Below are 57671 nucleotides of genomic sequence, written 5' to 3' on the forward strand. Positions count from 1 at the left end.
GACCGTCGTAGTCCTTTCATGCATGACGGTTCGCTCGCCACGCTCGAAGCCGTCATCGATCATTATGATCATGGCGGCGTAGACCGTCCGAGCCGATCCGATCTCATGCGTCCGCTCGAGCTGACGGCGCAGGATAAGGCCGACCTCGTCGCATTCCTCAAGACGCTGACCAGCAATCTAGAACCCACGGCCGTGCCGGTCCTCCCACGCTGAACTCGAAGGATACTTCCATGCGCACAATCGCTTTGTTTACTTGCGTGATCGCCGCCGGCTTCTCGGTCGGCGCCTATGCCGCCACCGAGGTGATCCACCAGCAGGGGCGGGTTTTCTCCACCGAGAGCATCTCGGTCAAGAAAGGTGACGCCGTCACCTTCCTCAACGACGACACCGTTCCGCACAACATCATGTCCGCCACCAAGGGCAACGAGTTCAATCTGGGATCGCAGGCGCCCGGCACCTCGACGGATGTCACCTTCAAGGAGGCGGGCGATGTGCAGGTGATCTGCGCCATTCACCCGCGCATGAAGATGATGGTCAAGGTGACCGACTAGAATTTTTGTTTGACGCGTTTTCTTCACGCGAACCGGTACCCACCTCGCTCGAAAACGCTCTAACCGAAGTGCCGGAGATTGACGATGTCGATACGCTACAAGATTTTCGGTGCCTTCAGTGTCGTGCTTCTCCTGGCCTGCGGCATCGCCTTCTATGGTATTCGCGCCATCGGCAATTCCGGCGACATGGTGGTCCGTCTCTATGACGGCCCATTGATGGGGATCAACCACGCGCGTTCCGCTCACGCGGCGTTGCACGAGGCGCGCCTGATGCTTCAGCGCGGCTTGGTTGCGGGCAGCTCCCGCGAAACAGTCGCAAAGTTCGAGTCGCTGATCCGTGAGAGTGCCGAGGACTTGAACGTCGTGCGTGAACGCGCCGCGACGCCCAACGTTTCTGCTGCCCGCGAAAAGACCGAAAGCCAGCTCAAGGATTGGTCGACCGCCGCGCTCAAAATCCTGAAGCCGTCGCCCGGCGGCGCGACGGAGATCCCGACCAGCTTCCTGCTGGCGGAGCAAGGCGATCGGCTGATGGCCTCGATCGACGACCTGGTCGAGCTGGTGGCAGCGTACGGCTATGAATATCGGATGGCGGCGGAGAAAGACGTGGAGGCGGCTCGTACGACGATGCTGTCGGTCGCCGTCGGAACCGTCGCGATCGGGCTGATGATCGCGCTCGCATTCTCGTACTCGATGAGCCGGCCGATCTCCGCGGCAGTGCGGGTCGCCGAACGCGTCGCCGCCGGTAATTTCACCGATGATATCGCGGTACGTCGCCGCGATGAGCTCGGCCGCCTGCTGAAGTCGCTCGCTGTCATGCAGGCGAGCCTGAAGACCCGTGCCGATGATGATCTGGCATTGATCGCTGCCAAGGACCAGAGCAGTGCGGAGCAGTCCGGTCATCGGCAGCGTCTGGAGGCCGAGATCGATGCCTTCCGTTCCGCTTTCAGCGAGGTCATGAGCAACACCGCTCGCATGACCGGCGAGTTGACCGACACCGCACAGGGGCTCGCCTCCGCCGCAAGGAATGCGGGCACGCAGTCGAACGAGGCGGCTTCGACGGCGAAGGAGACCTCCGCGAACGTCCAGACGGTGGCGTCAGCTGCAAGTCAGCTCGGCCAATCCGTCCAGGCCATCACGTCCCAACTGGCGGATGCGACCACCATCGTGCAGCGTGCATCCGGCATGGCGGAAGCCGCCAACCAGACCATCGGCAGGCTCGCCAGTGCCGCCCAGCAGATCGACGAGGTGGTCGGCTTCATCAGGACCATCGCAGGGCAAACCAATCTGCTCGCGCTCAACGCCACGATCGAAGCGGCACGGGCCGGCGAAGCGGGCAGGGGCTTTGCGGTCGTCGCGTCGGAAGTGAAGGCGCTGGCGACGCAGACGGCAAAGGCGACGGAGGAGATTTCGAGCCAGATCACCGAGGTGCAGTCGGCGACGCGAGAGGCCGTCGACAATGTCGGCGCCATCGCGTTGATCATCGGCGATATCGACGGCTTCACCGGCAGGATCGCGGCTGCGGTCAGCCAGCAAAATGCGGCGGCCGGCGAGATCTCCAGGAATATCGGGCAGGCGGCGTCAGGCACCGCCCTGGTCGCGCGCAGCATCGCCGGAACGGCCGAAGCGACCGACAACGCCAATCGCACCGCCGACGTCGTTCTTGCCACGGCTCACGACCTGTCCAGCCAGGCCACGCAGTTACGTTCGTCGGTGGATCGCTTCCTGTCGAACGTTGCGGCGTAGGCGCGACGGAGTCGGGTTCGATCGGCGTCCACCGTCACCTCTCCCCGACGGGGAGAGGTCGGATTGGGCCCGGCGATGCGAAGCATCGTCCAGCGCAATCCGGGTGAGGGGCCGCGGCACCCAGTGAAACCAGAACGCCTCACCCGGATCGCATCTTCGATGCGCTCCGACCTCTCCCTGCGGGAGAGGTGATCTGAGCTCTCGGTGCGCACCGATTCAACCAAATGCGTTCCGCTTCAAGCGAACAGGGTTAGTTTAACTGAAGACGGCGCACCGTCCGAAGACGACGCGCCGCCCGTTGCTTCATGCCGCCTTCGCCTCGACGCTGCCGAGCCAGTTGCGGGCGAGCGTCACGTCGGCTTGCGACAATTGATGACCGGCCGGCAAGACCTTGTGGTCGACACGCGCGCCCGCTTCCGACAACAGCGCCGCAAGCTTGGCCGAGTTACTCGCCGGCACGATCGGGTCGGCTTGCCCGGACAGCAACAGAACGGGCTTGCCGCCAAGCTCAGCCTTGGGCGGATCCGACAGCGGCACCATCGCGCGCAGCAGGATCGCGCCTACCAGCACTTCCGGCTTCAGCAGCAACAGCGCGGCCGCGATGTTGGCGCCATTGGAGAAGCCGACCGCGACAGGTGCGGCGATGCCGTATTGCTTCCGTGCGTCGGCGACGAACTCGCCGAGCTCGAGCGCACGGCGGCGCACGTCGGCCTCGTCGAAAACACCTTCGGCGAGGCGGCGGAAGAAACGCGGCATGCCGTGCTCGAGCACGCGGCCGCGCGGCGAGAGCAGGGCGGAGCCGGGCGAGATCATCTTGCCGAGGCCGAGCAGATCGTTCTCGTCGCCGCCGGTGCCGTGCAGCAGCAACAGGGGTGGGGAGCCCGCGCTGGTCGCGGGCTCGAAGCGATGGATGAAGTCGGTCATGACGCGGTCTCTTCCAAATTCGGCAGCACGCCCTCGATCTGCTTGCGATGCTGTTCGAGGAAGCTCGGCAGCTTCAGGTCGCGTCCGAGCGTCGCGACGGGTTCGTCCACGGCGAAGCCGGGGATATCGGTCGCGATCTCGAACAGCACGCCGCCGGGCTCGCGGAAGTAGATCGAGCGGAAGTAGTTGCGGTCCCTCTGCTCGGTCGGGTGCAGGCCGTGATTGCTGACGAGCTTTTGCGCCATCTTGCCCTGCTCGGCATCATCGGCCGCGCGGAACGCGATGTGGTGCACCGAACCTCCGCCCTGGTGGCCGCGCAAAAAGCCCTTGGCCTCGTAGATGTCGACAACGCTCCCCTCGGCATCACCCGGCGCCTTGAAGCGGATCACCGAGCCTTCGCGCCCGGTCTCCTTGAAGCCGAACACGTCGGTGAGGACGGCGGCCGTCTTCGCCGCGCTATCGAGCAGCAAGGTCACGCCGTGGAAGCCGCGGATCGCGTGCTCGGCCGGCACGTCGCCATTGCTCCAGCCGGGCTCGTTCTCGGCGCCGGGGACGCCGACGAGCGCGAGCGCCATGCCGTCAGGATCGGTGAACGGCAGCACGGATTCGCCAAAGCGCTTTTCGAGCGCCTCGTAAGCGATGCCCTTCTCGATGAAGCGCTGCGTCCAGTAGCCGAGCGAGCGCTGCGGCACGCGGAAGGCGGTCTGATGGGTCTCGCCGACGCCGCGGCGGCCCGGTGACACGCCGGCCCACGGGAAGAAGGTCAGGATGGTGCCGGGGCGGCCGGTCTCGTCGCCGTAATAGAAGTGATAGGTGCCGGGATCGTCGAAATTGACCGTCTTCTTGACGAAGCGCAGGCCGAGATCCCGGGTGTAAAAGCCGAAATTGCGGATGGGGTCGCCGGCAATCGCGGTGACATGGTGCAGTCCAGACATGGTCGTCCTCCTGAAAATCGGGGAGCGGGTCTTGCTCTGGGAGGAAATATCGTTCCGCTTTGGATTGGAGACAATCCATGCAAATATGACGTGTATGTCTACGATTTGGAAACAATCCACCGGGCGGGCCCATGGATAAGGTTGCCAGCCTCCGGGCCTTCGTGAAGGTGGTCGAAAGCGGCAGCTTTGCCGAGGCCGGCCGGCAGCTGCGGCTGTCGCGCTCGGCGATCAGCAAGTACATCGCCGACCTTGAGGAGAGCCTCGGCGTCCAGCTCTTGAACCGGACCACCCGCCACGCCAGCCCGACCGAGAACGGCCAGCGCTATTTCGAGCGGGCTGTCGTCATCCTCTCGGAGATCGAGGCCGCCGACCAGGCGGTGTCGCAAGCGCAGTCGGCGCCGCGGGGACTGTTGCGCGTCAATGCGCCGATGTCGTTCGGCACGATGCGGCTGGGGCCCGTTCTCGCTGAGTTCATGGAAGCCTACCCCGAGCTTCAGCTCCAGATCGTGCTCAGCGACGACCTGCTCGATCCCGTCCAGGACGGCTTTGACGTGACGCTGCGCATCGCGGAATTGGAATCGTCGAGTTTGATCGCGCGAAAAATCATGCCGGTGGCGCGCATGATCTGCGCTTCGCCGGATTATCTCGCGCGCCACGGCACGCCAAAGCATCCGCAGGATCTGCGCGAGCACGCTTCGCTCACCTACGGCTTCCTGCTGACCGGCAATCAATGGAAGCTCACCGGCAAAGATGGCGATCACTGGATCCAGCCGGCCTGGTCGCTCTGCGTCAACAACGCCGAGGTGCTGCGCGACGCCGCGATCAAGGGCAGGGGGCTTGCACTGCTGCCCGAGTTCATCGCCGCGGATGCGTTGAAGAAGGGCGAGCTGCGAACGGTGCTGGACGATTATTCCGCGCCGCCGCTCGCGCTTTATGCGGTCTATCCGCCGACGCGGCATTTGTCGGTGAAGGTGCGGCTGTTCATCGATTTTCTGGTGGAGCGGTTTGGACGGGAGGAGGAGACGCGCGTCGGGGCGCGTTGAGGCTCGGGGAGACCTCCATGAAACGGCCAACCGGCCGATGTTTGCTTGGCCCCGAACCGTGGCGGAGAGGTGAGGTCGTCGGTGATTGCGCCTTTTGGGGCCAGAAGCGGAAGTCTGCTATTCGATCACTTCATCGGCGCGAGCCAGGAGCCCTGCGGATATATTTGTGCCGAGAGCCCTTGCCGTTTTGAGGTTGACTGCCAACCATAAATTGCTTGGAAATTCGATGGGGAGATCGCCTGGTCGGACACCCCTGAGGATTTTGTCAACGAAATAGGCGGAGCGACGATAGCACCAGCGCAAATCAACTCCGTAGCTCACAAGGCCGTTGTGAACAACGTGCTCGCGATACCCGAAGACCGTCGGCAACCGCTTTTCAAGAGCAGTGGCTGCGATCTGCTCACATCGATTGAGGAGCAGATTGGTCTGAAGGATGACGACGACGTCGACCTTTTCGTTTGCCAGCGCGACGAGCGCGCCGGAAACGTCGTCTACTGTGCTGGCGTCAGCCTCGATGACATTGAGGCTCAAAGCCTCGCAAGCCGCTTTCAGGTCCCCAACCTGAGGCGGCCCCTTAGGGTCGTTCATATTGGTCAGCAATCCAACACGTCGAGCTGTCGGCACGATTTCTCGCGCGAGTTCGATTTGCTTGGTCGGTAGTCCGGGTATGTACGGCTCTATGCCCGTCACATTCCCACTGGGGTGAGCCTCGCTGGCGATCAAGCCGAGACGAACTGCATTGGCGAGCGCGGCACAGACGATTGGTATTGAAGTTGTGGCCTTGCGCCGCTCCGTGCAAGGACCACGCCTGTAGGCGAGAAGCTAGCATCATTCTGGAACCGCCGCATCAGGTCAAACGGGGAAGAAGCTCTTGGCGAGCAAACGAAAGGGCAAGCAGTCCGCCGGTCTGGACGATCGTCAACCCTCGCAGCTCTTCACGCTAACGCCCGGCTCAGGGACAAGCCGAACTCAAGTCCGTCAGCCTGCCTCTCGTCTCACTTCTTCCCGCCGACAAATTCGCGCACCGCCTTGATGGTCGCCGCCGGATCTTCCTCCATCAGCCAGTGGCCGGCGCCGGGAATGACAACCTCGGTGACATCAGTTGCTGCGTTGCGCATCATGACCGCTTCCATCTTGCCGAATGACTTCTCGCCGCCGACGGCGAGCACCGGGATGGTCAGCTTGGTTGCGATCGCCTTCTTGTTGTCCTCGGCGTCGGTGCGGATCGCGCGGAACTGGGCAAAGGCAGAATGCATCGCGCCCGGCCGTGCATAGAGCTCCGCGTAGTGGCGGCGCGTCGCCTCGTCGACCTTGGAGGGCGTGCCCGCAAACTCATTCCAGAAGCGGTCGAGGTAGATGCGTTCGCGGCCCTTGACCAGCCGCTCCATGTCGGGGCCGCCGAAATCGAAGTGCCAGAGCTGCGGGCTGCGGACGACCTCATCCCACGGCGGCACGCCCGGCACGGGGGCATCCATCACGACCAGCTTTTCGGTGAGGTCGCGATAGCGCGCCGCATAGGCATAGGCCACCATGGTGCCGATGTCGTGTCCGACGACGACAGCCTTGTCGATGTTGAGCGCCTGCAGGACGGCGCGCATGTCTGCGGCCTGGCTCCATTTGTCGTAGCCATTCTCGGGCTTGCTCGACAGGCCCATGCCGCGCAGATCCGGCACGACCACGGTGTGATCGCGCGCGAGGTCTGCGGCGAGCCTGGCCCACATGTCGCCGGTATCGCCAAAACCGTGGATCAGGATCACCGCGGGTCCCTTGCCGCCGACGCGCACATGGATCTGCGTGCCGTTGGCCGGGATGGTTTTGGTCTGGAAGCTGGACGGGAACTGTGCCTCGGCGCGGGCCGCGGGCGCGAGCAGCATGAGGAGAATGGCGAGATATCTTGCGCGCACGGGCGACCCCTATGATCCTGGATTTCAGGACGTAACCGTACGTTCCTGGGCTGGTGCGAGCATATTGTCCAGCGCGCTGATCGACGCTTCGCGAAGCGCGGCCAGCTCGCGCGCCGCATCCCGGCATTCGTCGGGCGACATCGTCGGCGCCGTCAGCTCGATGTCACGGCAGCGCTCGAACAGGCGGACGAGGCCCAGAGCGCTGGCCGCGCTGCCGAGCTGGTGCGCCGATCGTGCGAGCTGATTGTGGTCGCCGGATGCGGCCGCCGCTGTGATATCGGCGATCAGTTTTTCGCTGGTCTCCTGCAGCAGATGATGGAGCTTCGCGATCTGCGTCGGTCCGAGCAGCTCCTTCTGGTCGTCGAGAAAATTCCGGTCGATCAAGGCGCCGGCCGCAAGCGGTGCGTCGGTCGCGCCATCCCCGGACTCATCCTCGATCGCCTCGCGAAGCGCGTTGATCAGGATCGGCTTGCTGACGACCCTGGCGATCCCGGCGGCTGCCAGCCGCTCGCGGGTGCTGCGCGAGACGTCGGCGGTCACGACGATGATCCGCGGCATCGGCTGCAGCGAAAGCTGTCGAATGCGTGCGGCCGCTTCCACGCCATCCATGTCGGGCATGTGCAGATCCATCAGGATGACGTCGAATGCCTGGTCGCGCGCGAGCGCTACCGCTTCTGCGCCGTTCCTGGCGATCGCGCAGAGGTGGCCGAGCCGGTTCAAAATGGCTTCGCCGACCTCGCAATTGACGGGGTCGTCGTCGACCAGCAGCACGCGGCGCTGCCGCGATGGCGGCGCGATCGCGCCTTGCGCGATGCCGCTGGCGGCGTCACGAAGCGGAACGAGCAGCGTGAACACGCTGCCCTGGCCGGGCGAGCTCTCCACCGTCAGCTCGCCGCGCATCAGCCGGGTGAGGCGGCGCGCGATCGCAAGTCCGAGGCCGGTGCCGCCGAACCGCCGCGCGATGCTGTCGTCGGCCTGCACGAAGTCCTCGAAAATCCGCTCGTGCATGTCGGGCGCGATGCCGATGCCGGTGTCGCGAACGACGACGCGGAGCAGCGTATCGTCGCTCCGCCGTTCGGCTGTCGCGCTCAGGGAGATGCCGCCGCTCGGGGTGAACTTGATGGCGTTGCCGATCAAGTTGAGCAGGATGCGATTGAGCCTGACGGGATCGCCGTGCACGGAGGTGCCGATCGTAGCATCGCAGTCGAGGTCGAAGCTCAATCCCTTGCCGAAGGCTTGCGGCCGCATCAGATCGGCGGCGGTCTCGATCAGCTGGTCGAGGCGGAAGTCGCGCGTCTCCAGCGTTTCGGCGCTGGCTTCGAGCCGGGCATATTCGAGAATGGCATCGACCAGCGCGATCAGCGTTTCGCCCGAGGCGGCGGCGGTTGCGAGGTGGCGGCGCTGGACCTCGCTGAGCCTGCCGTCGTCGAGCAGCTGCAGCACGCCCATGACGCCGTTGAGCGGCGTGCGCAGCTCGTGGCTGACCACGGCGAGGAAGCGCGATTTGGTTTCGTTGGCCGCCACCGCGACGCTGCGCGCGCGCTCGGCCGCATCGTGCTCGGCCAGCGCCTGATCGCGCGCCTTCTCGAGCTCTGAGGTCCGCTCGATGACCTTCCGCTCCAGCGTCGCGTAGGATTCGCGCAAATGCGCGGCCATCCGGTTGAACTGGTCGCCGAGCGCCTCGAGCTCGTCACCCGTCCTGATCGCAAGCCGCAGTTTGAGATCGCCGCTCTCGATCCGCCGCGCGCCCTGTGTCAGCAGCTGGATCGGCACGGTCATGCGCCGGCTGAGCCAGAGCGACACCAGGGTGGCGATGACCAGCAGCGCGACCAGCAGGAACGTCGACCGTCCGATCGAGGCGTAGATCGGCGCGTAGGCTTCGCTGAGCGGAAGCTCGACGAACACCAGCCAGCCGAGCGAGGGGACCGTGGCATAGGTCGACAGCACGCGTTGTCCGGAAAAATCCTCCTTGACCAGGCCGCCGGTCGGCGGCCCGACGCCGTCGAGCGCGGCGCGCACATCCGGATGCCGTGAGAGATCGCTGCGGCGGAGCGCCGGCCACAGATCGGGATGCGCGATCAGCACGCCCAGCCGATCGACCACATAGGCCTTGCCGGTGTTGCCCACCCTGATCCCGGCGACGAGGTCCCAGATGAAGCGCAGATTGACCTCGGCGACGACCACGTTGGGTGTGCTGCCGACGCCGCGGGTGGCGATCGTCATGTAGGGCTCGGTATCGCCGAAGAAATAGACCGGCCCGTAATAGGCCCGGCTTTCATTGGCGCCGCGGAACGACGCAAAGGAAGAATGGTCGGCGTTGCTGCCGATCCTGTCCGCGACACGGCGCGACACCCGCACCTGCTCGCGGCCTTGCGCATCGAGCTCGGTCAATTCGGCGATCGCGGGCGAGAGGCGCATCAGGCGGATGGCGTTGAGGCGCACGTCCTCGTTGGTCGAGAGTTCTGCGGGCAGGCGGGCGAGCCATCTGATCTGGTTTTCGATCTGGCCGACGAACTGGCCGATCTGGATGGCCGCGCTTGCGGCCTGCTCGCGCTGGGTCGCGGCGAGAAGCTGCTTCTGCTCGCGATAGGAGAACCAGACGTCGAAGCCGGTGTTGATGGCGAGCACGGCAAAGGCGAGGGCGACGATCGAGTAGAGATATTTGCGGAAAAGCCGGCCCGGAGGCGTTCGCAGATGTCCCTGGTCGACCGCCTCGTTCACTCGCGAATCTCGTCGGCGCGCACCAGCAGCGTGAACGGGATCGTCAGCCCGAGCGCGTTGGCAACGGTGCGGTTGATCAGGAGCTCGTATTTCCGCGGCGATTGCACCGGCAGATCGCCGGCCTTGGTGCCGCGCAGGATGAGATCGACGTAATCGGCCGAGCGCACCTCCAGCGTCGGCCCGTAGCTCATCAGCCCGCCGGCATCCATGAAGTAGTGGAACGGATAGATCATCGGCACGCGATATTTCGCGGCCGTTGCGACGATCGCCTGCCGGTTCACCACCAGAAAGCTGTCGACGAGCGAGATCATCGCCGCCTTCGGCGGCTCGGCGAAACGGCTGATCGCGCCGTCGATTTCGGCGGCCGTGCTGATCGGCGTGACCACCACGGTCACGCCTGCGGCCGCGGCCTCCTGCTCGACGGAGTCGAGGTAGAAGCGCCCGGCGCGAGGCGTGCTCGCCGGATTGAACAGGACGCCGACGCGCTGGATATCCGGCACGGCCTCCCTGATCAGCTGAAGCCATTTGCCGCCCATCTCGGGCGTGCTGCTGGTGAAGCCCGTGATGTTGCCGCCGGGATGGGCGAGGCTCTGGACGAAGCCATTGCCGATGGGGTCGTTGGATGTCGCGAAAATGATCGGGATGGTCTTGGTGGCCGCCATGATGGCTGCGGTTTCGACGGTCGAGCCGGTGAGGATGACATCCGGCTTGAGGTCGATGAGCTCCGTGACCGCGGCCTTCATCTTGTCCGGACCGCCGAAGCTCGAGCGGACCTCGAAACGGTAGTTGACCCCTTCGACCCAGCCACGCTGCCTCAGGCCGGCGATCAGCGCGCCGAGGCGCGTGGTCGAGCTTTCGGTCATGTTGCGTCTGGTCAGCTCGTCGTCGAGCGACAGGCTGGTGATCGAGGCGACGATTCGCATGCGATCCGACGTTGCGCCGAGCGCAAAGAAGCCCGCGGCGGTTGCGCCCGCAAGGCGAATGAAATCGCGGCGGGCGACCGCCGGCACAACGCTGGCAGGTGCGGGCCGTTCACTCATGAAATGTTTCGCAAAAGTTGTCCCTGGCGTTGTGCATAACGCGAAAGCCTGGCGGCGACAATTGATGAAAAAATGCGCTTGTGAACCTTCATTCGCAGCCACAGGGACCCCAATACCGTATTGCTACCTGAATCGCTGTTTCGGTTGATGTCTGCTCCGTGACGCCCTGTAAGGCCTTCTGGCATTGCAACATTTCCGTCTCGGTTGCGGACGGCGATTCGGGGAAGCCGATTTCGTAACTGCCGATTTTTGAGCTGTTGTTTCAGGTTTGTTTCGAAGGTTTACGATGCGCAAAATCTACCTTGTCCCGGCCCTTGTCGGCCTTCTCACCATTGTTGCGGCCGGGCCGCTGGCGGCTCAAGGCGTGCAGGGCGCGGCGCCCAAGCAGAAGGCTGCGACGGCGCCGAAGGCGGTCGCGGCCGGTGCGTCGCCCGGCGCGGCAGCCCCTGCCAGTGCGGCACCTTCAGCCTCGAGCGAGGCCGCCACGGCGCCCGCCGACGACAAGACCAAGACGATCGACGGTTTCCGCTCCGCCAAGTTCGGCATGAACGAGGCCGACGTGCGCGTGGCGATGACCAAGGATTTCAACCCGAAGGCCGACGCGATCAAGTCGCAGGACAATCCGTCCGAGCTGACCCATAGCGTGCTGCTGACCGTTCCGGATCTGCTGCCGAGCGGCGGCACCGCCGAGCTCTCCTACGTGTTCGGCTACAAGTCCAAGTCGCTGATCCAGATCGGCGCGGTCTGGTCCAAGGCGACCGATGCGGCGCTGACGGCGGAGAAGCTGTTCTCCAACGCCAACATCCTGCGCGCGCACTTCCTCAGCGAGGGCTTCAAGCCCGACTCCATCGCGGTCAACATGCCCGTCAACGGCGGCATCGTGATGTTCCGCGGCAGCGACGCCAAGGATCGTTCGGTGATCCTGCTGCTGCAGGGCACGTTCGAGAACAAGGAGAACAACCAGCGCGTGCTCACGCCGACGAGCCTGCTGCTGTTCTACGTGGCCGACGCCAAGAGCCCCGACGTCTTCAAGCTTCCGCCCGGTCAGTTCTGATCCGGGACGATCTCACATCATTCTCCCACGCGGTTGTGGATCGGCGCCAATGCCGATGAAGAGGATCTGAAATGCGCGGACCGTCTGCGAGGCGAGACAACAACGAACGGATGCTGCAGGGACTTGCACGCTTCCGTTCGATGTCGCTGCTCTGCGCGATGCAGATGGTCTTCCTGCCGGTGTTCAGCGTCCGCCTGCAGGCGCAGACGGCGAACGTCATCGTTCCGGACGGCCGCACCGGCACCGCCTTGCAGACCTCCGGCGGCGTCACCAACGTCACGACGTCGACGGTGGCGGGCGTCAACGCCTTCAACTCGTTCTCGCAGTTCAGCGTCGGGCAGGGCAACACCGTCAATCTGCAGCTGCCGACCGGCACGCAGAACCTGGTCAACATCGTTCGCGACGCGCCGGTCTACGTCAACGGCACGCTGAACTCCTACATGAATGGTGCCATCGGCGGTAACGTCTACTTCGCCGATCCCAAGGGCTTCGTCGTCGGCCGCAGCGGCACGGTGAATGTCGGCAGCCTCAACGTCTCGACGCCGACGCGCGAGTTCACTGACAGCCTGATCGGACCCGGAGGGGCGATCAACGGCACGGCGGTCGGCAATCTGATGGCGGGCTCGTTCCCGGTGTCGCCGGACGGCAATGTCAGGATCTACGGCCGGATCAACGCCATCGACGGCGTCCGCCTGACCGGGCAGAACGTCCTCGTCGGCGGCGCAAGCCAGCGCGACATCGCCAATCTCGATCACGCCGCGAAGTTCGCGGCCTCCGTCAATTCGAAGGGCCTGCGCAGCGCCAGCGCCATCACCGTGAGCAACGGCTCGATCCACATCGGGGCCGTCAACAACGCAACCGTCAACGGACGGCTGACGGCGCGCAGCAAGACCACGACGCCGAGCACGATTGCGGTCGTGGCCGGCAACAACGCCGAGATCGGCAAGAATGCGAAGCTGAGCACGGCGAGCCGAACCGGCGATGCCGGCGGTGTCCTCGTCAAGGCCGGCAACGACCTGACCGTGAAGAGCGGTGCGGCGATCAACGCCGGCTCGAAGACGGGCAATGCGGGCCTGGTCGAGCTCAGCGGAAACGGCGTCATCGACATCGGCAGCGGTGTCTCCATCAACCTCAGCGCGCCGAACGGCAAGGCGGGCACGCTGGTGATCGACCCGACCGATGTGGTGATCGGCGATGCGGGCCAGGGCGACGCCGGCGTGACCCTGTCGAACACGTCCGTCGCCAACGCCATCGCAGCGCTGAGCGCCGGTGCGACTTACGTCGTCCAGGCGGACAATTCGATTACGCTCGCCGCGCACGCCGTGATCGATGCCCGCCGTCTCGACGTCAACGGTCATTCGACCGGCAATGCCAACAATGTCGAGCTCGACGCGAAAACGATCTCCATCGTCGACGGCGCGAAGATTCTGGCCCAGGCGGTCAATTCCGGCACCAGCTACACCGACGGTAGCGTCACCCTCGCGGCGACGGCCAGCCAGACCCTGGTGTCCGGCCACGCCTATGCGACGACGGGCATCACGGTCGATGGCCAGATCACCGGCGGAAACATCAGCATCGGCGCGACCTCGACGGCCGTGTCGAACATGCTGAGCTCGACGGCCGGTCTTTTCGCGATGCTCGGCGAGACCGTCGCCGGGCTGAACCTCGGCGTCAATGCCGGCTATGTCGCCGCGAGCGCGACGGCCAACGTTGCCATCAATGGTCATGCCAATATTTCCGCGAGCGGCAACGTCCTGATCACCGCGACCGGGTCGGAAACGGCGGCGGATCCGGTGCTCGCATCCACGATCGGCGGCGGTCTTCCGTTCGGCGCTTCGGCCGTGGTCGGCAACGTCATCGGCAACGTTTCCGCCAACGTCGCCAGCAACGCGACCATTTCGGCCGGCGGCTACCTGAACATCACCTCCACCAACAACGCCACGGTGAACGTCGCCGCGATCGCGGCAACCACCAGCGCGGCCGTGGTGGCGACGTTCGCCTATACCAACGCCTCGGTGACGACCAACGCGAATGTCGAGACCGGCGCCCATCTGAGCGCGGGGACGGCGAGCGGTTCGGCCGGCGGCCTTGCCATCTACGCGACCAACAACAACAGCTTCTCGACATCGGCGACATCGGTCGCGCTGGATAATCCTGCGCTCAACGGCAATGTCGGCGGCGCGATGGCGATGAGCAACATCAACACCTCCGCCAACGCCACGCTGGGATCATCGCTGGGAACCAGCGCCAATCCGATGACCGGCCCGGTGACGGTCAATGCCGTCTCGAACACCACGTCGAACTCGACAATGGCGTCGACCATCACCGGCACGCCCACGCTGATCGCGGGCCTGCAGGGTGTTCTGGCCGTCGGCTCCGCGCCGACCAGCATCATCGTGTCGCAGATGACCAGCACGCTGCTCACGGCCGATTTGAATCTCAAGGCCTCCGCGGCGCTCACGCTCGCCAACAGCACCGAAAATGCCACGGCGGCGATCGCGACCAATCCAAACGGCGGCGCGCCGTCGATCTACACGACCGGCAACGTCGCGGTGGTCTCCAACGTGACCGACGTCGGCGTGCGCAACAACTCGACGACGGCGGCGATCACCTCGAGCCCGATCAACGGCCAGTCCTACGCGGTCAGCGCGGCCGTGGCCTGGGGCAACTACACCCACAATTCGAATGCCTATATCGGCGAAGGCGTGACCATCAATGCGCCGAACATCGGCGTCGCTGCAAACACCTCGATGCCGATCACCAACACCTGGACCCAATGGGCCGGGTTGACCGAGGTGTTGAGCCATCTCAACGGCAGTCTTGGCGTCAGCGGCAACATCATCACCAGCTACGCGAACGCAGGCGCCGACGCAGGCGACACGCTCGGAATTTCCGGCTCGCTGAACAATTTCATCGTCCACAACAACACCACGGCATGGGTCGCGACCGACGCCAACCTGAATGCGACCTGCACCGTCGCGTCGTGCGGCAGCGGCGCGTGGACGGCCAACCTCAACAACGGCACCCAGGCTTTCGACGCGACGCTTGCCGTCACGGCCAACTCCTATACCGCCTCGATCGACGTCGCCGGCAACATCGGCACGTTCGGCTTCATCGGCAACACGTCCGGCGGCTCGTCGTTCGGCGGCTCGCTCAATCTGGTCCAGCTCTCCAACAACACCATCGCCGGCGTCGCCGCCAATGCGACGGTGAAGGCGAACGACAACATCTCGGTCGAAGCCGTCACGACCGATCAGTTCTTCGGTGTCGCGCCGACGTCGGGCAAGGCCCAGGGTTCGCTGGCGCTGAACGGCATCACCTCGATTGCGCTGGTCGACAACACGACCCATGCTTCGATCGGTGCAGGCGCGACCGTGGAGGCGCCGACCGTCAACATCTATGCCGCCCAGGACCTGTCGATGCTGTCGATCGCTGGCGCGGTCTCGATCAGCGCCAACTCGGCGGTCGGTCTCGCCGTCGCCTATCTCGGGGCGACCGCCGACACCGCTGCCTATATCGGCGACAACAGCAGCGATATCCGGGGCGGTGCCTTCAACGTCGACGATCCTTTCTCGGGAACCAGCGGCGGCAGCGGCTCGGTGAAGGCCGACAACCTGATCATTTCCGCGACGACGTCCGGACGCATCACGGCGGCCTCGATCGCGGCAGCGATCTCGGAGCCGGGCGTGTCCAGCTTCGCGACCAAGGCGGGGGCGGTGACGTCGGCCGCAACCGGCGGTACCGCGGGCGTTGCAGCCGGTGCGAGTCAAGTCGGTGCGAAGTCCGGATCGAGCACCAGCGGCTTCAGCATCGATCTCGCCGGCAGCTCCTCGGTGAGCGATGTCTCGCTCGGCACCAGCGCCTATATCAAGAACGCCGGGACGATCGACAAATACACCACGACGAGCCTGGTGAGCACCAAGACACTGGTCCAGGCGCTCAACGACACCATTCTGGACAATGGCTCCGGCTCGGCTGCGGCCAACATGGCCGGGAGCGAGGGATCGACCAGCGTGGCCGTCGGCGGCGCCATCGCCTCGGCGATGTCCAGCAACCACACGCTCGCCTATATCTACGGCACGACGCTGAACAATCAGGATACCTTGAAGGTCATGGCGCTCAATGGCGGCTCCGAGACCGTCGTCGCGCTGGGCATCTCGGGATCGAAGGCCAATTCCGCCTCGTTGTCGGCCTCGGTCGGCATCATTACCGACAGCGCCAATGCCTATATCGAGAACTCGACCGTCACGGGCCGGACGGGCGTGGTCAACCGCACCCTCGAGGTCGACGCCTACCAGACCACGAACATCGCGATCGGCGGCGGCGTGCTCTATTTCTCGGGTGGCAAGGCGGGTGTCGGTATCGCGCTGACCTATGCCTCGATCTCCGATCCGACGAGCGGGAAGGCGACTGACGCCCACATCCTCTCGAGCTCGATCTCCAATTACGACACGTTGCAGGTGCTCGCCGACAATGCCAGCGTGATCGCGGCCGGCGCGGCGTCGGGCGGCGCGTCGACGAACGGCAATTCGCTGACCGGTGCCATCGTGGTTGACGAGATATCGCCGACCACGACGGCCTATATCGACAGCGGTGCGACGGTCAGCATCAATGTCGGGTCGATCACGGTGATCGCCGACAGCGGCGACGTGTCAGCGCTGGACACCGCGCTCGGAAATCTGGTCAAGAAGTCGAACAACGGGCTCCTCGCGTCGGACACCTGTACGACCCACGGCGGCACCGGAGGGCAGAACTGCGTCGACTTCAGTGCGGCCGCGCTCAATGGGGGGGTGGGTAACGGACCAGGCGGCGGCATCGTTTCCGTCGCCGGCGTCATCGAGGCCGCCAAGAACGATATCGGCGCTTCGCTGGTCTACGACACCATCGCGACGACGCATTCGGCCTACATTGCCAACGTGCTGACGACTGCGGTCGGCCGCGTCAATGTGACCGCAACCGACTCCTCGGCGATCCAGTCGGTCACCCTCGGCATCGGCGCGGCCAGCGGGCAGTTCGCCGGTACCGCGGCGCTGACGATCAGCTCGATCACCAACACCGTTTCGGCCGGCATCGGCAAGAGCCAGTCGAACTCCACGAGTTCGACCGTGTCGGCCGGCTCCGTGACGATCAACGCGACCGACAATTCCAAGATCACCGGTTCGGCTGCAGTCGCCGCGATCGCGCCGAATGGCGGAAACGCCGCGGGTCTGGCGCTCGTCAACAGCAATATTGCCAACAATGTCAGCGCCGGCATCACCGGTTCGAAGGTGACCTCGACAGGCACCGTCGCCCTCGGCGCAAGCTCGAACGCCACGATCTCGACCGTCGCCGTCGGTATCGCGATCTCCTCGCAGGTCGGCCTCGCAGGCTCGGTCGCGACGAACCTGATGGGGACCAACGTCACTGCCAGCATCACCGACAGTGCCGCGCTGGGCGCCACCAAGGGATCCGACGTCATCGCCAACAACAACGTCGCGGTGATCGCAAGCAACACGGACAACGTTGTCGTGTCCGCCGGCGCGCTCTCGATCTCCAAGGGCCCGGCCGGCGGCGCCGGCTCGATGGTGACGAACCAGATCACCGGCGGCACCTCGGCGTATATCAGCGGAGCAAACACCAAGGTCGACGCGCTCGGAACCAGCTCGACCGACACGCTGTCGGTCAATAGCGGTACGCTGGCGCATGCGAACGATCTCAGCGGCTTCCAGGCGCCGACCGACCACACGCCCGATCTGAGCGAGATCCAGGACACGGTGAAGGGCCTCGCCGTGGTCGCGAGCTCGCACCAGGCCGTCGTGACCAATGTCATGACGATCGCAGCCGGCACCGGCATCTCGATCATGGTCAATCCGATCACTTCGGTGCTGAGCGGGTCGACCACCGCCTATATCGACAGCGCCAGCATCGACACGCGCCTGACCAGCGCGGGGCTGCTGCCGCAGATCGACGTCGCGGCCTCGAGCTTCTCCTATTCCGGCGCGTTCGGCGCCGGCATCGTGCCCCCGACCGGCACCGGCGGTGGCGGCGCGACCGTCATCTCGACGACGATGTCGCGCACCACGATGGCGTATGTCACCAATTCGACCGTCGGCAGTCTGTCGTCGACGCCGTCCGCGACCGTCGGCGCCGTCACCGTGAAGGCCAATGCCGAGCAGGATGCGTCCTCGATCGGCGTCGGCTTCAACACCGGCTCGGTCGCCCTGAATGTCTTTACGGCGACCACCGAGGCCTATGTCGACGGTGGCGCGATGACGGCGTCGTCGCTCACCGTGAATGCCATGGACACCACCGCCATCTATTCGGCGGGCGGCTCGGCGGCCTATGGCAGCCAGGCGGCGGTCTCTGCGGCCTTCCTGGTCCAGGTCTCGGCGAACCGGACCGAGGCCTATGTTGGCGACGAGTTCTACTATCATGGCGGCAACACGACGCACACGACCGCGCTCAATCTGAGCGGCGCGCTCGACGTCGAGGCCAACACGGTCGATCGCTTCCAGGCCTATTCGGTCGGCGGCTCGCTCGCGACCGGATCGGCCGCGATCGCCGGCATGGCGAACATCGAGATCGCCAACAACACCACCATCGCCGGTGTCTACGACACCACGCTGCGATCGCCGACGGGTGGTGCGGCCGGCGCCGTCACCGTCGGCGCGAACGAGGATGTCGAGATCAAGGAGATCGCCGGCGCGATCGCGATCGGTGCCAGCGGCTCCGGCGTCGGTATCGGCGCGGCCGCCAACGTGCTCGTCTTCAAGAGCCAGACCACTGCGGAAATCAACAACAGCGACCTGAATTCCTCCGGCGCGATCAATGTCGATGCGCTCAGCACCAAGGAAGTGTTGTCCTACGCGGTCACCGCGGGCGTTGGCGGCAGCGTCGGCATCGGCGCGACGGTCGGCGTCATCATCATCGGCTCCAACACCGCCGATGCCGATACGCAGCAGCAGGAAACCGGGCAGCTCGATCAGCGCGACAGCAATGGCCACAACAACGGCACCATCACGGCCGTCAACAACAGCACCAGCAATTCGCACGGCAGCGATGCCGTCGCGAGCGGCACCGCCGGCAATCCGAACAATGCGCATGTCACCTCGACCTACGACGTCAGCACGGTGCTGGCTGGCGGCTCCGACGGCGTCACGGCGCAGATCGCGGGCGGCAGTGCTATTTCGACGACGCAGGTCAACGTCGGCGCCACCAGCGCGAACGCGACCAAGATGTATTTGCTCGGCGCCGGCTTCGGCAAGAATGTCGGCATCGGTGCCGGCATCGGCTACACCAGTGTCAGCAGCAACGTGACGGCCAATCTGAGCTCGGCCGTCACCGCGCCGTCCGTCATGGTGGCCGCGGTGGTCAAGGACGCCAGCGGCGGGGCCTATGGCGGCCAGACCATCAACACCGAGGCGATCGCGGGCGGAGCGGGACTTTACTTCGGCGCGGATGCCGCGGTGGCGATCGGCAACGTCTCAAATCACGTGAAGGCAGAGCTCGGCGGCTCCGTGACCGGGACGGGCGGCGCCGGTGTCGCCGTGATGGCGCAGGATTCCACGACCCAGATCGTCTTCACCGGCGGTGTCACCGCCGGCGCCGCGGCGGTCGGCGCCTCGGTCTCGACGGCGAGCCGGTCGAGCACGGTCTCGGCAGATGTGCTGCAGGGGGCCGACATCAATACCTCGACGCTCGCGGTCGGTGCGCAAGGCGCGGGCACCTTGACCACGACGGCAACTGCGCTCGGCGGCGGTATCGTCGCGGGCGTCGGTGCGGACGCCGAGGCCCATGAGAATTCGAGCGTGACCGCCGATATCGGCGCGGGCGCGACGATCGCGACGTCAGCGACCGGGCTCGGCACGCTGGTGTCGGCGTCGATCACGCCCAATTTGTCGAGCAGCGCGATCGGCGTCTCGGTCGGCGGCGGTGCGGTCGGCGTCGCCGTCGCCCAGTCGACGGTCGGCGCCCAGGTCACGGCCGATATCGGCAACGACGCCATCTTCTCAGGCGGCGCGGTCTCCGTGGCCGCCATGGCGCTGGTCCCGACGGGCGGCACGACGACCTACGCCTGGGCACTCGCAGGCGGTGGCGGATCGCTGATCGGTGCCCAGGGCAGCTACGCCAAAGCTTCGGAGAATGCGACGGTCAACGCCTATGGCGGGACCGGAATTACGCTTCCCGACGCAGACGTGACCATTGCAGCCCAAAACGACAGCGCCCAGTACGCGAAGGCAACCGGCCTTTCGAGCGGCTTCCTGGCCTTGGGCGCGAGCGTCGCGCAGGTCTCGTCCAGCGCGCACACCTACGCCTATCTCGGGGCGGGCGCGATCACGTCGGCGGCCAACACCGGTATTCTCCAGATCCTCGCGACCGGCGTCGATGTCAACGCCGCCGACGCGATCGTCGGCGCAGGCGGCACCTATGCGGGTGCCGCGGCGGTGGCGACCACCAGTTCGACTGCGACCACCCAGGCGCGGATGGACGGCAACGGGGCCGACGACACACTCTATTTTGGCGGCCTCAAAGTGAGCGCCAAGCACACCACGAATTACGGCGCCAGCGGCGATGCCTACCAGGCCTCCACCGCCGGCGTCTCCGGTGGCAGCGCGCAAAACACCGTCACCACAGACACGACCGCTGAGATCGGCACGCACCTGATCATCAATTCCGCCGGTGGTAACATGACTGTCATCTCCAATGACATCGTCAATCAGGCCGGCGGCGGCGCGCGGTCGGGTTCGGGCGGCATGTTCGCGGGCGCCGCGGCGCTCAGCAACTCGACCGTCACCCAGACCGTCACCACCAATATCGATGCTGGGACGGTCCTGAGCCTCAACGACGATCCGCGGACGTCGAACGGGGTGATCAACATCGAGGCCTACAACACGCTGAATACGAACGACACGGTGAGCCTGGCGACGGCCGCGCTCTTCGCCGGCGGCGGCGCCGAGTCCGACATGACGGCGAACGCCACGCTCCAGGTCAATATCAATGCCCGTGAGCTCTTCAGCGCCGGCAAGATCTATGTCGGCACGGCGGCGAAGATGGCGGCGGCCAACAATGCCAACGCCAGCCTCTATGGCGCGATCGCCGGTGTCGGCGCCAGCACCAACACCTGGGTCCACGCCACCCAGGGCGTCAGCGTCGGCAACAACGCGAAGATCGAGGCCTGGGGCGACATCACCATGTATGCCGGCCTCGCCGGCGACGGCAGCGTCTTCAGCAGCGTGCAGGCAACGGCGACGACGGTCGTCTACAACAACACCGCGATCCCGATCTCCACACTCTACCGCGGCACGGCCAATGCCGACGACACCACGAGCCTGACGCTCGCCAACACCTCGAGCGTGCTCGGCGTGCAGAACATTTACCTGGGTGCGACCCAGGGGCAGGTCACGGCCGCCGGCAACGGCAGCAATTACAATCCGTATCTGGACATCTTCAGCGCCAAGAACAGCGACAATCACAGCCACACCAGCGGAACCGGCGATGTCGCACTCAATGGCCTGGTGGTGGCGGGCATCAACAACGACCTGACCGTCACGATCGAGCTCGGCGCGAGCGCGCCGACCCTGAGCACGACCAGCCCTTACTCCGAGCTGACCCTCGAGTCCGTTTCCGACGTCAATCACTTGAGCTCGGTGATGAGCTGGAACCACCAGGCGGTCCAGTACACCATCGTCGGCAACTTCAATCCCTACCAGCTGGTCGTCGACCAACTGGCGACGCTGACCGGCCTGACCGCGGCTCAAGTTCGCTCCCAGCTCGCGGCGGCGACGCCCACGGCGCCCGCCACGATGTCGCCGTCCGGCACCGATACGACCGGCGACATCCAGCGCCAGATCGACACGTTGATCAAGCAGGCGCCGTTCACCTCCGACGCGCCCGGTAACGCCTTCGCGTTCGGCGACATGCTGGTGTCCGCCGGCAACGTCTCGATCCTGGCTCAGAAGCTCACCGGCAACAGCGGCACGAACCCGACCGCGCCGTCGGTCATCGCGCGCAGCTCGCCGCTCATCAAGATCGAGAACAAGGGCCTCGACTTCATGAGCCTCGGCAATCTCACGGTCACCGATGTGAGCGGAGGAAACATCACCTACCGCCAGATCGACCATGTCGATGCCGACTCGCACTCCAATGTGACCTTCACCGCAATGCCGAGTGCGACGCCCGTCATCGACGTTTCGGCCACTTACAACCGCTTGGATCCCGACAGCGGCCAAGGCATCGACCAGAACGGCAATGTGCTGACCCGCACGCCCGACATCTATTTCAACGGCGCCGCCAACAACGCGAACGGCCTGCTCAAGGTCCTCAACAATCTCGGCAGTGTCGTCGCATCGCAGTCACTCAGCGCCGCAACCGTCCAGATCGTGGTGCCCAAAGGCACGTTCACCTTCCTCGGCGGTATCGGGAGCTTCTACGACAGCAGCAGCGCGGTCACCTCGCAATGGGATACGACCGAAAACCGGCCGACTGACGCGCTGACGGCGGTGATGACGGCGGCGACCTATCTCGGCGCCTATGGTGACTACTACACCGCTCCGCATATCGGTTCGGGCGGGGATCATCCGTATTTCTACTATTGCTGCGTCGACGGCAGCCACGGCGTGTATCAACCGGTCGGCAACGCCGACGCCAGCACGATCTTCACCGCGCGCATGCTGATGACGTACTACGACGGGCTCTCGCTCTATTCGTCGATCTTCCTGCCGGTGGGCCGGGGCACGCCTGGGAACACCAGCACTCCCGATGCCGGCAGCGTGCCGGACGTCAATACGCTCAAGATCATCGAGGGGCAGTCGCTGGACTCGACCAATGTCGTGCTCGCGCAGTGGAAGAAAACGACTTATGACGGCCGCAACGTTTACACGGATAGCGGTCCGTACAAGACGCCGTTCAATTGTGCGACAGCCTGCGACAGCTCGGGCTTTTTCCAGGTCATCAACATCCAGCCGGATGCGATCACGCCGAAGACCGCGGATACGCCGGCCACCGCGACGGCCACCCGGACCATCACCGGCCAGGCGGTCATCATCTCGGCGTCGGTGATCAACATCAACGGCACCATCCAAGCCGGCTCGAGCAGCAATTACTCGGTCAACATCGGCGCCGCGGCGTACGATGCCATCTATGGCAGCAACGGCCTCAAGAACCGCAACGGCGGCGCGGACTTTGCCGCGGCCCAGGCCAACGCACGGAACGGCGTCTATTACGACGTCTCAGGCTCTGTGACGGCGTCGGCTACTGGCGACGCCAAGATCGGGGTCAGGTACAACGCTCTCACCGATCAGCTCATCCTGAACGGCGTGGCGCAGGGCGCCGCCGGCTACGTCTATCTGAACGGCAAGATCATCTCGACCTCGACCGACAGCACCCAGACCCAGGGCAACATCGAGATCAAGGGCGGCGCCGGTACGGTCACGGTCAACAACACCAGCGGGCTCCAGCTTGTCACCAACACCATCAACACCAGCGCCACCGCCCAGAGCGTGGTCGAGATCGTCGATCAGCTGAAAGGCAAAACGACGTGGTGGGTCTACGATCCCAAGGCGGCGAGCAACCAGCAGGTATCGAGATACGAGACGAATAGCGTCACTGCGGCCGCGATCGATCCTTCGATGCTTGCAGCCAGGACAGGTACGGCAGGCATCCAGTACGCGACGCAGGAGAACATGCTCTATCAGTGGGTCGACACGGCGACGCTGGATCGTCCGACCACCAGCACGCAATTCGACTACGGCTGGAGCTTCACGCAGACCGCCGGCCAGGACTGGACCCGCTCGATCAGCCTGGTTTCTGGCACGCAGAGCACCAACTACCAGAAGGTCACCACCGCCACCGGCAGCTATCACTGGGCGGGGGGCGTGAACCCGGACGGGAGCCCCGTTGGACTCAACACCCACTCCAACGCGTGCTGCGGCGCGGACGGCCAGTACAATTGGTACCAGGCGATCTACGATCACCTGACGCTCACGCTGACCAACACGGTCAAGGCGTCGAACCCGATCAACATCAAGTTCACTGGTGGCGGCAGCAGCGACGTCGTGGTCAATTCGACCTCCGGAATCGTCGTCAACGGGTCGATCAACAACGTTCAGGGGGCAACGACGCTCAACGCCACCGGCGCCAACTCGTCCATCACGGTCGCCGCCAATGCCAACAACCCGGTGATCTCGGGTACGAGCGTGACGCTTCGGGGTGACGGTGGCATCGGCTCGCTCGGCACCACCAAAACGCCTGTCCAGGTGCAGATCTATGGCGGCAGCCTGACCGCCAGCTCGATCGACCACGACATCGCGATCTCGGCGACCGGCGCGATGTCGATCAACCAGGTGAAGGTGAATTCGGCAGGCGCCACGCCGCAGGGCAACGTCTTCCTCTCGGCGACCGGCGACATCAACTCGGCGACCGCCTACAACGTCGCCAACCCCGTCGTGATCGGCAAGAACATCGAAATCGACTCCGACGCCGGTGCGATCGGCGCGACCAGCAGCGTCGTCAACGGCACGTCCACCCTGACCAACATCAATCCGCTGGTGATCCAGGCGAGCGGCACGGTGCAGGCGAGCGGCGCCGTCGACGGCGGCGTGCTCAACAGCAGCTCGGCCACCGGCGCCTACATCATCCAGTCCAAGGGCGATTTGCGCATCGGCACGGTGCAGTCGACCAGCGGACCGGTGTTCCTGGAGGCGGCCGGCTCTGACGGCAACCAGGCCAACATCCTGAACGGCCAGACGGCCGTCGGTATCACCGCGGCGGAGAGCGCGCATCTCCAGTCCGTCTGGGCCAATCTCGACCTGCTCAACGGCAATCCCGCCACCGCCGCCGTCAACAGCTACCAGTCGATGGTCACGTCGGCCTACAACGATTACTTCCAGCTCAAGAACATCGCCTTCGCGAACGGCAGCACCTACAACCCGACCTCGGTGGGTCTGACGGTGCTGCGGGCGCAGGTCGCCGCCAAGCTCGGCATCGATCCCGCCAACGTCTCGACGACGGATATGCAGGTCGAGGCCACGACGCGGTTCCTGAGGGACCAGTTCCTGCTCGGCAAGATCAACACCGATCAGCTCAAGAGCTCGCTGACGACATTGCTCGGCACTGCACCCACCGATCCGCTGGGGACCGTGTTCGGCACGTCGCTGTCGTCGACGCTGTTCGCAAAACTGTTCGACGGCGTCGCGACCGCCGATCAGCGCCTGCCGTCCAATACGGCCCTGCAAACGGCGCTTGATGCCTACGATGCGCGCTATACTTACACGCTCGCCACCACCGAGCGGGTCTACGGCGTCATCACCGCCGGCGCGCAATGGACGCAGAGCCAGCTCGCCTACACGGTCTCGTCGTCCGCGATCGGCGCGGCACCGCCGCCGATCGACCCGAATGTCGCGGCCAATATCAGCGCGAACCAGATCATGCTGTACGCGCCGCATGGTTCGGTCGGCAATTCGGCCGCGCCCCAGACCTTCACCTTCACCAGCGTCGATTCCTCGTCGCTGACGACGGACCAGCGGGCATTGCTCTCCTCGGCCGGTCCCGGCCAGCTCACCGTCGGCGCGGTCACGGATCCGACGACCCATGTCGTGACCTATACGGTCAGCCTGTCGCAGCAGAACCTCGTCGTGCTCGACAACCCCGTCGCGATCTCGGCGAACGCGCTGTCGAACATCTATCTCGGCAGCAAGAACAGCCTGACGCTCGGCGGCATCACCGCGAGCTACGGCCCGATCGCGGCCGCACAAGCCAACGGCATCCAGGTGACCGGCCGCGGCGACGTCAAGCTCGACGCCGTGACCGGCATCACCGCTGCCGCCGGCGTGACCGGCGTGCCCGTGATCTCCGGTGATATCGCCAACCTCACCCTGATCGCCGAGCACGGCAATATCGGTGCCCCCGGCGCTGCCAGTAGCAACCCCGCGAGCAACGCCAATGCGATCCAGATCGCCTTTGCCAATCCGGCCAACGACCAGCTCGACCAGGTCTCGTCCGGCCAGGGCATCTATGTGAAGCAGACCACCGGCGATCTCGTCCTCGGCAATATTTCCGCGGGCAACGAGATCCAGCTCGCCGCGACCGGCAGCATCTACGCCGAGGCCGGCTTCACGGACCGCAGCGCGATCCACATCCTCGGCACCGACCTCGACCTGCGCGCCGGCGGCAATATCGGCTTCAACGGCGCGACCTTCCAGCCGCTGCAGGTGAACATCTCCGGCGCCGTCACCGGCTCCGCCGGCGGCGATTTCAGCCTGCTTGCGGTCACCGGCGACCTCGCGGTGGGCACCAGCGGTGCCTATGGATCGCTGACGGCGGGCAGCGCGATGACCTTGAACGCGTCGCGCGGCGCACTCACCATCAATGCCGATCTCACCAGCGACGGCCTGATGCAGCTCCTCGCCAACCGCGGCATCACCTTCGCGGCCGGCACCAGCGCCGCGCCGGTGGTTGCGACCAGCACCACCGACGGGGTGACGCTTGTGGCCGCGACGCTGTCGATGGGCGCCTATTCGGCCATCAACGCGGCCAAGGTGATCTCGGTCACCACGACGGGCGATGCAGTCCTCGGCCAGCTCAACACGTCGCTGTCGTACGCTGCGGCCGGCAACGCGCCGTCGATCATCGTCACGGCCGGTGGCGTGGCATCGCTGGGCGCGATCATCGGCAATGGCGACGGCCAGACCACCTTCGTGACCTTAGGCGCCGGCGCCGCGCTGTCGCTCAGCGCGTCGAACGGCATCGGCAGCGCGACGGGCCGGCTCGCCTTCAACGCAGGCCTGTTCTCGGCCAGCGCGAGCGCCGGCAACGTCTATCTGAAGGCGCTCACTGACACCGAGGCGAGTGTGCTCTCGGCGACCGCGGGTAGCGTCGACATCATCGGCACCGGCGGCCTGACGCTCGACCAGGTGGCCGCGGGAACGGCTGTGGGCGCGAGCGGCAGCTTCAGCGCCGTCACTGCCAACGGCAGCATCGTGATCGGGACCGCCGGCAGCAGCGGCTCGCAAACGATCCACGCCAGCCAGAACGTGACGTTCAACGCGCTCGCCACCACCGGCAATGCCGGCGACATCGGCAACATCAGCGTCACTGCCGACAACGGCTTCATCCTGGCACAGACGGTGACGTCGGGCGGCGCGACGACGCTGGGCTCGGTCTCCGCCAATGGCTCGGCGACGCTGCTGGCCGCCACCACCATCACCGGCAACACGTTTGCGGCGACGACCGGCGCCGGCCTGCTGACCGCCGGCGGCCCGATCAACTGGAACGTCCTCAACGTCGGATCGACGCTGGGCGCCACCGCGAGCCTGGGCAGCATCACCTTGCAGACCGCGCAGAGCGGCGGCACGCAGACCATCCACGCCCACGACAACGTGACCTTCAACGCGCTGACGGCTGCGGGCATCACCGGCGACGCCGGAAGCATCAATGTCGATGCGGACAATGGCTTCATCCTGGCGCAGACGGTGATGGCCGGCGGTGTGCCGACGCTGGGCTCGGTCTCGGCTCATGGCTCGGCGTCGCTGATCGCCGCCGGCACCAACATGGGTCATAACCTCACGGCCTCGACCGGCAACGCGGTTCTCAAGGGCACCGTCGTCAAGTGGGACAACCTCACGGCCGGCGGCACGCTCGATGTCACGGCGACGGCCGGAGGCATCACCCTCGGCACCACCACCAGCGGCGGCAAGCAAACACTGCATGCCCACGACGACATCGTCTTCGGCCAGATCACCACGACGGGCATCCCGGGCGATGCCGGCGATCTCGACATCAAGTCCGACACCGGCAAGCTTCGCGGCGGATCGATCTCCGCCAGCGGCGATACCCGTTTCGATGTGGCCGGAGGCGTCTCGTTCGACCGGATCACCGGCGAAGTGGTCAAGATGACGTCGTCGGGCGACCTGACCATCAACTGGGTCAGCGTGGTCAAGGAGCTCGACCTCGCCGCCGATACCATCACCGTCAGGGGCGAGCAGATCCGCTCGAACCCGCCGGTTCCGCTGATCCTGAACATCACGGGCTACAATGGCGGCGTCGCGACCTCGGCCAATGTCACGATCGACCCGGATAGCATCATCATCAACCAGCTCAAGGTCGTGGATGCGAACATCCTGACCGATGCGCACTCTGTGACTGTCCTGAACGGCTACGTGCCGGGCCAGCTGACGCTCACCACGGCGAGCGAGCAGGTGCTGCTGAACAACCGTACGCTGGCGCCGTCCAACTGGCCGACGCTCCAGCTCTACCAGCCGGGCGGCGTGTTCACGCTAAGCCAGGTCGGCAACGCCACTGTCACCAACGCCTATGTGGTGTCCTACACCGGCGATATCTCGGCGACCGTCACGAATTACGGCTCTAACCACGCCTGCTGCAGCGACTACACCGGTGCCAGTATGGCCCGCAACATCGCCGTCGACGGCGAGGGGCATGAGAGCATCGATACCTGGCTGGCGCGGAAGAGCGGGGCAGGGACGTTCTACCAGCTCGGTCTCTCCGGCCATGCACGGCTCGACGCTTTGCTCTCGCCGCGTCCGGTCGAGACCATCGGGTCGGGTCCCGCGGTGAACGTCGAAGGGCTCAACGACATGCGCAAGCTACGCCGCCAGGGGCAGCGCGCGGGTCGTCCGGGCTGGAAGGACGCAGCGATGGATGCAATGACGAAGCCGGCGGTGAGTCGCCTCGCGGAGGCGTGGTAGGTCGAGATGCGGGTTCTGGGGGCAGCACTGGGGGTGGGACTTGCAGCGTCGAGCATCGTGGCCGCGCGCGCGCAGGTGCCCTCGATCAATCCCGGCGCGATCCAGAACGACGTCGACCGCCAACGCCGCCAGTTCGAACAACAGAGCGAGCCGCCCAAGCTGAACGGCCCGGCCGTGATCGGCGGCGCACGTGAGAAATCGCCGCTGATGAAGCCGGGCGGTCCGAAATTCCGCCTGCGCAAGCTCGAATTCGACCCATCCAAATTCATCACGCCGGCCGAGCTCGACGAGATCGCGAAGAAATATGTCGGCAAGAACGTCGACATCGCGGCGCTGCTGCAGATCGTCGCCGATATCAATGCGATCTACACCGAGCGCGGCATCGTGACCGGCATCGCGACCCTGCCTGATCAGGATCCCAAGGACGGGGTTGTCAAGATCAAGCTGACTGAGGGCCGGCTCCAGAAGACGACGATCGAGGGCAACAAGCAGACCCGCACCGACTACATCCTTCAGCGCGTCAAGGAGCCGGAAGGCGAGGTCCTCGACGTCCCCAAGCTCAATCGCGACGTGACCTGGTTCAATCGGACCAACGACGTGCAGATCAAGGCGCTGCTCCAGCCCGGCTCGAGCTTCGGCCTGACCGACCTGCAGTTTGCGGTGATCGAGCCGCCGGTCGATACCTGGCAGCTCTTTGTCGACAACCAGGGCTCGGAGAATACGGGCCGCTGGGAAGGCGGCACCTTCTACAAGCGCCACGGCCTGTTCGGCGTCGACGACCGTCTGACCTTTTACGGCGTCCGCTCCGACGGCAACCTCAACGGCAACGTCGCCTACAGCATCCCGGTCAACCCCTGGGGCGGTCGCGCCGGCGTCAGCTACACCGAGGGCAAGATCAAGATTATCGACGGGCCGTTCACTGCGCTCGACGTCACCGGGCGGTCGAGCCAGGCCGCGGTCAATTTCAGCCAGCCGGTGTGGGTGACGCAAAACTGGCTGGTGCTGCTCAACGCCGCCGAGACCGAGGGCAAGACGGTGAGCCGGTTCTCGACCGTCGCGGTGACCGACGACCATTACGACAAGGCCACGGCCGGCGTCTCCGTGACCAATTCCGGCAACACCTATTCGATCACGGTCTCGCCCGCGGTGAACTACATCGAATGGCAAGACCACGTGCTCGGCAACAACCGCACGTTCAACACCTATACCGGCACGCTGATCGCGAACAGCGCCGCGGGCCCCGCCAATTTCAGCGCCAACGTGCTGGCGAGCTGGCAATATACGCAGGAAAAGCTGCTGCCCGGCGACCAGATCTTCACGATCGGCGGCCCCACCACCGTGCGCGGCTATCCGACCAACGCGGCGTCCGGCGACAGCGGCTATTATTTCAACGCCGAGCTGCACTACAACTGGTCGCAATGGCTGAGGGGATTCGACACCTACATCTTCACCGACTGGGGTGCGGTGTACTCGACATTCCCCGGCGTCACGGAGATGACCTCGGTCGGCGTGGGCTTCTCCTGGACCTATGCGCAGTTCATGACGTTCGAAGCCAATTACGCGACGCCGCTGAAGAATGCCGTTTCGACCCAGCACCACTACGAGGCCTATGGCCGCGTCATCGTCCGCCCGCTGCTGATGTTCGAGAAGCAGCCGAGCACCACGCCTGTGGCTGCCGTTGCAGGCAAGAGCAAGTCGTAGCTATTGGCTTTCTCTCTCCGTCATGGCCGGGACAAGCCCGGGCATGACGAGCTTGGATCAACGCCGCAGCGTGAATTCGTCCGCGCCTCTCCGGTGTTCCCACTTCGCCCGCTCGAGCTCGGGCTGATCGCACTCCGTCTCGGGATAGCCGATGCAGAGATAGGCGATGAACTTCCAGGAGACAGGCACGTCGAGCACGCCGTGGATGCGCTCCGGACTGAGAATGGAGACCCAGCCGAGCCCGATGCCTTCCGCACGTGCGGCGAGCCACATGGCGGTGATCGCCGCGACGACTGAATATTCGGTGGTCTCCGGCATGGTCGCGCGTCCGAGGCCATGGCCGATGTCGCTGGCCTTGTCGGCGAACACGGCGAGATGGCCTGGTGCCTGTTCGAGCCCAGAGAGTTTGAGCGCGGCATAGCGCGCCGCGCGTTCGCCGGAGTAGCAATTCAGCGCGTCGGCGTTGCATGCCTTGAAATCGTCGATCACGGCGCGGCGCCGTGCGGCATCATCGACGGTGACGAAGCGCCACGGCTGGCTCAGGCCGACCGATGGCGACAGACAGGCGGTCTCGATCAGCTGCTCCATGGCGCCGTCGGGCAGCGCATTGGGGCGAAAGCGACGCACGTCGCGGCGCCATACGAACAGTTCGTGCAATTGCCGGCGGAAGGCGTCGTCGAACTCGACCATCAATCATCCTCCCGCGTGAAGGAAGGCTGCAGCGACCAGCAGGATCAGGATCTCGCCGACCTGCTCGAACGCGCCGAGGATGTCGCCGGTCTGCCCGCCGATCTGGCGGATCGCGAGCCGCGCCAGGATCAGCCCGGCAAGCGACAGCAGGACCAGGCCGACCAGCGCCTTGGCGGATCCGAGCGCAAGGGCGAGGGCGAGCGTTCCAACTGCGAAGGCGATGGCCACGCTGCGGCCCGGTGGCGATCCGGCGCGCGCGGAGAGCCCGTCGGGACGTGCCGGGGCGACCAGCGACATGAAGGCCGGCAAGCCCGCGCGAGCCGCCGCATGCGCTGAGACGAGCGCCAGTATCACCGCCCATGGATTGCCGATCGCGGCCAACGCACTCCAGCGCAGGCCGAACGACAGGATCAGCGCGCAGACGCCATAACTGCCGATCCGGCTGTCGCGCATGATCTCGAGCTTGCGTTCGCGCGTCCGTCCGCCGCCGAGGCCGTCGGCGGTATCTGCAAGGCCATCCTCGTGCAGCGCGCCGGTGACGAGAGTCGTTGCGGCGAGGGCGAGCAGGGCGGCCATGCCTGACGCCAGTCCCAATTTGCTCGCGAGCGCGTAGACCACAGCGCCTGCAAGGCCCACCAGCAATCCCGCGACCGGCAGCGCCCAGGTCGCGCGCGCGATGGCGCTATCGCCGGCCGGCTCTGACGAGGCCACCGGCAGGATCGTGACAAAGGATGCCGCGATCCTGAGGTCGGCAACGATGTCTTTTGGAATGTCGGCGCGCGGCGTCATTTCAGTTTCATCGGCAGGCCGGCGACGACGAACTCGACTTCGTCGGCCGCCGCCGCAAGGGTCTGGTTCATGAGTCCGGCGGCGTCGCGAAAGCTGCGCGCCAATGCGTTGTCGGGCACGATGCCGAGTCCAACTTCATTGGTGACGAAGACGACCGGGCTCGTGAGGCGGGGCAGCGCGGCGGCGAGCTCGCTCACCTCGCGCTCCCAGTCGCGCTCCGCATGCATCAGGTTGGAGAGCCACAGCGTCAGACAGTCGACAAGCCGCGCGCCGCCGCCGTCGGTAGCAGTCAGCGCGTCCACAAGATCGAGCGGCACCTCGCGCTCGATCCAGTCGGTTCCGCGGCGCGCGCGGTGCCTGGCGATGCGCGCGTCCATTTCCGCGTCGAGCGCCTCGGCCGTCGCGACATAGACGGGCCGCCCCGGAAAGGCGCGCGTGCGCGTTTCCGCACGCTTGCTCTTGCCCGATCGCGCTCCGCCCGTGATCAAGATGACGGCCATGAAAGTCTCCTGCGAGCCTGACTAATCACCAATCGCGGCCAAAGACAAAGCCGAAATCAGGCGGGTAGGGGCTTGCGCTGGCCCCTCGCTTTGCGCAACAGGGGCGGGACAGGAGGCAGGCGTGGGCTTTGCGGGCGCGATGGTGGTGGCGATGGCGGTGGATGCCCTCACGGGTTGGCCAGCGCCGTTGTTCGCGCGGATCGGCCATCCCGTCACCTGGCTGGGCCGGCTGATCGCCGCCATCGACGCAGGCTGGAATCGCGAGTCTGACCCGCCGGCGCTCCGCCGCGCCGCCGGCGTTGCCGGCGCGCTTCTGGTGATTGCGCTCGCGGTTGCTCTTGGCTGGCTGCTCCAGTCCTTGCTTCGGTTCCTGCTTCCTTGGGGCTGGATCGGAATCGTGCTGGTCGGCATTCTGGCCTGGCCGCTAGTCGCCTTGCGCTCGCTGCATGATCACGTGGCGGCGGTCGCAAATCCTCTGCTGGGCGGTAACATCGCCGCTGCGCGCGAAGCGGTCTCGCGCATCGTCGGCCGTGATCCCGCCGCGCTCGATGAGGCTGGGATTGCGCGCGCGGCGATCGAGAGCCTCGCCGAAAATGCCTCCGACGGCATCGTCGCGCCGGTGTTCTGGGGCGCGCTGTTCGGCCTGCCGGGCATCCTCGGCTACAAGGCGATCAACACACTGGACTCCATGATCGGCCATCGCAGCGAACGCCACGAGGCCTTTGGCTGGGCGGCAGCGCGCATCGACGATGTCGCGAATTTCATTCCGGCTCGCCTGACCGGATTTTTGTTCGTGTTGCTCGCACAGCAGCGCTCCGACGCGCTGTCATGCATGACGCGCGATGCGCGCCGTCATCGCTCGCCCAATGCCGGCTGGCCGGAAGCCGCGATGGCAGGCGGGCTCGGCGTGCGGCTGAGTGGCCCCCGCATCTATCACGGCAGCGCGACTGAGGAGCCCTGGCTCAATGAAGGCGCGCGCGATCCGCTTGCGGCCGACATCGTCGAGGGCTTGACCGTCTACCGTCGCGCCATGCTGCTGCTCGCTGGCGTCCTTGCGATCCTGGCCTTCGCGTGAAAGAACAGGGCATGCGCGAGCACGGTGGAAATCTCGATCTGGCCCAGCAGCGTTTTGGCGGACGCGCGGAGGACTGGATCGATCTGTCGACCGGGATCAACCGGCTGCCTTATCCCGTGGGGGAGATCGACGCGCATTCCTGGCAGGCTTTGCCATCGCGATCCGAGATCGAGGCCCTGCACCAGGCGGCCCGGCACGCCTATCGGACGAGCGAACCGATCGTTGCGATGGGCGGCGCGCAAGCCACCATTCAATTGTTGCCGCAGCTTGCACCGCGCGGCCGGGCGCGCATTCTCGCACCGACCTACAACGAATATGCTCCCGTTCTCTCGGCCGCGGGATGGGAGGTCGAGGAGGTGAGGGCGCTCGACGCGCTGGCGGGGGCGAACCTTGCCATCGTCGTCAATCCCAACAACCCGGACGGCCGCCGTTATGCCCCGGACGATTTGCTCGCGCTGTTGCCGCTTGTCGGTCACCTCGTCATCGACGAGAGTTTTGCTGACGCGGTTCCCGAGCTCTCGCTGGCCTCAGAAGCGGGACGGCCGGGGCTGCTGATCCTGCGCTCGTTCGGAAAGTTCTATGGTCTTGCCGGCCTGCGGCTTGGGTTCGTGATCGGCGACTCGGCCGACATCGGCAAGCTAGCGGCGGCGTCAGGTCCATGGCCGGTGTCGGGTGCGGCGATCGCGATCGGCCGCCGTGCTTTGCGTGACGATGTCTGGGCCAAGGCGACGTCGGCGCGGCTTGCGCGTGACTGTGTTCGTCTCGACGCCATGGTGCAGCCTCATGGCTGGCGGCTGCTCGGCGGCGCGCCGCTGTTTCGTCTCTACGAAACGCCGGACGCGCTTGCCGCGCAGGAAAAGCTGGCGTACGGCCAGATCTGGTCCCGCGTCTTTGCGCAAAACCCCTCATGGTTGCGCCTGGGTCTTCCGGGCGCCGAGGCCGAATGGTCGCGCCTTGCCGAGGTCCTAGCGCGCTAGCGCGAGCAGGCCTTCGACGTCGAGATGTTGCTCGATGTGATCGGCCAGCGCATCGAGCGCGCTCTCGACCCTGGCGTGATACGGCTCGTTGCCCGCGGGAATGTCGAGCTGCGCGAGGTACGCCCTGCGAAACTCATCCGATGTGAACAGGCCGTGCAGATAGCTGCCTTGCGCGCGCCCATCGCGCGAGATCGCGCCTTCCGGCTCGCCGTTCAGTTTGGCGAATGGCCGTGCGCGATCGGTCCCGTCGGTGCGACCGATGTGGATTTCGTAGGCCTGGATCGGCTGATCCGTCGCCGCATGCACGGCCGCCACACGCGTCAGCGTCTTCTGCGGGCTCATCACCGTCTGGACATCCAGAAGGCCAAGGCCCGGCGTGTCGCCCGCGGGCCCTTCAATGCCGTCAGGGTCGGCGACGCTGCGTCCGAGCATCTGGTAGCCGCCGCAGAGGCCGAGCACGTGGCCGCCCCTGCGGTGATGCGCGAGCAGATCGATGTCCCATCCCTGTGCGCGCAGGAAGGCAAGATCGCCGCGGGTGGACTTTGAGCCGGGGATGATGACGAGCCTGACGTCGCCGGGAATCGCTTCGCCCGGACGCACCATCAGGAGATCGACGCCCGGCTCGAGCTTCAGCGGATCGAGGTCGTCGAAATTAGCGATCCGCGACAGTGCGAGGCAGGCGATCTTGCATTGTCCAGGCTTGCGCGCGTCGCTCAGGCCGAGCGCATCCTCGGCCGGCAGCTCGCCGGCGCGCGAAAACCAGGGCAGCACGCCGAAGCCGCGCCATGCGGTCTTCTGCGCGATCAGCTTGTAGCCATCGTCGAACAGCGTGGGATCGCCACGGAACTTGTTGATGACAAACCCCTGGATCATCGCGGCGTCATCGGGGTCGATCACCGTCCTGATGCCGACGAGTTGCGCGATGACGCCGCCACGATCGATGTCGCCGACCAGCACGACGGGGACGTCCGCCTTGCGGGCAAAGCCCATATTGGCGATGTCGGCCTTGCGCAAATTCACTTCAGCCGGACTGCCGGCGCCTTCGACCAGTACCAGATCGGCGCGCGCCTTCAGGCGCTCGAAACTCTCCAGGACCGCGCCCATGAGTGACGGCTTCATCGCCGCATATTCGCGCGCACGCGCGGTCGCGATGCGCTTGCCGTGCACGACGACCTGTGCGCCGACATCGGTCTCGGGTTTCAGCAGCACCGGGTTCATGTCGGTGTGCGGCTCGACGCCTGCGGCGAGCGCCTGCAGCGCCTGTGCACGGCCGATTTCGCCGCCATCGACGGTGACGGCGGCATTGTTCGACATGTTCTGCGGCTTGAACGGGAGCACGCGCAGGCCGCGTCGCGTGAAGGCGCGCGCAAGGCCGGCGACGATGAGCGATTTGCCCACGTCCGAGCCGGCCCCCTGGATCATCAATGCGCGTGCCATGGTTTTTTCAGAGCTTGGCGTCGTCAGAACTCGACGCCGGCCTGCGCCTTGATGCCGGAGCGGAACGGATGTTTCACCAGCGTCATCTCGGTGACGAGATCGGCGATCTCGATCAGCTCGTCCTTGGCGTTGCGCCCGGTGAGCACGACATGCGTCATCGGCGGCTTCGAGGTCTTCAGGAAGTCGACGACCTCCGCGATGTCGAGATAGTCATAGCGCAGCGCGATGTTGATCTCGTCGAGCACGACCATGCGCAGATTGGCATCGAGGATCAGCTCCTTGGCCTTCTCCCAGCCGGCGCGCGCCGCCGCGATGTCGCGGGCGCGGTCCTGCGTCTCCCAGGTGAAGCCTTCGCCCATGGCGTGGAACTGGCAGAGCTCGCCGAAATGCCCGGTCAGCAGGCGCCGCTCGCCGGTGTCCCAGGCGCCCTTGATGAACTGCACGACGGCGCAGGGGAAGCCATGGGCGACGCAACGCACGATCATGCCGAAGGCGGAGGAGGACTTGCCCTTGCCGGCGCCGGTGTGGACGATGACGAGGCCCTTTTCGCCGCTCTTGGTCGCCATGATCTTGTCGCGGGCGACCTTGATTCTCGCCATTTTCGCGGCGTGCTTGGCGTCGGTTTCCTCGGCCGTCTGGGTGTCCGGTTCAGGCTTCATCTGACAGGGTCCTTCGGCTTGACAAGAGGCGGCCGGGGGCAAATGGTGACCCGGCGTTGGTTCCTGTCCTATGACAGGCGAAGAGGGAATGCGATAGGGTCCGAATCGGCAAGATTTGGGTCCAAACTGCAGCCGCCCCCGCGACCGTGACCGGAGAGATGCCCAAAGCCACTGATCCTACTTGCGGATCGGGAAGGCGGGGATCGAAGGGGAAACCCTGCTCCGCAAGCCGGGAGACCTGCCAGCGCGGACGATTTTTGGACCGGCGGACGGGGTGTTCCGCGACGGGGAAACGGGCCTTCGCAGAGAAGGTTCGTGAGCCTCTTCGCCTCCCGCTGTTACTTCTGGAAGAGGCGATGACCGTCACACTGCATGTCTGCATCACCTGCCGCGCCGGCCAGACGCTTGGCGAGGGCGAGGTTACGCCCGGCAAGCGCCTGCATGGTGCGATCCTCGAGGCCGGCGTGCCCGACGGCGTCAATGTGGTTCCCGTCGAATGCCTGTCTGCATGCAGCCAGGGCTGCTCGGTCGCGCTGAGCGCGCCCGGCCGCTGGTCCTATGTCTATGGCCGGCTGTCGGATGCCAACGCGCAGGACGTGGTCGCGGGCGCTGCCGCCTATGCCGCCGCGCCCGACGGCCTCGTGCCCTGGCGCAGTCGGCCGGAAATCTTTCGCAAGCAGTCGCTTGCCCGCATTCCCCCCATTGCCGTGTTGCCGGAGGCCGCCGAATGAATTCGCTCGCAAAAGTCCCTGTGACGGTCGTCACCGGTTTTCTCGGCTCCGGCAAGACCACGCTGATCCAGCATCTGCTCAGCAATCCCAACGGCAAGAAGCTCGCGGTGCTCGTCAACGAGTTCGGAAGCGAGGGCGTCGACGGCGAGATCCTGAAGTCCTGCGCCGATGCCAACTGCCCTGAGGAGAACATCGTCGAGCTCGCCAATGGCTGCATCTGCTGCACCGTCGCCGACGACTTCATTCCGACCATGGAGAAGCTGCTGGCGCGGCCCGTGAGGCCCGATCACATCCTGATCGAGACCTCGGGGCTGGCTCTGCCGAAGCCGCTGCTGAAGGCGTTCGACTGGCCGGAGATCCGCTCGCGGATCACGGTCGACGGCGTGATCGCACTGGCCGATGCCGAGGCTGTCGCCGCCGGTCGCTTCGCGCCGGATCCGGTTGCTGTCGAAGCACAGCGCGCGGCCGACGAAAATCTCGATCACGAGACGCCGCTGTCGGAAGTGTTCGAAGACCAGATCGCCTGTGCCGATATCGTGCTGCTGACCAAGGCCGATCTGGCCGGCAGCGCCGGCATCGAGGCTGCCAAGGCGTTGATTACCGCCGAGATGCCGCGCCGCGTGCCGATGCTGCCCATCACCGACGGCGCGATCGACGCGCGCGTCATCCTTGGTCTCGGCGCCGCCGCCGAGAACGATCTCGCCGCGCGCCCCTCGCATCATGACGGCGAGGAAGAGCACGAGCACGACGATTTTGCTTCGGTCGTGATTGATCTGCCTGAAGTGACCGATGTCGATGCGCTGGTCGCATCCGTCCAGAAGCTGGCCCGTGAACAGAACGTGCTGCGTGCCAAGGGCTACATCGCAGTGGCGGGCAAGCCGATGCGCCTGCTGCTGCAGGCGGTCGGCGAGCGCGTGCGTCACCAGTTCGACAAGCCCTGGGGCGCGGGCGGCAGGCAATCGAAGCTCGTCGTGATCGGCGAGCACGGCGATATCGATGAGGCCGCGATCAAGGCGGGATTGGGAGTCTGATGCACGTCGTCTTCCGCGAGAGCCGCGGTCTGGAAGAGACCGCGACGCCAAGGGACATCGGCCAGGACCCGGCCGATCTCGTGGTGCTCTCGTACTCGGATTCCGATCTCGCGGCGTTTGCGGCCGGCTGGCGGCGCGGCCGCGACAGCCTGCCGTCGCTGCGGCTGGCGAACCTCGCGGAGCTCCGTCATCCACTCTCGGTCGATACCTATGTCGAGCGCACGCTGTCGCAGGCGCGCGGCATTCTGGTGCGGCTGATCGGCGGTGAGTCCTATTGGCCCTATGGCCTCGCGGCGCTCCAGCAGCTGGCAAGAGATCGCAACATCGTGCTCGCCGTGCTGCCGGCCGATGGTCGCGACGATACGCGGCTCGATGCGTACTCCACCTTGCCGGTCTCGACGCTGCGCCGGCTGAAAGTGCTCTGCGACACCGGTGGTCCCGTTGCTGCGCAAGCCGCGATCGCGCAGCTCGCGCTGGCCTCGGGCCTCTATGCCGGCCCCGTCGTCGGCGAAATGAACGTGCCCGAGATGGGCTTTTACGATCCCGCACGTCGCGTGATCGCCGCGCCGTTGACGGGCGATGGAAAGCCGCGCGCGCTGGTGACGTTCTATCGCTCCTATCTCACCGCCGCGGACACCGGCCCGGTCGATGCACTGATCGCTGTTCTGCGCGAGAAGGGCTTTGACGCGCACGGCGTGTTCGTGACCTCGCTGAAGGCTGCGGGCGTCGCGGAGTGGTTGCGGGACCATCTCGCCAAGAATCCTCCGGCTGCGATCGTCAATGCGACGGCGTTCTCGGCGATGGGCGACGACGGCACGACGCCGTTCGATGTCGCGTCATGTCCGGTGTTCCAAGTCGCGCTCTCATCGGCGCGCCGTGAGGATTGGGTGGAGTCGCTGCGCGGCCTGTCGCCCGGTGACCTCGCGATGCATGTGGTGCTGCCCGAGGTCGACGGCCGGCTGTTCGCGGGCGTGGTGAGCTTCAAGTCGGCCGCGGCGCACGATCCGGATCTGCAATTTTCGCATCTGGCCCATCAGCCGGACGAGGAGCGTGTGAATGCCATCGCCGCCCGCGTTGCGGCCTGGCGGCGACTTGCGGAGACACCGGCCGCCGAGAAGCGGCTGGCCATTGTGCTCTCGAACTATCCCGGACGTCCGCACCAGATCGCGCATGCGGTCGGTCTCGACGCGCTTGCCTCGGTCGAGGCGATGGTGGGCGATCTCGCTGAGGCCGGCTTCGATGTCGCGCCGGTCCGTGCGCTGGGCGAGACGTTGCTGAACCAGCATCTGACCTGGAGCGTCGCCGCGTACCGCGCGGCGCTCGCGCGTCTTCCTCAGGTCCTGCAGGACGATCTTGCGAAAGCCTGGGGCGCGCCGGAGAGCGATCCGAGCTGCCGCGATGGCGCATTCCACTTCGCCGCGATTGCCTGCGGCCATTCGATCATCGCGGTCCAACCCGAGCGCGGCGATGCGACGACACGCGATTCCGACTACCACGATCTCGCCCGCACGCCGCGTCATGCCTATGTCGCGTTCTATCTCTGGCTCCGCGGGCAGGGGTGTGATGCCGTCGTGCACATGGGGGCGCACGGCACGCTGGAATGGCTGCCTGAAAAATCCGTGGCGCTGTCCGCAAGCTGCTGGCCGGAAGCGCTGATCGGCGATCTGCCCGTCATCTATCCCTTCATCGTCAACGATCCCGGTGAGGCCGCGCAGGCCAAGCGGCGCATCGGCGCTGTCACCATCGGCCATCTGCCGCCGCCGCTCGCGCAATCCGCGGTGCCGGAAGGCCTGCGTCGGCTGGAACGCCTGCTCGACGAGTATTCGACCGCCGATGGTCTCGATCCCGCCCGTCGCCAGCGCCTGATCGCCGCGATCCGCGAGGAGGCGCGCGCAGCCGGCCTCGAAGACGATCTCGGGCTTGATGCCTCGGCAGCTCCGGCCGAAGCGATCCCGCGGATCGACCGCTTCGTTTGCGATCTCAAGGAAAGCCAGTTCGGCGACGGCCTGCATGTGTTCGGTCGCGGTGACTGCGGCGACGCCGAGCGGGACGCAATGCTTGCCGCGCTTGGGGGGCAGCGCGTTGCGCCGGGCCCATCTGGCTCGCCCTATCGCGGACGCGGCGATGTTCTGCCGACGGGACGCAATCTCTTTGCCGTCGATCCGCGCGCCGTGCCGACGCCGTCGGCGCATGCACAGGGGATAAAACTCGCCGAAGAGCTGTTGCGCCGCCATCTGCAGGATCACGGCGATTGGCCGAAGGGCCTCGTGGTCGATCTCTGGGGCTCCGCGACCATGCGGACCGCAGGCGAAGAATTCGCAATGGCGCTGCATCTCGCCGGTCTCGCGCCGCGCTGGGATCACGCCTCCGGCCGCGTCACCGGCTACGACATCATCACGCCGGCCGAACTCGGCCGCCCTCGCATCGACGTCACGCTGCGCGTGTCGGGCCTGTTCCGCGATGTCTTCGCAGGCCTCGCGCACTTGTTCGGGGCCGCCACTGAAGCGCTGGCCTCGCGCGAGGAGGAGGGCGAGGAAAATCCCTATCGCCACCGCGCTTCCCGCGTGTTTGCGCCGCGACCCGGGCAGTACGGCGTCGGCCTCTCGGCGATCCCCGATGCGTTCACGCCCGAGACGCGCGATGCCGCCGGCGAGGCCTGGCTGTCGGCATCGTCGTGGGCGTTCTCGGCCGATGGGGAGATCAGGCACGATCGCGCCGGCATCGAGCAGCGGCTCGCATCCGCCGATGCGTTCGTTCACGTGCAGGATCTGCCGGAAACCGATCTGCTGCTCGCCGCCGACTATGCCGCGCATGAAGCAGGCATCGCGGCAGCTGCTGCCCATCTCGGTGCTGCCGGACCTTCGCTCTATCATCTCGATACGACCCGCCCCGAGCAGCCGCACGCGCGGACGCTGACGGAAGAGATTTCGCGCGTGGTCCGTGCGCGCGCCGCCGACCCGGCCTGGATCGCCGGCATGATGCGCCACGGGTTTCGCGGCGCCGCCGAAATCACCGCGACGCTGGAGCACATGGCCGCCTTCGCCCATCTCGCCGGCGCGGTGCCGCCGCATCTGTTCGATCTCTACTATGACGCGACGCTCGGCGACGTCGATATCCGTGCCTTCATGGCGCGCGAAAATCCGGCGGCGCTGGCCGCGATGGAGACCTGCTTTACGCGCCTGCATGAGGCCTCGCTCTGGCGAACGCGCCGCAACTCGATTGCGGCTGCGCTGAAGGAGGCGTCATGAGCGCGGCTTCGGTGAAGGGCTGGTGTCCCGGCGCGCTGCGACCGATGCAATCGGGCGACGGGCTCGTGGTCCGCGTGCGCCCGTTCGGCGGCCGGATCGATGCGGCACAGGCCGCCGGGCTTGCGCATCTTGCCGAGCGCCACGGCAATGGGCTGATCGACGTGACCAGCCGCGCCAATCTCCAGATCAGGGGCGTCAGCGAGAGCAGCCATCGGCTGCTGCTTGATGGTCTGGCGCAACTGACGCTGCTGGATCCTGACGCCGACACCGAATCCCGGCGCAACATCCTGGTCACGCCGTTCTGGCGCGACGGCGACGAGACCCAGGCGCTTGCGGCCGAGCTCGAAGAAGCGTTGGCAGACTCGATGCTCGAACTGCCGACCAAATTCGGCTTCGCCATCGATGACGGCAAGTCGCGCGTGCTCGCCGGCAATTCCGCTGACGTGCGGATCGAGCGTGACGCCGTCGGCCGTCTCCTTGTGCGCCCGGACGGCGCCAGGTTCGGCCGCAGCGTTGCACGTGGCGAGGCTGTGGCGACCGCACTTGCTGTTTCACGCTGGTTCGTCGCGTCCGGCGTCAGGGATGGGCGAGGGCGGATGGCAACGCATCTTGCGGCCGGCGCGAAATTGCCCGAAGCGCTGCGTGGTGAGGCGGAGCCTGCGCCCATCATGGCAGCCGTGCGTCCCGGCCTTTATCCGCAAGGGGCCATGGTCGGCGTTGCCTTCGGGCAGATGCCGCATGCGACGCTCAATCAGCTTTCCGGCTGCGGGCACGCGCTGCGGATGACGCCGTGGCGGATGGTCCTGAGCGAGGGCAAGCGGACGATGCCGTCCGCGTCCGGCCTGATCACCGAAGCCTACGACCCGGCGCTGCGCGTCATCGCCTGCAGCGGCGCGCCGCGTTGCCGCGAGGCGCATGCCGACACCCGCGCGCTTGCCGCGGCGCTGGCGCCGAACATCGGCGCAGCCTCGCGGCTTCACGTCTCGGGCTGCGCCAAGGGCTGCGCCCATTCCGGCGCAGCCGCGATCACGCTGGTCGCGACGGGCGCAGGATTCGATCTCGTGCGCGGCGGCTCGACGCGCGATGAGCCGATCCTGCGCGGGCTCGACCGTGACGACATCGTTCGCGATCCCTCCATCCTGATGGGAGGGCACTGATGCCGCACACTTATGAGACCGACGGCGCGGCGATCTACCGGCAATCCTTCGCGACCATCAGGGCCGAGGCCGATCTGGGGCGCTTCGCGCCTGATGAGGAGCAGGTCGTGGTGCGGATGATCCATGCCGCCGGCATGGTCGGCCTGGAGACGCACATCCGCTTCACGCCTGATATGGCCACCGCCGCGCGCGCCGCGTTGCAGAAGGGCGCGCCGATCCTGTGCGATGCGCGCATGGTCTCGGAGGGAATTACGCGCGCGCGGTTGCCTGCGGCCAACGCCGTCATCTGCACGCTTGGTGACGAGACCGTTCCCGCGCTGGCGCAGTCCATGCGCAACACGCGCTCGGCCGCGGCGCTGGAGCTGTGGCGGCCGCATCTCCACGGCGCGATTGTCGCGATCGGCAATGCGCCGACGGCGCTGTTTCATCTGCTCAACATGCTGGAGGACCGCGACTGTCCGCGGCCTGCGGCGATCATCGGCTGCCCCGTCGGTTTCGTCGGTGCGGCCGAATCCAAGGCCGCGCTGATGGCCGATCCGCCGGTCCCGGCACTGACGGTCGAAGGCCGCCTCGGCGGCTCCGCGATTACGGTCGCCGCGGTGAACGCGCTCGCAAGCCGGAGCGAATAGAGATGGGACGCATCATCTGCTGCGGTCTCGGCCCGGGCGATCCCGATCTGATGAGCGTGCGCGCCGATCGCACCGTGCGCGGCGCAAAGCACGTCGCCTATTTCCGCAAGAAGGGCCGGCCCGGTCAGGCGCGGCGCATCGTCGAGGGCATGCTGGCGACCGACGTCACCGAATATCCCATGGAATATCCGGTCACGACCGAGATCGCTTTCGACAGCCCGGACTATGCCCAGCTGCTGGCCGACTTTTACGACGAATGGGCGGAGCGCCTCGCGCGACTGGCCCGCGCCGTCGATGTCGTCGTGCTCTGCGAGGGCGATCCCTATTTCTACGGCTCCTTCATGCATCTGCACACGCGCCTGCAGGGCCGCGTCGATATCGAGGTGATCGCTGGCATTCCCGGCATGGTCGGCTGCTGGAACGGGGTGGGACAACCGATCGCGCTTGGCGACGACGTGACGACGGTGCTGATGGGCACGCTTCCCGAGGCCGAGCTCGAAAGGCGCATGCGCGATTCCGACGCGCTCGTGATCATGAAGACCGGCCGCAATCTCGCAAAGGTGCGCCGCGCGCTCGCGTCCGCCGGCCGGCTCGATGATGCCTGGCTGGTCGAGCGCGGCACCATGCCGGGCGAACGCGTGGTGCGGCTCGCCGAGATCGATGCCGCCGATTGTCCGTACTTTGCGATCGTTCTCGTGCACGGCAAGGGCCGGCATCCGGACGCTGCCGAATGACGGGAACGCTGACCCTTGCGGGCCTCGGGCCGGGCAGCGATGCACTGCTGACGCCGGAGGTTTCCGCCGCGCTCGCCGCCGCGACGGATATTCTGGGTTACGCGCCCTATGTCGCGCGCGTTCCGCCGCGCGCCGGGCTCTCTCTACATCCGTCCGACAATCGCGAAGAGCTGCACCGGGCAACCGAGGCTCTGCGGCTTGCCGCCGCAGGCGGACAAGTTGTCGTCGTGTCCTCCGGCGACCCCGGCGTCTTTGCGATGGCCTCCGCCGTGTTCGAAGCGCTCGAGCAGGCGCCGCAATATCGGGAGCTGTCGATCCGTGTGCTGCCGGGGATCACCGCGATGCTGGCCGCAGCAGCGCGCGCCGGTGCGCCGCTCGGCCATGATTTCTGCGCGATCAATCTCTCCGACAATCTCAAGCCATGGGCCTTGATCGAGCAGCGCCTGCGGCTTGCCGCCGAAGCTGATTTTTCGATTGCGCTGTACAATCCGCGCTCGGCGAGCCGGCCAGAAGGATTTGGCCGCGCGCTCGCGGTGTTGAAGGAGGCCGGCTGTGGCGAGCGGCTGGTGATCTTCGCACGCGCGATCAGCGCAGCCGACGAGACCATCGTGACCGTGACGCTGAACGACGCAACGCCCGAGATGGCCGACATGCGCACGCTCGTCATCGTCGGAAATTCGCAGACGCGCCGTATCGGCCGTTGGGTCTATGCGCCGAGGCGGTCGCCATGATCGAGCCATTGCATCACTTCAACGACGCTCTCCACCCGCAGCCGCTTCGGCAGCGTTGGTCGCGAGATCATGATCACGGGCAGGCCGAGCCTACGGGCGGCATCGATCTTGGCGCGCGCGCCGTCGCCGCCGGAATTGCGGGCGACAATCCAATTGATGCCGCGCGCGCGCATCATCGCCAGTTCGCCGTCGAGTGTGAACGGCCCGCGCGACACGAGTACATCGGCAGTGAAGGGCAGCGGCGCTTCGGGCGGATCGACGAAGCGCAGCGTGTAGGCGTGCTGCGTCTTCGCCGCGAACGGCGCGATGTGCTGGCGGCCGATGGCGAGGAACACGTGTGCGGGCGCTTCGGGAAGGGTCGCGGCCGCGGCGTTGACATCCTCGGTTTCAATCCACTTGTCGCCGGGCACGCTGGTCCAGGGCGCGCGCTCGAGCGCGATCAGCGGCGTGCCGGTGTTCGCGCACGCCTCAACGGCATTGCGGCTCATCTCGGCTGCGAAGGGATGCGTCGCGTCGATCACATGCGTGATGGCTTCGCGCCTGATGTAATCGACAAGCCCGCTCACGCCGCCGAAGCCGCCGATGCGGGTCGGCAGCGGTTGATCGGCAGGCACCCGCGTACGGCCGCCGTAGGAATACACGGCGTCAATCCCCGCGCGCGCGATCTCGGCGGCGAGCAGGCTCGCATCTGCAATTCCGCCCAGAATAAGGGCGCGCGTCATGGGTAATCCCTGGCTGACCATCATCGGTATCGGCGAAGATGGCCTTGCCGGGCTGTCCGATGCAAGTCGAAAGGCGCTGGCTAACGCGGAAACCGTGTTCGGCGGCGAGCGTCATCTCGCGCTCGCAGATGTCGGCGACCGCGGCCGCGCGTGGCCGATGCCGTTCGATGCTGACATCGTGCTGAGCTGCCGCGGCCGGCCGACGGCGGTGCTGGCTTCCGGCGATCCGTTCTGGCATGGCGCCGGCGCGGGCCTCGCCGAGAAATTGGCTGCTGGTGAGTGGATTGCGTACTCCGCACCATCGACCTTCTCGCTCGCCGCCGCGCGGCTGGGCTGGCGGCTTGAATCCGTTGTCTGCCTCGGGCTTCATGCTGCGCCATTCGAGCGTCTCGCGCCGCATCTGGCTCCGGGCGCGCGGATCATTTGTCTTGTGCGCGACGGCAAGGCCGCCGGCGATCTCGCAAGATGGCTGAGCGGTCGCGGATGGGGCGCCTCGGCATTCTGGAGCCTCGTAGCGCTCGGCGGGCCGCGCGAAAGTATTGCAGAGCATCGTGCGGACCGCCTTGTGGGCGATCTCGCGGGAAACCTCGTTGCGGTCGCAATTGAGGCGAGGGGCGGGCAGGGCATTCCTCGCAGCTCCGGACTTTCGGACGATCTCTTTGTTCACGACGGCCAGATCACCAAGCGGCCGGTGCGCGCGCTCGCGCTCTCGGCCCTGGCGCCGCGTTCCGGTGAGCGTCTGTGGGACATCGGTGCTGGTTCCGGCTCGATCTCGGTGGAGTGGGCGCTGTGCGGAGGAACTGCGATCGCCGTTGAGGTCCGAGAGGATCGCGTCGCGAACCTCCGCAGCAATGCTGCGACGTTCGGATTGGCGCATCGGATCACCGTCGTCACGGGACGGGCGCCGGAAGCGCTCGCAACGCTGGATGTGCCCGACGCCGTCTTCGTCGGTGGCGGTCTCGATCGTGCGATGGTCGATGCAATTTGGGCGCGGCTTGCGCCGGGCGCCCGGCTGGTTGCACATTCGGTGACGCTGGAGACGGAAGCGCTGTTCGGCGAGCTGCATCAGCAGCATGGTGGCGAGCTGATGCGGGTCGAGATTGCGCATGCCGCTCCGCTCGGCCGCTATCGCTCCTGGGAGGCCGTGCGGCCGGTGGTGCAGTGGAGTGCGGTCCGATGAAGGTCGCCGGGCTCGGATTCAAAAAAGATGTCACGCTCGCCTCGTTACGCGAAGCGCTTGTGGCGGCGGGCGGTGCCGATGGCCTCGCGGCCGTGGCAACCGTCAGCGACAAGGCCGACGCAGAGGCACTGAAACTGCTCGCGCACGAGTGTGGCGTTCCAATCAAGGCTATCGCTGCCGACATGCTGGCCGGTATCGCGACGCCGACGCAGTCGTCGCTGGTTGCCGAAAGGTTCGGCACGGGATCGGTCGCCGAAGCGGCAGCGCTCGCCGCCGCCGGCCCACGCGCGCGGCTCATCGCACCGCGCGCGGTCTCGCAGGATCGCACCGCGACCGCGGCGATCGCGGAAGGAGACGGTCCATGACGGTGCATTTCATCGGCGCCGGGCCGGGCGCCGCCGATCTTCTCACCTTGCGGGGGCGCGATCTCATCGCGTCCTGTCCGGTCTGCCTCTATGCGGGCTCGCTGGTGCCCGAGGGCGTGCTGGCGCATTGCCCGAGCGTTGCGCGTATCGTCAACACCGCGCCTCTGTCGCTCGACGAGATCATCGCGGAGATCACAGCCGCGCATGCGGAGGGCAAGGACATTGCGCGGCTGCATTCCGGCGATCTCTCGATCTGGTCAGCGATGGGCGAACAGCTTCGCCGCCTGCGCGCGCTCGGCATTCCTTTCACGGTCACGCCGGGTGTGCCGTCGTTCTCGGCGGCCGCAGCGGCTATCGAGGCCGAGCTGACATTGCCCGGTCTTGCCCAGACGGTGGTGCTGACGCGCACACCGGGCCGCGCCAGCGCGATGCCCGAGGGCGAGAAGCTCGCAGCCTTTGCGGCGACCGGTGCAGTGCTGGCCATTCATCTGTCGATCCATCTGCTCGACAAGGTCGTCGCCGAGCTGACGCCGCATTACGGCACAGATTGCCCGGTCGCGATCGTCTGGCGCGCGAGCTGGCCGGATCAGCGCATTGTTCGCGCTACGCTGGCGACGCTCGATGCGGCCGTTGGCGTCGAGATGGAGCGCACCGCGCTCATCCTGGTGGGCAAGACGATTGGCGCGGCGGATTTCGACGAGAGTCGTCTCTATGCCGCCGACTACGACCGCCGCTATCGCCCTGTCGGCACTGAGCCGCGTTTTCCGGAGGCGTCGTGATGCCGACGGGTCTCGTCATCTCCGCGCCGGCCTCCGGCGTCGGCAAGACCACGCTGACGCTGGCGCTGGCGCGCGCCTGGCGCAATCGCGGATTACGCGTGCAGTGCTTCAAGAGCGGGCCTGACTATATCGATCCCGCCTTCCATGCCGCAGCCACGGGGCGCGCCTCCGTCAATGTCGATAGCTGGGCGATGGATCGCGCCAGTATCGCGCATCTCGTCAGCCGCGGCACTGATGCCGACATCGTGCTCACCGAGGGCTCGATGGGCCTGTTCGACGGCGTCGCCACGCGCGGTGTTTCCGGCACCGGCGCCACCGCCGACATCGCGGAGATGCTGGGCTGGCCGGTGGTGCTCGTGATCGATCCCTCCGGACAGGCGCAAACAGCCGCGGCGATTGCCGCGGGTCTGCGTGACTACCGCCCCGGCGTGCGCCTTGCCGGCGTGGTGCTTAACCGCGTTGCCAGCCCGCGCCACGAGGATCTTGTGCGGCGCGCGCTCAATGACGTCGGCATCGCTGTGTTCGGCGCGCTGCCGCGCCATGCCGAGATCAGCCTGCCGAAGCGGCATCTCGGCCTGGTTCAGGCCGAGGAACAGGCCGAGATCGGAAAACTGATCGACGAGGCCGCGCGCTTTGTCTCAGGGCATGTCGATCTCGATGCGGTGCTGCGAGCCGCAGCCGCGTGGTCCGTGCAACCAGCGGCGAACGGCCTGAATGTGACGCCGCCGGGCCAGCGCATTGCCTTGGCCCGCGATGCCGCGTTTTCCTTCGTCTATCCGCATATGCTGGAAGCCTGGCGCGCGGCAGGCGCGGAAATCTCGACCTTCTCGCCGCTCGCCGACGAAGCACCCGACGCCAACGCCGACGTGTGCTGGCTGCCCGGCGGCTATCCCGAGCTTCATGCCGGCAAGATCGCCGCCAACGCGCGCTTTCGCAGTGGCCTGCGCGCCTTCGCCGAGACACGACCCGTGCACGGCGAATGCGGGGGGTATATGGTGCTGGGGACTGCCTTGACCGATGCCGACGGTCTCCGTCATGAGATGACGGGCCTGCTCGGACTGGAGACGAGCTTTGCCAAGCGCCGCATGCATCTCGGCTATCGTCTTGCCGCGCTCGCGGCGCCCATGCCGGGCCATCAGGTTGGAGCGCGCCTGCGCGGTCATGAATTCCATTACTCGACGATCGTCGCCCAGCCCGATACGCCGCTGGCGGTCGTGCATGATGCGACAGGCGCCGTCATCGCCGAGACCGGCTCGCGGCGGGACCACGCGACTGGCACCTTCTTCCATCTGATCGCGGAGGACCGGTGAGCGGCTTCGTCTCCTTTATCTCCGCCGGCCCCGGCGACCCCGAGCTTCTCACGCTCAAGGGCGCCGCGCGGCTGCGCGAGGCCGACGTCGTGCTCTATGACGATCTCGCCTCGGGCGCGATCCTCGATCTGGCGCGCCCGGGCGCTAATCTCGTCGCGGTCGGGAAACGGGCAGGGCGGCCGTCGACAAAACAGCATCACGTCAATCGCCTGCTGGTGGACTATGCCGCCACCGGCGTGCGCGTGGTCCGGCTGAAGTCTGGCGATGCCGGCATTTTTGGCCGGCTCGAGGAGGAGCTGGAGACGCTGCGCGAGGCCGGCATCGGCTACGAGATCGTTCCCGGCGTCACCTCGGCCTGCGTCGCCGCGGCGCAAGCCGGGATTCCCCTGACCCGTCGTCACACCTCGCGCCGGGTGCAGTTCGTCACCGGGGCCGACGTCACCGGCGAGTTGCCGCAGAATTTGAACTGGGCGGCGCTGGCCGATCCTGACGCGACGACCGTGGTCTATATGGGCCGGCGCACCTTTCCGGCGCTGGTCGCGAAATTGATCGAGCAAGGGCTCTCGCCCGATACGCCGGCGCTGTTCGCCGAGTCCCTCGGCCGCGCCGACGAGCGGCTGGTGCGCACCACGATTGCCGAGCTTGCCGAGCAGCTCGCGCGTGGCGGCGCTGCTTCCACGGCGGCCGTGATCTTGTTCGGCGCGCTGGCGGAGGGCGGATCGTCATGATGACGCTCTCCCTGATCGGCATCGGTTGCGGCGATCCCGGACAGCTCACGCGCGCTGCGATTGGCGCGATCAACGCCGCCGATCTCGTCCTGATCCCGCGCAAGGGGACGGCAAAATCCGATCTCGCCGATCTCAGGCGGACCATCTGCGCGGATGTACTCGCCAACGGCACCACGCGTATCGCCGAGTTCGATCTGCCCGTGCGCGACGCCGGTGAGGCCGACTACCGCAAGGGCGTGGACGATTGGCACGACGCGGTCGCTGCGGCCTGGTCGCGGTCGATCGCTGATCATCTCGGCGGAGACGGCAAGGTCGCGCTGCTGATCTGGGGCGATCCCTCGCTGTACGATTCCTCGCTGCGCATCGCGCGGCGGCTCAATCCGTTGCCAGAAATCGAGGTCGTGCCCGGCATCACCTCGATCCAGACGCTGTGCGCGGCGCATGCGCTGCCGCTCAACGACATCGGCGAGCCGTTTCTGGTCACGACGGGACGCCGCTTGCGTGAAGGCGGCTGGCCGGTGGGCGTCGACACGATCGTCGTGATGCTCGACGGCGGCACGGCGTTCCAGTCGCTCGATCCGGCCGGACTTCACATCTGGTGGGGCGCCTATCTCGGCATGGCCGATCAGATCATCATGTCCGGCCGGCTCACCGAGGTCGGCCCGCGCATCGTCGCCGCACGACACGAAGCGCGCGAGCGGCATGGCTGGATCATGGACAATTACATTCTCAAGCGCAGGCCGTAAGCGAGGCAGCATGCTCCCTGAATGGGTCACCCGGAAATGCCCCGAGATCTCCGTTGCGCATCGCGATGCGGCGATCGCGCGACAGACACAACTGACAAAGCCGACCGGCGCGCTTGGGCGGCTCGAGCAGCTTGCGATTGAGCTTGCCGGCTTGCAGGCGACTGAACGCCCTCGCGCCGCGCGCGTGCCGATCATCATCTTTGCCGGCGATCACGGCATCGTCTCGCAGGGCGTGTCGGCCTATCCGCAGGCCGTCACCATCGCGATGATGGCGAATTTTGCTTCGGGCGGCGCCGCGATTTCGGTACTGGCGCGCGAGCTCGGTTCGAGCCTCGAAGTGGTCGACGCCGGAACGCTGGCGCAAGAAGCGATGCCCGATATCGTCACGGACAAGCCATGCCCCGGCACGCGCGATTTCAGCGTCGAAGCTGCGCTCACGCCGACGGAGCTGGCGTTCGCCTTCGAGGCGGGACAGCGCGCAGTGGTGCGGGCGAAGGCCGATCAGCCCGATCTCCTCATCTTCGGCGAGATGGGTATCGGCAACACCACGACCTCGGCGGCGATCGCCGCGAGCCTGCTCGGCGTCGCTGCCGAGGAAATTGCGGGCCACGGCACCGGCGTGGATGCGGCGGGCCGTGCGCACAAAGCGCGGGTGATCGATGCGGCGATCGCGCGTCATGGCGTTGCGGGTGCGGCGCCCGAGAGGATCCTGTGCGCCGTCGGTGGCCTCGAGATCGCGGCGATCTCGGGTGCGATCATAGCGGCTGCGCAGGCGCGCATTCCCGTGCTGATCGATGGTTTTATCGTGTCGGTCGCGGCGCTCGCGGCGGTGCGGCTCAATCCATCGTGTCAGCCGTTCCTGCTGCCGTCGCATCAATCGGCGGAGCAGGGGCATCGGCTGGTGCTGCGCGCGCTGAACGTGCTGCCGCTGATCAGCCTCGATCTCAGGCTTGGCGAGGGATCGGGCGCCGCGATCGCGCTGCCGCTGGTGCGCTCGGCCTGTGGCCTTCACAACGACATGGCGACGTTCGCACAGGCCAACGTCCCGGATCGGCCGTCCTAGGCCACGCGCTGATTGACGGAGACGACACGCCAGCCGGTCGCGAGCCGGTCGATCCGGGTCAGCGACAGCGGATCGACGACGAAGCGCAAGGCCGCGTGCGGCGTCAGATCCAGCGCGATGCACAACGCGGCGCGGATGGTGCCGGAATGCACGATCAGCGCTGCCTGACGAGCGCCGATCCGCGCAAGGCCCAACCGCACGCGCGCGACTTGTTCTTCAAAGCTCTCGCCGCCGGGCGGCCGACCGCGCGCCGGATCGCTCCAGAATTGCGCATAGGCCTCGCCGCCGCCGGCTGCGAGCGCGTCATGGCGCCGGCCGGTCCAGTCGCCGAAATCCTGCTCGCCGAATTCGGGCAGCAGGTCAGGCTCAAGCCCCAGCGCGCGCGCCGTCTCGACCGTGCGTCGCGAAGGGCTCGCATAGCTCGCCACATCCCGTGGCAAGCACCGTCGCAGCTTCTCGAACTGCTCGCGATCGCCGAGATCGGCAGGCGCGTCCGCGGCGTGGATCGTCCCCTTGACGCCCTCGACCGGCGCATGCCGGATCAGCCAGAGGAAGGTCTCGCCTTCCATACCTATCTCCAAAGAAGTTGGTCGCTGTGACAATAACGCCGCAGCTTGTACATTGACTCTGTCTTGATCGTAACCCTAGATGACTTTGACGGTTTCCCCGAGAGGGGATGAAAAGGGAATGCGGTGCGGGGACATGATCCCCAATGCCGTAGCTGCCCCCGCAACTGTAAGCGGTGAATCCTTCGTCACAAGCCACTGGGTCCTCGGTCCCGGGAAGGCGACGAAGCGGTCACGACCCGCGAGCCAGGAGACCTGCCGTCAGCCGTGGTCACACGCGAAGATGTCGGTCGGGGAGTACAGACATTCGGCTTCATCGGAGGGCTTACCAGCCGGAAGATGGGACCTTGGTTCGCGGTGACGTGCCACTGACGTCACACCGAGGTCCAAGACCGTGTCTTCCATCCGTATTGTACGACCACGCCGTTTCCTGCTGGCGTCCGCCGCACTCACATCTATTGCCGCCATCGACATGTCAGCTGCCTTGGCGCAGCAGGCTCGCGAGCCCCTGCCTGCGGTGGAGGTCTCGCCGCCGCAATCCCGTCAGCAGGCCAAGCCGGGCGGCCGGGACGCGGCAAGAGCACGCCGCACGGCCGCACGCAGGCCCGCCGCGGCAGCGGCCGCGCCAAAGCCGGTCGTGCCCAACGCCACAGTGCCGACACCGCTCAACAGCAATGCGGTCGCCGAAAGCGCCTCGCGTCTCGGCCTGACCGTGCGCGAGACCCCAGCGACCGTCGAGGTGATCTCGGCCGAGACCATCCGCGAGCAGGGCTACCGCACCGTCTCCGAGGTGGCCCAGGGTGCCGTCGGCGTCACATCCGGCGACAACCCGGCGGAGCCCTCAGCGTTCTCGATGCGCGGCTTCACCAACAGCCAGATCAACACGCTCTATAACGGCATCAAGATCGGCCCGCAGAACATGACCTCGCGGGTCATGGACACGGCCAATCTCGAAGCCGTCGAATTTCTGAAAGGTCCGGCGTCGCTGATCTCCGGTGAGGGCGCCGCCGGCGGCGCCATCAACTTCGTCACCAAGCAGCCACACACCGGGCCGATCCGGAACGAAGCCGACTTCTCGTATGACTCACTGAACTCCTTCCGGGCGCATTACGGCTCGGGTGGCAGCACCAATGTCGAGGGGCTCGACTACCGCTTCGACATCAGCCGCTCCTCGCTCAACGGTTTTGCCGACGATACCAACACCAGAACGCTCGATGTCTCCGGCCAGCTCAACTACCGGATCTCCGACAGCCTCAAGGTGTGGGGCGCGATCGAATATCGCGAGGATCGCGGCAAGGCTTATTGGGGCGCGCCGCTGGTGCCGGTCGCCTTCAGCGGCTCGCACGCCACGGCAGGAATCGTCTCCGGCACCTATGTGTCGGATTTCACTAAATCGAACCTCGGTGCAATTACGATCGACGATCGCACCTTCAACACCAACTACAACGTCCTCGATAACCGCAACGTAGCGCAAGAGGTTTGGCTTCGTGGCGGCTTTGAGCTGAAGCTTGCGCCTGACCTCGTACTGAAGAGCCAGGCCTATGCTTATGGCGCGGAGCGCTCGTGGTTCAACAACGAGGTCGAGGCGTTCACCACGAATCCCCTGCACTTGAACACGGTTGATCGCAGCCGTTTTTACGTCGCGCACAGCCAGCGATTGGTTGGCAATATTACCGACCTGACCTGGGATGCGAACATTGCAGGCTTTGACAACCGCCTCGTCACGACGGTGTCGTCAAGCTATCTCGACTTTGTCAGGCCGGGTGCTGCAAACTTCCCGGAGGATTTCGTCTCGCTGGTCGATCCCGATCGCGGCTTCTACGGCACGCTCACGACCAAGCAGCAGACCGCGCGCATCGACAACGAGGCGCTGTCGTTCGAGGATCGGTTGAAGCTCACACGGACGTTCTCGCTGATCGGTGGCCTTCGCGTCGAGCATATCGGGCTCGACCGCAACTCGACCGACGTCAACGGTCTGGAGAACGCAAGCTTCCCGTTCACGAAGGACTGGGCGCCCGTCACCGGCCGCATCGGCTACACCTGGGAGGCCGTGCCCGGCCTGACCTTCTTCAGTCAGTACGCCACCGGCGCCGACATCGCGGCCAACAACATCTTCCTGCTCTTGCCCACCCAGAACCTGGATCTCACGACTGCGCGCACCTACGAGACCGGCGTCAAGCATGTGTTGTGGGACAACAGGGCAGAGTGGTCGTTCTCGGCCTACGACATCGTGCGCAAGAACGTCTATGCGGCAGCCGGCGGCCAGACGCTCAACATCGCCGGGCGGCAGGAATCGAAAGGTGTCGAGCTTGCCGGGGCGATCCGTCCGATCGAGTCTCTGCGGCTCTGGGGCAACATCGCCTATGTCGATGCGCGCTATGCCGACTATGATTTCGCGGGCGGCTCATTCTCGGGCAACACGCCGCCGAACGTGCCGCGCATCGTCGCCAATGCCGGTGCGTCCTGGCGCTTCTTCACGCCGTGGCCGGTGGAGGTCGGCATCACCGGCCGCCATGTCGGCGACCGCTACAACACCGACGCCAACACCGTGACCATGAATGCCTACACGGTCGGTGATGTCTACGCCTTCGTCGATATCCCCAAGACGGTCTTCAACGCCGTCGACCAGGCCCGCCTGACTTTCCGGGTGCGCAACTTCACCGACAAGCGCTACGCGATCTGGGGCGACCCGTTTTATCCCGACCAGATCCTGCTGGGCGCACCGCGGACCTACGAAATCTCCGCGGTGTTCAAATGGTAGGGCGCTGACCACATGATGGGCGCGATCGTCCTGTTGCACCGCTGGCTCGGGATCGCGTTCTGCCTCCTGTTCGCGATGTGGTTCGCGAGCGGAATCGTGATGCATTTCGTTCCGTTTCCGTCGCTGACGGAAGCGGAACGCTTCACTGGGCTTGCGCCGGTTCAGGGCGGAGCGTCGATCATTCCGGTTGCCGACGCAGTAGTAGCCAGCGGGATAAGTGACGCCACCCGCGTTCGCCTGATCCGGCGCAGCGACGGGCCGGTCTACGTCGTGTCGGGTCCATCGCGCGTGCGGGCGGTCCATGCGTCAGACGGGACGGATGCATCGGTGGAATTTCCCGATCTCGCGCTCGCCATTGCGCAAGACCATGCCCGCGGCCGCGGGCTCGATGCCGCGCGGGCCGGGATAGCTGCGCGTGCTGATTACGACCAATGGAGCGTGCCGAACGGTTTCGATCGCCACCGGCCCCTGTTCCGCATAGCTCTCCGCGATGCGGCCGGGACCGAGATCTATGTCTCGTCGCGCACCGGCGAAGTCGTGCTGGATACGAGCCGCGGCGAGCGTGGATGGAATTGGGTCGGCAGTGTCGTGCACTGGATCTATCCGACGGTTCTCAGGAGCAATTGGCCGCTGTGGGACCAGGTCGTCTCGACACTGTCGCTGGTGGCCTTGATCGCGGCGGTGCTGGGGGCGGTGCTCGGTGTCGTCAGGATCAGGATTCAAGGCCGCCGGATCTCATCGCCTTATCGCGGCTGGCACGCCCTGCATCATATCATCGGGCTCGTCTCGACCGTTTTCGTGCTGACCTGGATTTTCAGTGGCTGGCTCTCGATGGATCACGGCCGGCTGTTTTCGCGCGGGCAGTTGACCCCGGCCGAGGCTGCCGTGACAAATGCCGTGCCCGACTGGCGCACGGCTCCATCCGTTGATCTGCGGCGCTTGTTGCCATCGGTCCGCGAAGTCGAATGGTTTGCTTTCAACGGAGCGGTGTTTCGGCGCGACCGGACCGGCCTTGACAGTCAGACCTTGATGAAGGGCGGCGAGCCAGCCCGCGATCGGAAGATGGCGTTCCTTGATGAGCAGGACGTTCTCAGCCTGACGACACGCCTGGCGGCCGACTGCGGCGCGGCGTTCCTTGTCGCCGATCACGATGACTATCCCGCGCAGTCCATCGTTCCCGGCGCGCCCATCTACCGTTCCCGCTGCGGTGATCTCTGGTTCGACATCGACGGCGCCGACGGCAGCGTGTTGCAACGGCTGGACGCCTCGCGGCGAGCCTATCGCTGGGCCTACACCGCGCTGCACACGTTCGATTTCCCGGTCGTCATGGCGCATCCGCGCCTGCGCGATGTCCTGATCGTCGGGCTTTGCGCGCTTGGCCTGGTGTTTTCCGTCACCGGCGTCGTGATCGGCTGGCGGCGTTTGCGGGCAACCTTTACCGCCTGAAACGCCTGGCGAACAGATGACATGCAGCCTGCAAAAATTGCGGGTTGCGCAGGCGCCAAGGGCCGAGGATGATCCTTTCCGGGGGGGGGGGCGCAGCCGCGCGCGTCGTGGCAACGGAGTAATCGCGATCGATGTCAGTCCTGCGCAAGCGTCTCGGGATGATCACGCCGTCCTCCAATTCGGTGCTGGAGCCTGCGACCTGCGCCATGCTGCACGGCGTTGACGGCATTACCGTGCACTTCTCCCGTTTCCGCGTCACCGAGATCGCGCTCGACGCAGCAGCGCTGAGCCAGTTCGATGCCTCGGTGATGCTGCCGGCCGCCGACCTGCTGGCCGATGCCAAGGTCGACGCGATTGCCTGGAACGGTACGTCGGCGAGCTGGCTCGGCATCGGTCGCGACAGGAGCCTTTGCCAGGCCATCGCGGCGCGCACCAGCGTGCCGGCGACGACCTCGACGCTCGCCTGCATCGATGCCGCCCGCGCATTTCGCGCCAAACGTGTCGGTCTGGTCTCGCCCTATACCGATGACGTGCAGCGGCGCATCGCCGATGTCTGGGCCGAAGAGGGCATTGCGCCGCATGCCGAGCGGCACCTCGGCCTGCGCGACAATTTCTCCTTCGGCGAGGTCGCGCCCGCGACGATCGCCGACATGATCCGCGCCGTGGCGGCGGAGGGCGCCGACGCAATCGTCATCCTCTGCACCAACCTCGATGGCGCCGCGCTTGCGGCTCCGCTCGAACGGGAGCTCGATATTGCCGTGCTCGACTCCGTTGCGGTCACGTTGTGGCGAAGCCTCAGCCTCGCCGGCGGCGACATCGCAGCGCTTGCGCCGTGGGGACGGATATTCCAGACCTCAGCAATGATGAAGTGACGGAGACACCTGTGACGCAGCTCGATCTCGCCATTCGCGGCGGCACCATCGTGACGGCCAGCGACGAGTTTCGCGCCGATATCGGCATTCGCGATGGCCGGATCGTCGCCATTGCCGATCATCTCGAAGGTGCGGCGCGCGAAATCGACGCGTCGGGATTGCTGGCGCTGCCGGGCGGCATCGACAGCCACGTCCACATCTCGCAGGCCCAGGGCCCCGACGTCGTGATGGCCGACGATTTTGCCTCGGCGACACGGGCAGCCGCGGCCGGCGGCAACACCATGGTGTTGCCCTTTGCGCTCCAGGAGAAAGGGACGTCGCTGCGCACCTGCGTCGAAAACTACCGCAAGCTCGCGGAAGGCGAGTGCTACATCGACACCGCCTTCCACCTCATCATCTCCGACCCGACCGCCGTCGTGCTTGGGCAGGAGCTGCCGGCGCTGGTCAAGG

At 66.1% G+C, this 57671-nt stretch carries 39 protein-coding genes, 1 pseudogene and 2 riboswitches (2 of these 42 cut by a window edge); of the genes and pseudogenes, 27 read left to right on the forward strand and 13 right to left on the reverse strand.

Features of this window, described 5'->3' with window-relative positions; genetic code table 11:
* From NLM31_RS16245 to NLM31_RS16255, 3 genes are all read left to right on the forward strand, one after another.
* Positions 1–213, forward strand: partial view of a cytochrome-c peroxidase gene (locus NLM31_RS16245; protein WP_254192867.1) — the end only. Its footprint begins 873 nt before the window's first position; only the last 213 of its 1086 coding nucleotides appear in the window; its start codon lies beyond the left edge, outside the window; the stop codon is at positions 211–213.
* A gap of 17 nt (positions 214–230) precedes the next feature.
* Positions 231–551 (forward strand): plastocyanin/azurin family copper-binding protein, encoded by a 321-nt coding sequence (locus tag NLM31_RS16250; protein ID WP_254130317.1) that lies wholly within the window; start codon positions 231–233, stop codon positions 549–551.
* Positions 552–635: 84 nt separating this feature from the next.
* Positions 636–2294 (forward strand): methyl-accepting chemotaxis protein, encoded by a 1659-nt coding sequence (locus NLM31_RS16255; RefSeq protein ID WP_254192868.1) that lies wholly within the window; start codon positions 636–638, stop codon positions 2292–2294.
* A 303-nt stretch (positions 2295–2597) separates the two neighbouring features.
* Here NLM31_RS16255 and NLM31_RS16260 read toward each other — a convergent pair whose 3' ends face one another.
* Both NLM31_RS16260 and NLM31_RS16265 read right to left on the reverse strand, forming a co-directional pair.
* Positions 2598–3218, reverse strand: coding sequence for an alpha/beta hydrolase (locus tag NLM31_RS16260; protein WP_254192869.1), 621 nt, complete (start codon positions 3216–3218; stop codon positions 2598–2600).
* A complete protein-coding gene (locus NLM31_RS16265; protein WP_254192870.1) occupies positions 3215–4153 on the reverse strand; it encodes a ring-cleaving dioxygenase in 939 nt (312 codons plus the stop codon). The genes NLM31_RS16260 and NLM31_RS16265 overlap by 4 nt, the downstream gene beginning before the upstream one ends.
* 131 nt (positions 4154–4284) lie before the next feature.
* Between NLM31_RS16265 and NLM31_RS16270 the strand changes: the two genes are divergently transcribed.
* Positions 4285–5196 (forward strand): LysR family transcriptional regulator, encoded by a 912-nt coding sequence (locus tag NLM31_RS16270; RefSeq protein ID WP_254192871.1) that lies wholly within the window; start codon positions 4285–4287, stop codon positions 5194–5196.
* A 117-nt stretch (positions 5197–5313) separates the two neighbouring features.
* On the opposite strand, the pseudogene NLM31_RS16275 reads toward NLM31_RS16270, so the two are convergent.
* From NLM31_RS16275 to NLM31_RS16290, 4 genes and pseudogenes are all read right to left on the reverse strand, one after another.
* A pseudogene (locus NLM31_RS16275) lies at positions 5314–5967 on the reverse strand (ABC transporter substrate-binding protein); the annotation flags it as partial.
* Positions 5968–6191: 224 nt separating this feature from the next.
* The gene (locus tag NLM31_RS16280) at positions 6192–7070 is read right to left on the reverse strand and encodes an alpha/beta fold hydrolase (protein WP_254196199.1); all 879 of its coding nucleotides are present in this window, start codon (positions 7068–7070) and stop codon (positions 6192–6194) included.
* A 54-nt stretch (positions 7071–7124) separates the two neighbouring features.
* Complete coding sequence (locus NLM31_RS16285; protein ID WP_254192873.1) at positions 7125–9821, reverse strand: hybrid sensor histidine kinase/response regulator; 2697 nt, start codon at positions 9819–9821, stop codon at positions 7125–7127.
* Positions 9818–10861: an ABC transporter substrate-binding protein gene (locus tag NLM31_RS16290; protein WP_254130325.1), complete on the reverse strand. Its 1044-nt coding sequence runs from the start codon at positions 10859–10861 to the stop codon at positions 9818–9820. Before NLM31_RS16290 ends, NLM31_RS16285 begins: the two co-directional genes overlap by 4 nt.
* Positions 10862–11147: 286 nt before the next feature.
* On the opposite strand from NLM31_RS16290, the gene NLM31_RS16295 reads away from it, so the two are divergent.
* The 3 genes from NLM31_RS16295 (at position 11148) to NLM31_RS16305 (ending at position 30295) form a co-directional block, all read left to right on the forward strand.
* The gene (locus NLM31_RS16295) at positions 11148–11915 is read left to right on the forward strand and encodes a hypothetical protein (RefSeq protein WP_254130326.1); all 768 of its coding nucleotides are present in this window, start codon (positions 11148–11150) and stop codon (positions 11913–11915) included.
* 71 nt (positions 11916–11986) lie between these two features.
* The gene (locus NLM31_RS16300) at positions 11987–28594 is read left to right on the forward strand and encodes a leukotoxin LktA family filamentous adhesin (protein ID WP_254192874.1); all 16608 of its coding nucleotides are present in this window, start codon (positions 11987–11989) and stop codon (positions 28592–28594) included.
* A 6-nt stretch (positions 28595–28600) separates the two neighbouring features.
* Positions 28601–30295: a ShlB/FhaC/HecB family hemolysin secretion/activation protein gene (locus tag NLM31_RS16305; RefSeq protein ID WP_254130328.1), complete on the forward strand. Its 1695-nt coding sequence runs from the start codon at positions 28601–28603 to the stop codon at positions 30293–30295.
* A gap of 57 nt (positions 30296–30352) precedes the next feature.
* On the opposite strand, the gene bluB is transcribed toward NLM31_RS16305, so the two are convergent.
* Genes bluB through cobU form a run of 3 tightly spaced genes read right to left on the reverse strand, consistent with a single transcriptional unit; the run spans position 30353 to position 32274 of the window.
* Positions 30353–30985 (reverse strand): 5,6-dimethylbenzimidazole synthase, encoded by a 633-nt coding sequence (gene bluB, locus NLM31_RS16310; protein WP_254192875.1) that lies wholly within the window; start codon positions 30983–30985, stop codon positions 30353–30355.
* 3 nt (positions 30986–30988) lie between these two features.
* The gene (gene cobS, locus NLM31_RS16315) at positions 30989–31774 is read right to left on the reverse strand and encodes an adenosylcobinamide-GDP ribazoletransferase (RefSeq protein WP_254130330.1); all 786 of its coding nucleotides are present in this window, start codon (positions 31772–31774) and stop codon (positions 30989–30991) included.
* On the reverse strand, positions 31771–32274 hold the full coding sequence (gene cobU / locus NLM31_RS16320; protein WP_254192876.1) for a bifunctional adenosylcobinamide kinase/adenosylcobinamide-phosphate guanylyltransferase: 504 nt from the start codon (positions 32272–32274) through the stop codon (positions 31771–31773). The genes cobS and cobU overlap by 4 nt, the downstream gene beginning before the upstream one ends.
* A 121-nt stretch (positions 32275–32395) precedes the next feature.
* On the opposite strand from cobU, the gene cbiB reads away from it, so the two are divergent.
* Together cbiB and cobD are read left to right on the forward strand one after the other, a co-directional pair.
* A complete protein-coding gene (gene cbiB, locus NLM31_RS16325) occupies positions 32396–33349 on the forward strand; it encodes an adenosylcobinamide-phosphate synthase CbiB (protein ID WP_254130332.1) in 954 nt (317 codons plus the stop codon).
* An 11-nt stretch (positions 33350–33360) separates the two neighbouring features.
* The gene (gene cobD, locus NLM31_RS16330) at positions 33361–34326 is read left to right on the forward strand and encodes a threonine-phosphate decarboxylase CobD (protein WP_254130333.1); all 966 of its coding nucleotides are present in this window, start codon (positions 33361–33363) and stop codon (positions 34324–34326) included.
* Here cobD and NLM31_RS16335 read toward each other — a convergent pair.
* Both NLM31_RS16335 and cobO read right to left on the reverse strand, forming a co-directional pair.
* Positions 34315–35763, reverse strand: a complete 1449-nt coding sequence (locus NLM31_RS16335) for a cobyric acid synthase (RefSeq protein WP_254192877.1) — start codon at positions 35761–35763, stop codon at positions 34315–34317. The two genes, cobD and NLM31_RS16335, sit on opposite strands and share 12 nt — an antisense overlap.
* Before the next feature lie 23 nt (positions 35764–35786).
* Positions 35787–36422, reverse strand: a complete 636-nt coding sequence (gene cobO / locus NLM31_RS16340; protein ID WP_254192878.1) for a cob(I)yrinic acid a,c-diamide adenosyltransferase — start codon at positions 36420–36422, stop codon at positions 35787–35789.
* A 40-nt stretch (positions 36423–36462) separates the two neighbouring features.
* Positions 36463–36683: riboswitch (cobalamin riboswitch) on the forward strand.
* A 95-nt stretch (positions 36684–36778) separates the two neighbouring features.
* Here cobO and NLM31_RS16345 point away from each other — a divergent pair.
* From NLM31_RS16345 to cobJ, 7 genes are read left to right on the forward strand one after another with little or no spacing between them, the layout of a single operon-like run.
* The gene (locus NLM31_RS16345; protein WP_254130336.1) at positions 36779–37153 is read left to right on the forward strand and encodes a DUF1636 domain-containing protein; all 375 of its coding nucleotides are present in this window, start codon (positions 36779–36781) and stop codon (positions 37151–37153) included.
* Positions 37150–38184 (forward strand): cobalamin biosynthesis protein CobW, encoded by a 1035-nt coding sequence (gene cobW / locus NLM31_RS16350; protein WP_254130337.1) that lies wholly within the window; start codon positions 37150–37152, stop codon positions 38182–38184. The genes NLM31_RS16345 and cobW overlap by 4 nt, the downstream gene beginning before the upstream one ends.
* Positions 38184–41432: a cobaltochelatase subunit CobN gene (cobN, locus tag NLM31_RS16355; RefSeq protein ID WP_254192879.1), complete on the forward strand. Its 3249-nt coding sequence runs from the start codon at positions 38184–38186 to the stop codon at positions 41430–41432. Before cobW ends, cobN begins: the two co-directional genes overlap by 1 nt.
* Positions 41429–42589 carry a precorrin-3B synthase gene (cobG, locus tag NLM31_RS16360; RefSeq protein ID WP_254192880.1) on the forward strand — a complete coding sequence of 387 codons (1161 nt, stop codon included), beginning with the start codon at positions 41429–41431 and terminating at the stop codon, positions 42587–42589. The genes cobN and cobG overlap by 4 nt, the downstream gene beginning before the upstream one ends.
* On the forward strand, positions 42589–43218 hold the full coding sequence (locus NLM31_RS16365) for a precorrin-8X methylmutase (RefSeq protein ID WP_254192881.1): 630 nt from the start codon (positions 42589–42591) through the stop codon (positions 43216–43218). Before cobG ends, NLM31_RS16365 begins: the two co-directional genes overlap by 1 nt.
* Before the next feature lie 2 nt (positions 43219–43220).
* Positions 43221–43952, forward strand: a complete 732-nt coding sequence (locus tag NLM31_RS16370; protein ID WP_254192882.1) for a precorrin-2 C(20)-methyltransferase — start codon at positions 43221–43223, stop codon at positions 43950–43952.
* Positions 43949–44683, forward strand: a complete 735-nt coding sequence (gene cobJ / locus NLM31_RS16375) for a precorrin-3B C(17)-methyltransferase (protein ID WP_254192883.1) — start codon at positions 43949–43951, stop codon at positions 44681–44683. The genes NLM31_RS16370 and cobJ overlap by 4 nt, the downstream gene beginning before the upstream one ends.
* Here cobJ and NLM31_RS16380 read toward each other — a convergent pair.
* Positions 44659–45405 carry a cobalt-precorrin-6A reductase gene (locus tag NLM31_RS16380; protein WP_254192884.1) on the reverse strand — a complete coding sequence of 249 codons (747 nt, stop codon included), beginning with the start codon at positions 45403–45405 and terminating at the stop codon, positions 44659–44661. The genes cobJ and NLM31_RS16380 overlap by 25 nt on opposite strands.
* Between NLM31_RS16380 and cbiT the strand changes: the two genes are divergently transcribed.
* From cbiT to cobT, 7 genes are read left to right on the forward strand one after another with little or no spacing between them, the layout of a single operon-like run.
* A complete protein-coding gene (gene cbiT, locus NLM31_RS16385; protein WP_254192885.1) occupies positions 45404–46585 on the forward strand; it encodes a precorrin-6Y C5,15-methyltransferase (decarboxylating) subunit CbiT in 1182 nt (393 codons plus the stop codon). The two genes, NLM31_RS16380 and cbiT, sit on opposite strands and share 2 nt — an antisense overlap.
* Positions 46582–46950, forward strand: a complete 369-nt coding sequence (locus NLM31_RS16390) for a cobalamin biosynthesis protein (protein WP_254192886.1) — start codon at positions 46582–46584, stop codon at positions 46948–46950. The genes cbiT and NLM31_RS16390 overlap by 4 nt, the downstream gene beginning before the upstream one ends.
* The gene (gene cobM / locus NLM31_RS16395) at positions 46947–47729 is read left to right on the forward strand and encodes a precorrin-4 C(11)-methyltransferase (protein WP_254192887.1); all 783 of its coding nucleotides are present in this window, start codon (positions 46947–46949) and stop codon (positions 47727–47729) included. The genes NLM31_RS16390 and cobM overlap by 4 nt, the downstream gene beginning before the upstream one ends.
* A complete protein-coding gene (locus tag NLM31_RS16400; protein ID WP_254192888.1) occupies positions 47729–49039 on the forward strand; it encodes a cobyrinate a,c-diamide synthase in 1311 nt (436 codons plus the stop codon). Before cobM ends, NLM31_RS16400 begins: the two co-directional genes overlap by 1 nt.
* The gene (cobA, locus tag NLM31_RS16405) at positions 49036–49767 is read left to right on the forward strand and encodes a uroporphyrinogen-III C-methyltransferase (RefSeq protein WP_254192889.1); all 732 of its coding nucleotides are present in this window, start codon (positions 49036–49038) and stop codon (positions 49765–49767) included. The genes NLM31_RS16400 and cobA overlap by 4 nt, the downstream gene beginning before the upstream one ends.
* Positions 49764–50513, forward strand: coding sequence for a precorrin-6A synthase (deacetylating) (gene cobF, locus NLM31_RS16410; RefSeq protein ID WP_254130349.1), 750 nt, complete (start codon positions 49764–49766; stop codon positions 50511–50513). Before cobA ends, cobF begins: the two co-directional genes overlap by 4 nt.
* 10 nt (positions 50514–50523) lie before the next feature.
* Entirely contained in the window at positions 50524–51576 is a 1053-nt protein-coding gene (cobT, locus tag NLM31_RS16415; RefSeq protein WP_254192890.1) for a nicotinate-nucleotide--dimethylbenzimidazole phosphoribosyltransferase, read from the forward strand.
* On the opposite strand, the gene NLM31_RS16420 is transcribed toward cobT, so the two are convergent.
* A complete protein-coding gene (locus NLM31_RS16420; protein ID WP_254192891.1) occupies positions 51573–52145 on the reverse strand; it encodes a histidine phosphatase family protein in 573 nt (190 codons plus the stop codon). The genes cobT and NLM31_RS16420 overlap by 4 nt on opposite strands.
* Before the next feature lie 72 nt (positions 52146–52217).
* Positions 52218–52420: riboswitch (cobalamin riboswitch) on the forward strand.
* 116 nt (positions 52421–52536) lie between these two features.
* Between NLM31_RS16420 and NLM31_RS16425 the strand changes: the two genes are divergently transcribed.
* From NLM31_RS16425 to hydA, 4 genes are all read left to right on the forward strand, one after another.
* Positions 52537–54903, forward strand: a complete 2367-nt coding sequence (locus tag NLM31_RS16425; protein WP_254192892.1) for a TonB-dependent receptor domain-containing protein — start codon at positions 52537–52539, stop codon at positions 54901–54903.
* A 12-nt stretch (positions 54904–54915) separates the two neighbouring features.
* Positions 54916–56349, forward strand: a complete 1434-nt coding sequence (locus NLM31_RS16430) for a PepSY domain-containing protein (protein ID WP_254192893.1) — start codon at positions 54916–54918, stop codon at positions 56347–56349.
* A 131-nt stretch (positions 56350–56480) separates the two neighbouring features.
* Positions 56481–57221 carry an aspartate/glutamate racemase family protein gene (locus NLM31_RS16435; protein WP_254130354.1) on the forward strand — a complete coding sequence of 247 codons (741 nt, stop codon included), beginning with the start codon at positions 56481–56483 and terminating at the stop codon, positions 57219–57221.
* A gap of 11 nt (positions 57222–57232) precedes the next feature.
* Positions 57233–57671, forward strand: partial view of a dihydropyrimidinase gene (hydA, locus tag NLM31_RS16440; protein WP_254130355.1) — the beginning only. 971 nt of this gene lie beyond the right edge of the window; the window shows 439 of its 1410 coding nt (coding positions 1–439); the start codon lies at positions 57233–57235; the stop codon falls past the right edge of the window.

The sequence above is a fragment of the Bradyrhizobium sp. CCGUVB4N genome (genome assembly GCF_024199945.1).
GTDB lineage: Bacteria > Pseudomonadota > Alphaproteobacteria > Rhizobiales > Xanthobacteraceae > Bradyrhizobium.

What these genes read in the sequence shown, in the direction of transcription:
- cobD (WP_254130333.1), top strand. Translation starts at nt 33,361, where the DNA reads ATGCGCGAGCACGGTGGAAATCTCGATCTGGCCCAGCAGCGTTTTGGC.
- NLM31_RS16400 (WP_254192888.1), top strand. Translation starts at nt 47,729, where the DNA reads ATGCCGACGGGTCTCGTCATCTCCGCGCCGGCCTCCGGCGTCGGCAAG.
- NLM31_RS16430 (WP_254192893.1), top strand. Translation starts at nt 54,916, where the DNA reads ATGATGGGCGCGATCGTCCTGTTGCACCGCTGGCTCGGGATCGCGTTC.
- NLM31_RS16365 (WP_254192881.1), top strand. Translation starts at nt 42,589, where the DNA reads ATGCCGCACACTTATGAGACCGACGGCGCGGCGATCTACCGGCAATCC.
- NLM31_RS16265 (WP_254192870.1), bottom strand. Translation starts at nt 4,153, where the DNA reads ATGTCTGGACTGCACCATGTCACCGCGATTGCCGGCGACCCCATCCGC.
- NLM31_RS16305 (WP_254130328.1), top strand. Translation starts at nt 28,601, where the DNA reads ATGCGGGTTCTGGGGGCAGCACTGGGGGTGGGACTTGCAGCGTCGAGC.
- cobF (WP_254130349.1), top strand. Translation starts at nt 49,764, where the DNA reads ATGATGACGCTCTCCCTGATCGGCATCGGTTGCGGCGATCCCGGACAG.
- cobJ (WP_254192883.1), top strand. Translation starts at nt 43,949, where the DNA reads ATGACGGGAACGCTGACCCTTGCGGGCCTCGGGCCGGGCAGCGATGCA.
- cobS (WP_254130330.1), bottom strand. Translation starts at nt 31,774, where the DNA reads ATGACGCCGCGCGCCGACATTCCAAAAGACATCGTTGCCGACCTCAGG.
- cobN (WP_254192879.1), top strand. Translation starts at nt 38,184, where the DNA reads ATGCACGTCGTCTTCCGCGAGAGCCGCGGTCTGGAAGAGACCGCGACG.
- cbiT (WP_254192885.1), top strand. Translation starts at nt 45,404, where the DNA reads ATGGGTAATCCCTGGCTGACCATCATCGGTATCGGCGAAGATGGCCTT.
- cobW (WP_254130337.1), top strand. Translation starts at nt 37,150, where the DNA reads ATGAATTCGCTCGCAAAAGTCCCTGTGACGGTCGTCACCGGTTTTCTC.
- NLM31_RS16280 (WP_254196199.1), bottom strand. Translation starts at nt 7,070, where the DNA reads ATGCTGCTCGCGCCCGCGGCCCGCGCCGAGGCACAGTTCCCGTCCAGC.
- cobG (WP_254192880.1), top strand. Translation starts at nt 41,429, where the DNA reads ATGAGCGCGGCTTCGGTGAAGGGCTGGTGTCCCGGCGCGCTGCGACCG.
- NLM31_RS16300 (WP_254192874.1), top strand. Translation starts at nt 11,987, where the DNA reads ATGCGCGGACCGTCTGCGAGGCGAGACAACAACGAACGGATGCTGCAG.
- NLM31_RS16420 (WP_254192891.1), bottom strand. Translation starts at nt 52,145, where the DNA reads ATGGAAGGCGAGACCTTCCTCTGGCTGATCCGGCATGCGCCGGTCGAG.
- cobM (WP_254192887.1), top strand. Translation starts at nt 46,947, where the DNA reads ATGACGGTGCATTTCATCGGCGCCGGGCCGGGCGCCGCCGATCTTCTC.
- NLM31_RS16290 (WP_254130325.1), bottom strand. Translation starts at nt 10,861, where the DNA reads ATGAGTGAACGGCCCGCACCTGCCAGCGTTGTGCCGGCGGTCGCCCGC.
- cobT (WP_254192890.1), top strand. Translation starts at nt 50,524, where the DNA reads ATGCTCCCTGAATGGGTCACCCGGAAATGCCCCGAGATCTCCGTTGCG.
- NLM31_RS16345 (WP_254130336.1), top strand. Translation starts at nt 36,779, where the DNA reads ATGACCGTCACACTGCATGTCTGCATCACCTGCCGCGCCGGCCAGACG.
- NLM31_RS16370 (WP_254192882.1), top strand. Translation starts at nt 43,221, where the DNA reads ATGGGACGCATCATCTGCTGCGGTCTCGGCCCGGGCGATCCCGATCTG.
- NLM31_RS16250 (WP_254130317.1), top strand. Translation starts at nt 231, where the DNA reads ATGCGCACAATCGCTTTGTTTACTTGCGTGATCGCCGCCGGCTTCTCG.
- NLM31_RS16435 (WP_254130354.1), top strand. Translation starts at nt 56,481, where the DNA reads ATGTCAGTCCTGCGCAAGCGTCTCGGGATGATCACGCCGTCCTCCAAT.
- bluB (WP_254192875.1), bottom strand. Translation starts at nt 30,985, where the DNA reads ATGGTCGAGTTCGACGACGCCTTCCGCCGGCAATTGCACGAACTGTTC.
- NLM31_RS16380 (WP_254192884.1), bottom strand. Translation starts at nt 45,405, where the DNA reads ATGACGCGCGCCCTTATTCTGGGCGGAATTGCAGATGCGAGCCTGCTC.
- NLM31_RS16270 (WP_254192871.1), top strand. Translation starts at nt 4,285, where the DNA reads ATGGATAAGGTTGCCAGCCTCCGGGCCTTCGTGAAGGTGGTCGAAAGC.
- NLM31_RS16295 (WP_254130326.1), top strand. Translation starts at nt 11,148, where the DNA reads ATGCGCAAAATCTACCTTGTCCCGGCCCTTGTCGGCCTTCTCACCATT.
- NLM31_RS16260 (WP_254192869.1), bottom strand. Translation starts at nt 3,218, where the DNA reads ATGACCGACTTCATCCATCGCTTCGAGCCCGCGACCAGCGCGGGCTCC.
- cobU (WP_254192876.1), bottom strand. Translation starts at nt 32,274, where the DNA reads ATGGCCGTCATCTTGATCACGGGCGGAGCGCGATCGGGCAAGAGCAAG.
- NLM31_RS16255 (WP_254192868.1), top strand. Translation starts at nt 636, where the DNA reads ATGTCGATACGCTACAAGATTTTCGGTGCCTTCAGTGTCGTGCTTCTC.
- NLM31_RS16335 (WP_254192877.1), bottom strand. Translation starts at nt 35,763, where the DNA reads ATGGCACGCGCATTGATGATCCAGGGGGCCGGCTCGGACGTGGGCAAA.
- NLM31_RS16390 (WP_254192886.1), top strand. Translation starts at nt 46,582, where the DNA reads ATGAAGGTCGCCGGGCTCGGATTCAAAAAAGATGTCACGCTCGCCTCG.
- cobO (WP_254192878.1), bottom strand. Translation starts at nt 36,422, where the DNA reads ATGAAGCCTGAACCGGACACCCAGACGGCCGAGGAAACCGACGCCAAG.